Genomic DNA, 56,011 nt, shown 5'->3' on the forward strand with positions numbered 1-56,011 from the left:
CAGAGGGAGGGATGTCCCGGTGTTCATGCGGTAGTTGGTGTCGCAGGAGTGGCCGGCGAGGGCGCGGCGGTAGACGCGCCAGCCCAGCAGCAGGGTGAGCGCGAGGACGGGCGGCCCGAAGGCGTCGGCTGTACCGAGGGCGACCACCTGGCCGGACAGGTACAGCGACAGCTGGATCGCCAGCATCACCACACTTGAGGTGAGGATCACCAGGTTGCCCTTGACGAACGCCCGGCGCCGCACGGGACACCGGTGCCAGCCGGGCCCCTCCTTCGTGATCAGAGCCACCACCACACCCATCAGCGGCCGGCCGATCAGCAACCCCACGACGTTGGCCACGACGACCACGCTGTGCATCACCAGGTTCGGCAGGAAGAAGTTGGCGGCCTCTCCGGTCTTCGCGGCCAGCGCCCCCTGGACACACACGAGACCGAGGACCGCGAGCGCGCGCCACACCGATTCCCCGCGCACCACCCGGTAGATGCAGACCCCGGCTGCTGCCGCCAGAGCGAGCACCAGCGCGACTGTGAGCCGGTGTGTGAGGGCGTAGCTCACGGTGAATCCGAAGATGGGCGCGATATCGATCACTGCCGCGCGCAGCCGGCCGCGAAGGACGGCCTGGGCGGCTTCCTCGCCGCCGGTCACACGGTGTGCTGTTGGGTCCACGACTGCTCCAGGCTCCTCGACAGACGGTGGGCGTCTCGTCGCTTGCGACCCTGTTCACGATGCCGCCGCGCCCCCGAGGCCGTCGTCGTGCGCCCGCAGACACTTCGCCTGCCGCAGACGCGGTACGACACCGCAGCGCCTACCACGGACGCAGACGTGCCCCGCGCGTCGCTCCGGCACGGCCTGCCTTGTTCCGCTCGTCCGCGGCCCGAGGGCACAGACACCACCCTCGCCACCTGAGCAGCGACCCGCCGGACAGGTCCTAGGAGGCGCCGCCCGTGGCGCCCACCGCTGTCCGCGCCGCCGCCACGAACGCGGCGATCGCCGGGTGCGTGCCGCCGCCCGTACGGAAGGCGACCTTCGAGCGGCGGAAGAGGGGCAGCCGGGTCAGGACCACCCCCGCAGGGGCGTGTGCAGTGGCCATCTCCGGTACGAATCCGGCTCCTTGGCCAATGGCGGCCAGCGCCAGGACCGTACGGAAGTCGTTGACCTGATGGCGGATGCGCGGCTGGAAACCGGCCGCCTGACAGGCGCGTACGGCCATGGCATGACCGGTCGTGCCGTCCCGGGCCGTGATCCACGGGGACGTGGCCCATGGTCCGAGCAGCTCCGCCAGCGTCTCGCCGCGGGCTGCGGGACCGGTGGCGCGAGCGCTGTCGGTGGCGCTGTCGTCGGTGGCGCTGTCGGTGGAGCCGCCCGTGGCCAGGTACATCGGCTCCTCCAGCAGGGGCACCTGGTCGACCGTGGTGTCCGGTGACGCGGGCACGAAGTCGTAGTCGTGGACGAGGGCCACGTCGAGTTCGCCGGCGCGCAGGCCGTCGGAGACCCGCGCCGAGTCGATCTCCTGCACCATCGGTTCCAGCGCGGGATGCCGCCGGGCCAGCTCGGCCAGCGTGGCGGGCACGATCGCGGGGCCGCCGGACGGGAACGTCCCGATCCGCAGCGGCCCGCCGATGCCCTCGCGCGCCCCGGCCAGCTCCGAGACCGCCATTTCGAGGCGCTCGAGGACGGCGTCGGCGTGGGTGACGAGGGCGCGGCCCGCGGGCGTGAGCACCACCCGTCTGCCGCTGCGTTCCAGCAGGGGCACGCCCGCCTCGCGCTCCAGCACGCCCAGCTGCTGGGAAACGGCGGAGGCGGTGAAGGTCAGCGCCTCGGCCACGGCCGCGATGGTGCCGCGCCGGTCCAGTTCACGCAGCAGGTGGAGACGCCGGACATCAAGCATAAGGCGAGCTTACGCATAAGCGTAAGAATGCGAAATGGATCTACTGGGTCGATGTCGGGCAGGCTGGGAGCATGAAGCCCGATGCGATCCTCACCGGCCTGTTTGTCCCCTTGGTGACCCCGTTCACCGACGACCTGCGCCTCGCCCCGGATGCACTCGCCCGCCTCGCCGACGAGGCGCTGTCGGTCGGCGGTGCTCGCGGACTCGTCGCCCTCGGCACCACGGCGGAGGCTGCCGTGCTGACCGCCGAGGAGAAGCGGGCCGTGGTCCGCGTCTGCGCGGCCGCCTGCCGGGCACACGGAGCTCCGCTGATCGTCGGCGTCGGCACCAACGACACCGCCGCCGCCATCACGTCGCTGCGGGAGCTCGCTCAGAGCGGTGACGTCGCCGCGGCGCTGGTTCCCGCGCCGCCCTACACCCGGCCCGGTGAGGCGGGGACGCTGGCACACTTCACGGCGCTCGCTGAGCACGGCGGCCTGCCCCTGGTCGTCTACGACATCCCGTACCGCACCGGCCAGACCCTCAGCACCAGCACGCTGAACGCGCTCGGGCACCTGCCGGAGGTCGTCGGGGTCAAGTACGCGACCGGCGCGATCGACGCAGCCGCAATAGAACTGCTCGGCTCGCCGACGCCGGGCTTCGCGGTGCTCGGCGGCGACGACGCCGTCATCTCACCACTGCTCGCGGCCGGCGCCCACGGCGGCATCCTGGCGTCGGCCAATCTCCGCACCGCCGACTACGCCGAGCTGATCTCGCTCTGGCAGCGCGACGCCGCCGGACCGGCCCGCAGCCTGGGAGCCGAGCTGGCCCGGCTGTCCGCCGCACTCTTCGCCGAGCCGAACCCAACCGTGATCAAGGGGGTCCTGCACGCCCAGGGTCGCATCCCCAGCCCGGCCGTCCGGCTCCCGCTGCTGACCGCCTCCACCGATTCGGTCCGGCGAGCAACAAACCTGGCCACCGACCACACCCACCAACAAGCCCACCAAGCCCGCCAAGCCCACCAAGAGGCCGCGGCCTGACACGGGCCTGTGGGCCCTGGGGGCATCCGGTGGACTCCAATGGAAGCGGTCACCGCCGCGCCGAGGACGACGAGAACCGAGCCGCCACCAGAGCACCTAACCTCCATCAGCAGTCGGCAGATGGATGCGACTTGATCCTCCAGCGACTTGCCCAGGCCGAAGGCGCTGCGCAGCCCCACCGGTCGGACGAGCGTGCCCTGTCGCCGCAGCCGGCCCATGTGGCCATCCATAACCTCGACGACCGCCGGCATATCGACGCCGGCCCCCAGGTACCTGTTGCCTGCGAGGGGCAGCGCAACTCCCGCAAGGGCGGAGGCCACGGGAATTACTTGCCTTGCCAAGTCCGCCACGGAGCAGGCGCGTGCCGCTCGCGGGCTAACTGGTCACTCACGCGGTACCCGTCGGACCACGTGCCGGCCGGTTGCCGTCAGCCCCTGCCGTCAACATCAAAGCCAGAGGCCCTGTGGATTGCTCCACAGGGCCTCTGGTCTGCTGTGCGCTCGGCAGGATTCGAACCTGCAACCTTCTGATCCGTAGCTCTGAAGAGATCGGTCATTGGAGGTCATTCAGGCCGCAGGGAGGAGCATGGCGACCAGTGTTGGGTGCTGGCGATTGCTGGGGTTGCTGTACTTCGTTGCTGTACAGCACGATCGGGGCCAGGGGGAGAGCGTGCAACGAGAACGGCTCGAACAGTTGCTGAGCGGTGACGACGAGACGTCGGTGGCTGCTCTGACTGCTCTCCGTGCCAGCGCTTCTTATGTTGTCTGGGATGGCACGACGTCTGCCGAATCACTCGCCAGCGTCTATGGGCGCCGGCTCAGACACACCCTCAAGAAGGGCATCGAGACGTCCGGCCTCGAGCAGGCCGTGCAACGCCTCAACCGATACGGCGGACCGATCCGGCTGGGTCAGATCCGGGCTACTGATGGGTCGTGGATCTTCATGCTGTTCCTCGACCACGACGGCGGCACGCTGGTGGCGTGCACCGGTGTCCGGCTAACCCAACCGGGCCCGCCACCCTCAGACGCCTGCTAAGGCTCTGCACCGCCAACGCGCTTTCCAAGTCTGTTGGTGTGGGTCAGGGCCGCGTTCATCGGTGTTCGGCCCTGTTCACGCCCAGTCGGAGCGACAGCAGAGCCCGCAGGCCACGGGCTTGAACGCTGACGTACGAAGGTGAATGAGACGGAAACTGATACGGGCCCGGATCAGCAGGATTGGAACCGGAACAAACGAAGCTGGCATCCTGAACTATCGACGAACCAGCAGGGGGACATTGCATGTACGCGTACGGCATCACGGTCGACGAGGGGGCGGGGGGCGAGGATCTGCGCCAGCTCACCCAGTGGTTGCGCGACGACGAGTTCGTGGGGGAGGGCGGGGTCATCACCCTGGTCACCACGCCACCTTCGTCAGGCTCTATGGGGACGGCCTTCGACGCGATTCAGTTGTCGGTCGACAGCGGCTTCCAGGTCGCCAACCTGGTGCTGGCCATCTCCTTGTGGCGGCGCGGCAGGACGAAGCCGCCCAGGGTCTCCATCGAACACAACGGCGTACGTATCGAAGTCGACAGTGAAGACCCGGTGGTCGTGGCCCGCATTGTCGCCGCTCTCGAAGGTGCATAGGGCTCGACGTGGTTGGGGAGACAGGCCCTGTGGATGCTGGCGCTCCGCCCGATCCCGCGAATTCCCGCGCCGTGCTGATCGGAGCCTCCCTCTACGACCGCCTGGAGGCCCTTCCTTCCGTCGAGAACAACCTCCAGGGTCTCCGGGACTTCCTCACCTCACCTCAGGGCTGGGCACTACCACCCGAGCACTGCATCATCGTCTCCAATCCTCAAAGCCCGTCCGACATCCTCGTTGCTTTGCGTGAGGCAGCAGCCCAGAGCCGGGACACCCTGTTCGTCTATTACGCAGGCCATGGTGTGCTGGACGACGAGTTGAGCTTCTATGTTTCCTTGTCTGGCTCCGCGGCTGACGAGCCCTGGACGTGCCTGTCGTATGAATGGATACGCAAGACGCTGGCCCAGTCGACGGCGCGACGACGTGTAGCCGTTCTGGACAGCTGTTTCAGCGGGAAGGTCCATCGGGGGCCGATGTCGCAGGCGTCGGATGCAGTCCGGGTTCAGACGGCCGTCGCCGGCACCGTCGTCCTTACCTCGGCTAGGGACGACCGTGTCGCACTCGCCCCACCCGGAGAGCACTACACCGCCTTCACCGGCGAACTCCTGAAGGTCCTTACCTGCGGCATCCCGGGAGGGCCAGCTGCCATCACGGTCGACTATGCCTACGAGCGGGTTAAGCAGGAATTGGCGGCTAAAGGTCGGCCTCGTCCGGACCGCACGGGCAGTGACACTGCCGGACTGCTGATCCTAGCGCGCAATGTCGCCTTCGAAACGGCCCGCGGTCACCGCACCGAGGTCTTGGCATTCCCTGAAACCATCAAGCGACTGGCCAACCGTATCGCCGTCGGCACTGATACCGCCCCGGTCGAGTGGTGGCCCAACGACGACGGCGGACCAAGCGCGGGCCACGTGCTGAACGGCAGATACGAACTTCTTGAGGTGCTCGGCGCGGGCGGTATGGGACGGGTGTACCGAGCCCGGGACACGCTATTGGGTCGAACGGTCTCCATCAAGATGACCCGTCCCGAAGTGAACAGTGACTACCCCCGCTGGGTTCGCAACGAGGCGTCGGCTATCGCCAGGCTCAACCATCCATCCATCGCCGCCGTGTACGACCTCTGGGAAGACAGCGGCGTCGGCTGCATCGTGATGGAATATCTCACTGGTTGGACACTCGATGGGTTGAGTAAGCACGTGACGCCTACTGCGCTAGAAAGCGTTGCCATCACCTACGAGATACTCAACGCCTTGGAGTACTCACACGCGGCAGGGGTGATCCATTGTGATGTGAAGCCACAGAACGTGATGATCACCAAGGAGGGGAGGCTAAAGATACTCGACTTTGGCCTCGCGGCGAGCACGGAAAACCCCCGACAAGGTATCTACAGCATGCCGGAACAGCTCATTGGTACGCCTACATACATGCCCCCGGAGGGCCTGAAAGGAGATCCGCCAGATATCCGGCGTGACGTATACGGAGCTGGTGTAATCCTATTTCAGCTACTCACCGGACGGCTGCCGCTCCTTGCGCCGACGCTGCATGCGATTTTCTACGAAAAGGTGCATCAAGATGCACCTGCGGCATCATCCCTCGTGCCGGATCTACCCCCCGACCTCGATGCTGTCGTGGCACGCGCCCTCGCGCGGGACCCGAACGCCCGCTTTCAGAATATGGGCGAGATGAAGGCAGCCCTAGGTCGCGTGTCGTTGTGGTGAGTCCGCGACGCTAACCGTGAAGGAGTTGTGCGCCAGCCCGGCTACGTGGAGTCTCTTCAAGGATGCCAGCGGGCATTTCTCGATGTCGCCTCGCGCATATACCTTGCAGGCCGCGGGGAGAGATCACCGACTATATTCCGTGACCACCGCTGCCCGTTCCTTCTGGTGCGCCATAAGGAACGGGCAACGGCGGTGAGGGAGAGCTCGACAATAGCTACGACAATTCTCATGCATTTTCGCGGGTTAGTCGACTATCCATTCGATTTGCCTAAAATGGCACAACATGATCGCGACTGCCGCCCTTTTTGCGCGAGAGCGTCCGCCGAAGGCAATAAATAAGGCCCTGGTCTCTGGCCAGGGCCTTATTTATTGAGTGGGAGCTACCGGTGACCGCGGTTCTCCGCTACAACTGGTGCACTTCGAGTGCGCTAGCCGTGCGGCAACACCAAGGCGCGCACGCCGACTCTATTAACGGTTGATCGGGATCTCGTAGACGATCTCGCACAGAGAGGTGGGAACGACGATGTCCGCCGTCTCCACGGGCCATCCCTCATTGCTGTAGTACGTCCGCCGGATGTGCATCACCAGGGTGGCCTTCTGGATGCCGAGGAGCGATGCCTCCTCGGCACTCGCTGGCCGCGGCTCCGGCTGCTCCACAGCGTGGCTGACCACGATGCCGATCTCGGCCATGCGGTTCACCACGCCCACCCCGGCATGCGGCCCTCCCTCAGGGAGAACGACGAGCGTGCCGCCCGTGAGGTCGTACGGCTCCCAGCTTGTCGACAGCTGCACCGGTTTGCCGTCGGCCAGAAACTCGTAAACCGTGCGAACGCACAAGCCGCCCTCAGCGATACCGAGGCGCGACGCAATCTCAGCCGGTGCTGGCACCTTCGCCTCGGTCCGACTTTCCCAATCTCCCAGCTTGTCCACAGCCTTCATGTCCGCGCGAAACGGGGAGCCATCAGGCTGCTCGCGTGCCGAGGAACGGACCATGCGTACACGCTGACGAGGGGCGGCAACGTACGTGCCCGATCCGGCGCGACCTTCCAGCGCTCCCTGGGAGATCAGCAGCTCTTGAGCCCGTCGAATCACGTTCTCGCCGACGCCGCATTCCTCAGCGATCTGGGCGCGTGACGGGAGCCGGTCTCCCGGCGTCCACTCATGCTCCGCGATCCGTCGCCGGAGCTCGTCAGCGATGCGGAGATACGGCGGCTGCTCAGGCATATGGAAAATCTAGTCCACTAGCCCTAATCTAGTTAACTAGCTTTACTGCAAGTGACCGCCAGTGACGGAGGCTGCCCTGTGCCTGCTTCGGAAGTAAACGCCGAAGACATCGCAGCCCGGTTGTCCGCCGTCGGACTCACCCCGCGCGTGGCACGGCGCGCCCAACTCACGTCGATCGAAGTGGAGGTACCGGAATCGCTCTCCGCCGAGTCGTGGCGGGAGGTCTTGGAAGCAGTGGCTGAGGCCGATCGATTCGGGCTCCTCGCCAACAGCTTGAACGGCCGCACCTTATGGGCGGCCGTACGCACAGCGGCCCCCGCGACGGGCGATGTCCGGGGGCCTGGCCGTCAGCGATAGGAGCTGATCAGCATGTTCAACCGTATCCGCCATCTCTTCTCGCACGCTTCCCATGAGAGGTGCGTCCCGCTGAGCCGGCGCCACCGATCGCCGGTGCCCGTCGGGGCGGCTGTCACGCCCCGCGATCGCGTTGCGCACAACTGGTTCGCCACGACGGAGGCCCTTTGATGCCTCCTCGTCAGCAGGCTCGCGTGACCCACACGAAGGCCGTGCCCTACCAGTCGAGTTCCTGCCGGATCGGTAGGCACGGTGAGTGCGCGCATTCCTCTCCCACTACCGCGCCCATCGGCATTCCCGTGGTCTACGAGGCATGCATTTGCTCCTGCCACTCGGTGGCCGGCGGTGGCACCCGAACGGACGGCCCCAGGTGAGGGGCTGGGCACCGGGTGGTGGGCCGGCCGCCCCTGTCGAGATCACCTCTGACAGCGTGCAGCGCGGCGACGTCATCCAGATCGGCGGTCGCCCGTGTCGCGTCACCGACCTGCTCCAGCTTCCCGGCGGAGCAAAGCGCTTGCGCTTCGAGTCGGGCGAACTGCTCACCATGCACGCCCGGACTCGGCTCGTAGCCGTACGAACGCTGAGAAGGTGGTGATGCCGCCCGTGCTCTCCCGCCGCCACGTCATCGCCGATGACATTCGGAACAAGATCTCGACCGGCTGGCTCAAGAACGGCGAACGGCTCCCGTCCGAGGCGCAGCTCGCTTCCGGCTACGCGGTCAGCACGGCGACGCTGCGCAGCGCTCTGGCGGTTCTCCATGGTGAGGGGCTCGTCGAGAAGATCCACGGCAAGGGGAACTTCGTCCGCTACCCCCTCCGCCGAATCACGTACATCGGCGGTGGTCATACACCCAGGAGGGAGCCCTCGGCCGATTCAGCCTTGCGGGTCAGCGTCCGCACCACCCACCTCCAGGCGCACGGTCAACTCATCGCCCTGCTGGGGGTGTCGGCAAAGAGCCCGCTCACCGAATTGCTCTGCCTCAGCCACCAGGGAAAGTCACCGCACAGCCTCGCTCGCATCTACGTACCTCGCGACCTGTCGCCGACCGACGTTCCCACCGAATCGCACTGCTACGAGGGCATTGAGGCGAAGCTGGCAGAGCTCCGGCCTCCACTGGCCGAGGTCCGGGAGCGAGTCAGCGCTCGCCCTCCAACACCAGAGGAAGCGACGACTCTTCGGATCAGCTCGGCCATGGCAGTTCTCGCGATCACTCGCGTTGCAGCTGACCGCACGGGACGCGTGGTCGAGGCGGGGCTCCTGGTGCTCCCCGGCGACCGCACAGACGCGCTCTTCACCACCCACCACATGCCCCATGAGAGGACGAGCGGAGAATGAAGATCCACAACGAGCTGCGGCTCCTCCCGTGGTCAGGCCCCAATGGCCAGCCTTGCTACTTGAGCACCGCGGACAGCGGCAGCTATCTGTCTCGCCTGGCAGACAACACAGAAGCGGTGCAGTTGGAAATGGCAGGCGATCTTATGGAGCACACGCTCGAAGTGCTCGGCGACGGAGAGGCGGAGCCGAACGAGGTGCGGCTCCTGGCGATGGACATGGCTGAAGCCCTGCGTGACGTGCGTCGTGTAGCAATCAGCCGCGGTCACCGCCTGCTGGCAACGGATCCTCCGGCTCATGAAGGAGGCGACGAGGGGCCTCAGCTGCCAGCGGCGGCCTTCGGCTAGCAGCGACACATCAAACGGTAGGGGAGCCCCATACTCAATCTGAGGCTCCCCTACCGTTCGATCCGGTCCTCCATTAGCTAGCACGTTCTGCCAGCGAGCACCTGTTCTCGCGCGGTGCCAGGGCTGGCCGGACTGGAAGAGACGCCCTGCGCCACTTAGCCCCCGCCGCAACACGGCCTGGAAGGGCGCTTATTTGCATCCCGAGAGCGATCGAGCCGCTATGCGCTAACCTGGCAGCGCGGGACCTTCCTGCCCGTGCGCACCTGGGCGCCCACGTCTCTGGAAACCAGGACGGAGCCCCGTCAGAGCTGGCGAGCCCCCTCTTTGTCCGACAGGGGGCTTGGACGCACCAAGCTGTGAAGACGAGGCTGGTGGCCGAAGTTGCACTACCTGCTACACCCGGGATGACAATGCGTCATCCGACCCGAGAACACTTTTGCGCCTTGTGCGTCCGCGCATGTGTCTCGGTCCGAACCGAAGGGTTCGGATCGAGGCTGCCTGCGCACCCGATCCGGCCCATGACAGGGAAGGTAAGGATCGGTGGACGGCACCGCCATCATCGTCATTCTCGCCATCGCTGGCGTGGCCTCAGTGCTGCTCTTCGCGCTCAAGGGGCTGTTGGACCAGGTACCCGATGTGTTGAACTCCGCAACCAGAGCACGAGAGGCGTGGGACAGCTTTCGGCGACCTAGTGACCCGACCTTGGTGGACAAGGACCAGGGCCCGACAGCCGCGTAGACCATCGCAGCTCCCGGTTGGTCAACTGAATTGAGCGGTTGGTGGTGGCGTTGACGCCCGCGCTAAGCGTCGCGCCCTCAAGGCGGCGGCCAACCTCTGGCCCCGCCAAGAGAGGCTGGCCGGTGGCCTCCCGCGGAGCCGTACCGGCGGCGCAATGAGCTTGGGAATCACGGGGTGATCGCCCGCCGATCGGCGTCCTGACCTGCCGGCACGTCCACAGGGGCGCCTCATCCGATGCCCAGTTGCGCACCCGAATTCGCCGTGGTTTACCGGTCCTTCGGGCACACATCGGGCACGACAGCCCCTCGTTGCGAACTACGTGTTCCTGCGACTGGTGACGGCCGGGTGCAGTCCCGCTGTGGTTGCTGCACTTCGCTGCTACCGTAGGCCGGCTTGAACACCGCCTTACGCTGTCACACATGTTGGTGGGCAGGTGCCGCCAAGAACGCAGCTGCCCTAAGTCTTCCGATGCCATAACCCCTTACGCTTACGACTCGATGGCGTCGTTTATCATCTGGCATACCTCGGGCACTGCTGCCCTGGATACGCAGGTGATGACCAAGCTGGGCCCACTGATCTCGACTAGAACTTCCTTCCCCGAGAATAGCCCTCTGTTTGGCGCGACGCTTGAGACGGCGATCAGCGGTACGTGTTGAGTGTGCCCTCGCCCGTCACGCATCGTCAGTCGATCGCTGGTGAGGCTACACTCGCCCTCCCCGTAGTAGTTCGGACCTGGGTAGTAGATTGCGCCCTTGACTGGGAACTTGTAGAGAATCTCACCAGACATCTAGACCACGTCCTCTCCGCGTAGAGCAGGGGCTGCTTGGTCTTCCGGGCAACATAGGGCCACAGACGCGAGAAGTGAGGGTCGGTGCGCCAGATTCCATAGCGTGGGCGACTCGTCACGAGACAGATGAGTTCTGACTCCCCATGCATCCATTCAACGCCGCAGGCCACCGGGCGCAACTTGTGCGCCGCGGCGGCACTCGATGGCCAAACAAGCTGTAAAACGGTCGTGGTGGCAACGTCACCATGGGGTCAAATCCCATAGCCTCCGCAGGTGAATGACCCCTGACCAGGAACTCCGGCCGGGGGCCTTCCTCGTGATCAAGTCCCCTGACTTGCTGCCGTTCCCCGAGGGGCATGGCTGCTACCAGCCCTTGCCCCAGATTGGCTGGAGAACAGAGGCGATACCTGACATCATCGCGAGGATGCCGCCAGCCGTCGCCAGGGCGGTCGTCGCGTTCGGGAAGAGCTCCCTCGCAAGCTGTCGCCATCGTTCCCTGATGACGACCATCTTGAGCTTCTGCCACTTGTGCTGGTTGATATGGCAGCCCATCAACGCGCCCTTGCTGTTGTTCCTGCACGCTCCGTCCCGCCCCAAAGCGCCACACCACGCTGGTGCGCGGAAGAAGAAGTACACCGTGCTCAGTGCGGAGAGAGCCAACAGCGCTCCTGGCCCAAAGTCAGAGGTCAGCCAGGCCACGATGAGCACCGCGAAGGCAACCCATCCCCAGTACTTCCCGATTCCCTTCATGGCCGAGACGCTACCGAGGACCGTGGTGGCATATGCAGGGAGCACCATGGGCGCAACAGAGCGCTACTACGGCGCACATTGGCGGATCAGGAGCCGAAGAAGTGACCGCCGGGTCTCTGCGGTCACCTAACCGATCAACACTGTGACCTGCGTCGTTGAGCGCCCTTTCGCGGCCCCCTGACGGCCCGAGCTGTTAATCAAGCGCTTACTGGTGTCCGTTGTTGACGCGTGATCTCATGGAAAGAGGAAGCGATGCAGCCAGCCCCCAGGTCGCGCAAGTCGTTGAAAGTGGCACGAGGAGGGGTGAAGTGTCATGGAGTTGTTTACCCAGATCATCGTTGCGATCCCGACCATGGTCTTGTGGGCCGTCTGGTATGGGGCGATTGCTTTGTTTTGGGTGATTGTTTTCATTCTTTTCGGCTTCTACGCCCTCGTTCGCGGTTTCTACAACGCGGCAACGCAGAGGTCGTTCTCGGATGGCGTCCATGCGCCTCGCACAAAGTTCCCGCACAGGAGAACTGCTTGACGGGTGATTACGGAGGACGGCGAGAGCTAGTGGCTCGATCGCGTCTCGCAACGACCTGGCCTAACTCTCAGTCCCTGAAGGCGCTCGTTGCAGCCACGAAGACGGATCAGTGAGCGGAGCGCCCATGATGGGCTCGGCCACATCGCGGCAGCTGAGAGCTCCCCCTGCGCCACGTTCTCAGGGTGCGGTCCGCTCACGCGCCCGCATCCGTGACGGTGGCGGTACGGCGGCCCGCCCATGCCGGCCTGCCTGCCCGGAGCGCTCGGCCCCGCTACCCCCACTCCTCCCGTAGCCAGCCTTGTCGACGGAACCAAGACCTATGGCACGGTCGGCAGCGCGCCCGCCATGTAAACCGCTCACCGCTTCCGCCCCACCACCCGCTGCCATCCCGTCCGCCGTCGTCCCACACACCGTGGGGCGGGCTTGGCTCTGCCTGGGATGACGGCAGACGGGATGGCAGCCACCCACCCTCACCCCATTCGACCCGCACCCGCCGACGGTGCCCCCGCCATCCCAGAGTCAGAGGCCCCCGCCGGAGGCACCACTTTGCCCGCACCGCCCACCCCACCTTCACCACCCACTCATCGCCGCCCTCGGGGCTCCTCGACTGGACCTGCTCCTGAGCTACGGGCGCCTGCGTGGCTGCTCAGCTCGTCCTGGTGGTGGGTGGCTGCGGCCAGGCTGCGGGATGGGGTCGGCGGTGGCGTTGGCCGGTGGGGTGTCTGCTCGGTCCGGTGCTGCCTTTGGGCGGGACAAAGCGTCTAGCGGATCACCCCGTGGCAACTGTGGTGGCGCGGGGCCGGGGGCGGGGCGGAGCGGGCCGAAGGCAGGAGCGTCGCCCCAGTCCCCGAGCCCGCGCCGGCCCGCGTTACGGGCCGGTGGGGTGTGATTCGTGGCGGCGGCTGGCAAAGCCGTTGGCCTGCGCGCCAGATGCCGAAGGCAAGAGCACCCACAAGGCCAGAGCCACAAGCCGCAAGCCCTCCCGCGGGGGCTGGAGCGCGCGACGCCGACCCATGAGGCACACGGCGGCTGCTGGACTCGATCGGCACTCCACGGGCTCTACGGGCAGATACCGCGCGACCGGCTCCCGGAGTGCTCCCCCTCCCCCACCTCCCTGCCCCCTTCCCCGACCGAAGGGCGGGGCTTGATGAAGTAGAGAAAGTTCTACCGCACCGGCGTCAGCCGCTTGCCGTCATGGCTTCGCACGTGAGGGCCCGCCCCGTCCAAGGCATCCAGGAACCGAACCGCGTAGACCTCGGACATGGACTCCGCCACCTCGTCGGGCGTGAGCCAGGTGACTGCCGTCGACTCGCTGGAGGTGCGCTCCTCGCCGCCTACCGGCTTGCAGCGGAAGACCAGGGCCACGATGCCTCGTGTCGTGTTCTTGTAGACCCCGGTGAGCTCGTCGACCTCGACGTGGATGCCCGTCTCTTCCCAGACCTCGCGTCGTACGCCGGCCTCCGGGGTCTCGTCGAGTTCGAGCACCCCGCCCGGGAGTTCCCAAGCGCCGTTGTCGGCCCGCCGGATCGTTAGAAGCTTGCCGTCCTCGCGGACCACCACTCCGGCCACGGACACGGAATGCAGTGGCGTTGACTGGGCTTCCGGGGCGCTGTTACTCATGTACAGGAGCATAGGAGGATGGGAAGAACTATGGGAACCGCGGTAGGAGGGGGCAAGGCCGTACCTCGATACGTGCAGATCGCCGACGACATCGTGCAGCAGATCAGGGCTGGGGTCCTTAAGCCCGGCGAGATGGTGCCGAGTGAATCCGAGCTGGTCGAGCGCTACGGCGTTGCGGGCGGCACGATCCGTAAGGCGATGGTGGAGGTCCGTGCGAGCGGCCTGGTGGAGACCCGCCATGGCAAGGGCTCGATCGTGAAGGACCGGCCGCCGGTACGGCACCGTTCCTCCGACCGCTTCCGGCGCTCGCACCGGCAGGGCGGCAAGGCTGCGTATCTGGCGGAGTCCGCGCAGTCGGGTGCCACGGCCAAGGTCAGCGTTCTGTACATCGGGCCCATGGAGGTCCCGGAGGACGTGGCCGGTCGTCTCGGAGTCGAGCCCGGTACTCAGGTCCTTGCCCGCCGGCGGCTGTACTTCCGCAACGGCACTCCGGTCGAGACGGCCAGCTCGTACCTGCCGTGGGACGTCGTGAAGGACATCCCCGAGCTCTTTGCCGAGAACCCTGGTGGTGGCGGCATCTACGCCCGACTCGAAGACCACGGACATGAGTTCGCCGAGTTCGTCGAGACCTTGCAGGCACGGCCAGCGACCAAGGCCGAAGCGTCCGAGCTGGCGCTCAGTCCCGGTGCCCCCGTCGTGCATCTCGTCCGTGAGGCGCTGACGACCGAGGGCCGCGTGGTGGAGGTCTGCGACACGCTCATGGCTGCTGACCAGTTCGTTTTCAGCTACCGCATCCCCGCAACGGACTGACGCCCGCTCAACTCTCCTCGGCCCGCCCCGACTTCTTCGTCGAGGCGGGTTGACTCATATACAGGAGTCGGGCACTCTTCTTCATGTCACTCATGTACATGAGTGACGGAGTTCAGCATCTATAGAGGAGTGATCTAGTGCGTCAGATCCCCGTCGATACCTCCGCCGCGACCGTGATGGTCGCGAAGCAGCCGCAGATCAAGGTCAAGGACCGCCGTACCGGTGAGGTCGCCCTCGACGTCGAGACCGGGGCGAAGCTGATGACCGTAGACGTGATGTTCGCCGCCAACGACGCGGTGGAGATCCTGTCCGTCACCGTCCCCGAGAGCGGTGTCTCCGGTGAGCTGGGCATGGGCACTCCGGTTGCGCTGACCGGCCTGATCGCCCGGCCGTGGGAGAACGAATTCAACGGGCAGAAGCGGCACGGAATCGCCTTCCGCGCCGTGGCGGTCACCTCGCTCGCCGCCGGTGGCTCGCAGGCTGAAGCGGCCTGATCATGGCCCGCCTCTCGGTCGTACTGCTGCTGGTCGTCGCCACCGCTCTCGTGCTGCGGTGGCGGCGTCCCGCCTGGTACTGGATGACCTTCGGAGTCGTCCTCGCCGCGCTGCGCGTCTTAGTCCGGTACGCCTCGGTCATGGACGCCTGTGGCTTGACGGTCCCGCCACCGCGCTGGCGGCTCGCGCTCGCCCGCATGACCGACCGCCCGGCCCCCGAATCGCGTGCCCCGCGCATCCTCCGCCTCCGGCCGACCCGTACCGGGCTCGTCCTGCGGCTCAAGCTCCGTCCCGGCCAGGACGTTTTCGATGTCTCCGCCGCCACCGACCGGCTGCGGCACTCCTTCGGGATGTACGGCGTCACCGCCCGGGAGATCCGCTCCGGTGTCATCGAACTGCGGATGACGGGCTACGACGTGCTCAAGCGCGTGCAGATGCCCGCCAAGATCGACCGCGCTCCGATGCGCGTACCCGTCGCACTGCGCGAGGACGGATCAGTCCACTACCGCGACTACCGGACTGTCCCGCACGGGCTCACGCTCGGGGCCACCGAGTCGGGCAAGTCCGTCTACCAGCGCAACCTGGTGGCCGGTCTCGCCGCTCAGGACGTCGCGCTCGTCGGTATCGATTGCAAGCAGGGTGTCGAGCTGTTCCCGCTGGCTCGCCGCTTCTCAGCCCTCGCCGACAACCAGGACACCGCTCTCGATCTGCTCGAAGTCCTCGTCTCGCACATGGAGTCCGTCTATCAACTCGTCCGCGAGGAACAGCGCGTCAGCGTGGACATCCCCGATGCGGAGATCGCGGCCGACATCTGGGACCTGGCCGAGCACCTGCGTCCCACGCCCGTCGTGGTCCTGGTGGACGAGGTGGCCGAACTCGCGCTCTTCGCCTCCAAGGAGGAGGAGAAGCGCCGGGACCGGATCATCACCGCGCTCGTCCGCCTGGCCCAGCTCGGCCGCGCTGCTGGCATCTACCTGGAGATCTGCGGCCAGCGCTTCGGCTCCGAACTCGGCAAGGGCATCACCATGCTCCGGGCCCAGCTCACCGGCCGTACCGCGCATCGCGTCAACGACGAGGCCAGCGCCAACATGGCCTTCGGTGACATCTCCCCTGACGCCGTACTGGCCGCCATCCAGATACCCGCCGACGCCCCCGGCATCGCCATCGTTGGTGACTCGACCGGCGGCTGGTCCCGCATCCGGGCCCCGCACACCTCGCTGCGCGAAGCAGTGAACCTCTGCAACAAGTACGCCGACCGCACGCCGGACCTGCCCGCGCTCGCGCCCTTCCGGCCCGCCGTCGCCCCGCCGGCCTGCACCGCCGTATCGCTCACCAAGGCGTCCACCGCGACTGCCTGACCTTCCCGCTCCAAGGTCGGCGCCACCTCGACGCGCCAAGTCCCTACCCCCTCCATGCCAGATCCCGGAAGGAGAACCGTCATGGGACGCATTCGCCCGGACCCCGTTCTCGTACAAGCCGTCATCGCCGGAGCGCTCTCCTTCGCCCACCTCCACGACCTGGCCGCCGCTGCCGGACAGGACGGCTGGAAGGCATGGGCCTACCCCATCAGCCTCGACCTGCTACTGGTCGCGGCCTGGCGGCGACTTCGCAACGACGGCTCGTCCCGGCTCGCCTGGTGCTGGTTCGTGATCGCCCTGGTGGCCTCGCTGGGTGCCAACGTCGCGACCGCCGGATTCCTCGACCTCCAGCACCCGCCCGCCTGGCTCCGCTTCGGCATCGCCGGATGGCCGGCGCTCGCCTTCCTCGGCGGGACCCTGCTGGCCCATACGCGGAGTGGCGCCGAAGCCGCCGATCCCGCCCCGCCGGCCGACGTGGCTCCGGCACCCGCTCCCGTACCCGCTCCGGTCCCGACAGCTGAACCTCCAGCCGACCCAACCGAGTTGATCGCCGCCGACCTTCCCGCGGCTGAACTACCCGCCGAACCGCCCCGGCCCGCCCCCGTACCTGCGCCCGTCCCGACCGCGCTCGTAGCCCACGCCCGCAAGGTCGCCGACGATCACCGCGCCCGCACGGGAGACCGGATCGACACCGACACCCTGCGGACCCGCCTCGGCGTCCCGCCTCAGCTCGCCGACTCCATTGCCGCCCAACTCACCTGACCAGCAAGGGAGAGCCGCCGTGACCCGTGACCCGGCCGACCTGACCGCCGCGGACTACCTCGACAGCGCCCGCGAGATGACCGCCGCCGGCCGGCCCTACCTCGCTCACCTGCTCGCCGAGGAAGCCGTCCAGCGCACCGCCGACCTGGCCACCGCGGCCGGTATCCGCGCCGCCTACCCCGACCCGACGACCACCCGAACGGAGAGCTACTGACATGCCCGCCCGCGACCACTTCCACTCCGTCATGCGGATCGGCCCCGTACAGATCGGCACCTACCGCGACCGCCACGGCCGCACCAAGCACGCCGGCGTCTGCACCGCCGACCGCTGTGGCTGGTCTGCCGACTTCTCCAGCCGCTCGGCCGCCCAGCTCGCCGCCCGTACCCACCGCTGCACCGTCCGCTGACCGACTGAGGAGACCGCATGGACGTCCCGCTCTGGCTCGCTCTGATCGCCGTCGGCTACCTCGGCATCAAGCTCATCCGCCCGCCCTGGTGGCTCGTGGCTGTGTTCCTCCTCGGCGGCTACCTCCTCGCCGACAGCTTCCTGGCCTCCGCCATCGACACGGCCGTCAAGTAACGCCCTCAGAAGGGAGATCCGCCATGTTCCGACCCAAGGTCCCGACCAACCCGACGCCCACCGGACTCGTCACCCAGCCCTCCGTCGAACCGATCGCCACCGTGCGGCACACCCCACCGGCGGCCCCGGTCGCTCAGTCCTCGACCCGCCCCGCGGTTCAGCTCACGCCCGGCACCACGCTCGCCCTCGTCGGCGGCGGCACGGCCGTGGTCCTGATCGTCGGTGCTGTCCTGGTCTCGATGCTCCTGGCGGTCGCCGTCAGCGGGGTGTCCGTCGCCGTCTGCGCGGTCGTCCTCCGCTCGCTGCTCACCTCCGGGCGCACGCACCGCTGACCGGCTCCCGGGCGGCCTCAACCGCCGAGTCTCCGCCGCCCGGGAGCCGTGCTCCTGCCCGAACCACAGATCCGGAAGGAAGCCCCATCATGACCGACCGCACCCGCGTACGTGGGAGGTCGCCCGTGCCTGACACGCTCCTCGACCCGACCACCCTCGTCGACCTGCTGAGGGTGGCTTCGGCCCCCGACTACGACCGCTGGGCAGACCAGATCCACCGCACCGGCGGCTGCTCCGACCCGATCCACCTCACCGGCTGGACCCTCACCAAGGACCGCACGTCGGGCGAGACCCTGCATCACTACTCGACCGCGTCCGAACCCGGCGGACGCCTCCGCCTCGCCTGCGGCAACCGCCGCGCCTCCCGCTGCCCCGCCTGCGCCTGGACCTACGCCGGGGACACCTACCACCTCATCCGCGCCGGCCTGGCCGGAGACGACCGCCGCTACATCCCCGGCACCGTCCGGGACCACCCCCGAGTCTTCACCACCCTCACCGCGCCCTCCTTCGGCCCCGTGCACAACCGGCCCGACCGGGGCGTCTGCCGCTGCGGCGCACAGCACCCCACGGACGATCCGGCGCTCGGCACTTCCCTGGACCCCGAGGCGTACGACTACGCCGCCGCCGTCCTGTTCAACAACCACGCGGGCGACCTCTGGCAACGCTTCACCACCCGGCTCCGTCGCGAACTGGCCGCCCGCGCCGGCCTCACCCAACGCGACCTCAAGGAATCGGCCCGCCTCTCCTACGGCAAGGTCGCCGAGTTCCAAAAGCGCGGCGCCCTCCACTTCCACGCGGTGATCCGCATCGACGGACCGGACGGCCCCGGCACACCGCCGCCGTCCTGGGCAAGCGTCGCCCTGCTGACCGATGCGATCTGCGCCGCCGCCGCGCACTCCTACACCTCGGTCACGGCCCCGGCTGCCGGGGACCAGCCCACCCGGACCTTCCGCTGGGGCACACAGCTGGACGTACGGCCGGTCACGGCATTCGACGACGGCTCCGACATCACCGAACAGGCCGTGGCCTCCTACGTCTCGAAGTACGCGACCAAGGCCGCCGAGACCACCGGCACCCTCGACCGGCGCATCGGCGAACTCGCCGAACTGGACCGCCACCAGGTCCCCGAACACACCCGCCGCCTGATCACCGCGTGCAAAACCCTGGACCCGCTCTACCCGGACCGTCGCCTCTGGGCCTGGGCCCACATGCTCGGCTTCCGCGGCCACTTCTCCTCCAAGTCCCGCCGCTACTCGACCACCCTCGGCGAGCTGCGCGCGGCCCGCGCCGACTTCCGCGCCGCCCAGGAACACGAAGCCCTCGGCCTCGAACCCCCGGAGCCGGACACCGTCCTCGTCCTGACCGACTGGCAGTACGTCGGCCACGGCCACACCCCCGGCGAATCCGCCCTCGCCGCCACCATCGCCCGCGACATCCAGACCAACCGCGACACCGCACGCGAAGCACGCGCCGACCTCCAAGCCGAAGAAGGAGACAACTGGTCATGACCACCGCCATGATCGAGAGGAAGTGGCACACCACGGCCGAAGTCGCGCAGATGCTCGGCTACGGCCTGTCCAAGACCAAGATGCTCGTGCTCACAGGCGAGATCCACTCCATCAAGGACGGCCGCAACCGCCGCATCCTGCCGCGCTGGGTGGATGAGTACGTCGAACGCCGTGCCCGTGAAGCCGAGATGGAGTGGTCAGCATGAGCGGCAAGCGCGGCAACGGCGAAGGCTCCATCTACCCCTACAAGAACGGCTTCGCTGCCTACGCCTGGGTGACCACCCCGGACGGCAAGAAGAAGCGCAAGTACGTCTACGGCAAGACCCGCGAAGACGTCCACGACAAGTGGATCAAGCTTCATGCCGAAGCGAAGAACGGGCCGATCGCTACTCGACACCGGACGCTCTCCGCCTTCCTGGCGTACTGGCTTGAGTCCATCGTGAAGCCCAACCTCGCGCCCCTGTCATACGTCTCGTACGAGGGCTGCGTGCGGCTCTACATCGCTCCCTACCTCGGCACGAAGCGGCTGGACAAGCTCACCGTGCGGGACGTGCGCGAATGGCTGACCAAGCTGGCGACCACCTGTCAGTGCTGCGCCCAGGGGAAAGACGCCAAGAGGGCTCCCAGCCGCCGGCGCTGCTGTGCGGCCGGAGAGTGCTGTGAGGCGTATGCATCCCGCCGGGTGATCCAAGCCGCTCGCGATGCGCTGCGGGCCGCCCTGACACACGCGGTCACCGAAGAGGAGATCGGGAAGAACGTCGCCGCCCTGGTGAAGGTGCCCAAGCCGAGGCGCCGCCGGATCAAGCCGTGGTCCGCGGTCGAAGCGGGTCAGTTTCTCGCGGACGGGGTGATCCGTGAGGATCCCCTCTTGGCGGCCTGGGTGCTCGTGCTGTGCCTCGGGCTCCGCCGCGGGGAGGTACTGGGCCTCACCTGGAAGTCCATCGACTTCGAGGCAGGTGAGCTGTACGTGGATCACCAGATCCAGCGGGCGGGGCGTCAGATTCTCCACCGGGAAACCAAGACGGAGGACTCGGACGACTTCCTGCCGCTGCCCGCGCTTTGCCTCAAGGCTCTCCGTATGCGCCGTGCTCAGCAGACCGGTGATCGGAAGGCGGCTGGTGACCTCTGGCAAGATAGCCACGGGCTGGTCTTCACCACGAAGTACGGCACCCCGATCGAGCCGGGGAACCTCACCCGGATGTTCGCTCTCCGTGCCCGCCGGGCCGGCCTCCGGGTCATTCCGCTGCGGAACACCCGGCACACCTGCAGCTCGCTCCTGGTCGCCCTCGGCGTGCACCCCAAGGTGGCTCAGCGCATCCTGCGGCACTCGCAGATCGCGATGACGATGGAGGTCTACGCCGAGGCGAGTGAGGAAGAGGTGCGCTCGGCCCTGGGCAAGCTCTCCGAAGCGATGGGTGGCACCGGCTGACCCGGTTGCTGTACTTCGCTGCTGTACGGCACGACAAAGCCCCCGTCCGGATTACCCGGCGGGGGCTTTGACCTGCTGTGCGCTCGGCAGGATTCGAACCTGCAACCTTCTGATCCGTAGTCAGATGCTCTATCCGTTAAGCTACGAGCGCTTGGCTTTCCGGCGGTTTTTCTTGCCGGTCGGCGTTGCGGGAACAACATTACATGACCTGCGGCGTGAGGCGAAATCCATTGCCCGCAACCCCTCTGACCTGCGGAAACGGCCTTGTGCTGGGGGTTGGGAGGTTTCTCGGGCCGGGGGGAGTCCTCGGTGATCCGGGCGAAGTTCGGGTGGGTGTAGTGGTCTTCGGAGAGGTCCGGGGCGATGCCCTCGCGCATTTCTGTGGGGTAGGGCCTCGTAGGCCATTCCGGGGGACGTCGAGTTCGGCGCCGACTGTGACGGGGGCCACTTACGGGGCCGGGTCAGGTGGCTGAGCCGGGTCAGGTGGCTCAGAGGTCCGGGGTGATGTGCAGGGTGATGGCCTCCCGGGCGAGGGGGGCCGGCGGCTCGTCCGCGCCGCTGGTCACCGGGAGCCTCGGCCGCCCGGTAGGCACCCCCGCCGCCGGGACCCGTACGAACCCGGCCCCGCAGCCCGCCCCGCCTCGCCAGGGGCCACCACGCAGCTGTGCCGGGCCGAGTCAGGTCTGGCGCGGCCCGGCCGGTCGGCCTCGGCGGGCGTCCGGAGACGGTCCTCCCGAAACGCGTTCAGGCCCCGGTCTCGGGAGACCGGGGCCTGAACGAAGAGGAGCGGAGGCGGAGGGATTTGAACCCTCGATGGGGGGTAAGCCCCAAACCGCATTAGCAGTGCGGCGCCATAGACCGGACTAGGCGACGCCTCCACACACCCCACGCGCGCACGCTGTGGTGTGTCCAGATGATGGCACAGCTCCAAGGGCTGTCACCAATCGCCCCCTACGGTACTAGGCGCGTGGGCCACCCGGCAAAGACGTTTTTGCAGCGCAACGTCGGGGGCCGCAGCGCGTTAGAGGTGTCGGGGCCGCGACGACTTGCGTTGTCGTGCGCCCCCGGCGTGTACGTACCGCGTACCGCCCCGCACTCGCCTCTGGAGCCTGTGATGCCGTATCGCCGGACGTCGTCCTTCCTCACCGCGGCCGCCACCGCTGCCATGACCGCCACCACGGCCGTGGCCCGTCTCTCCGCCGCCACCACGGCCGTGTCGCGGCGTTCCGCCGCCACCACCGCTTCCGCCGCCGTGTCCGTCGTCTCCGCCGCCGCTGTGCTGGCCCTGGCGGTGCCCGCCGCGGTGGCCGCCCCCATTCCGCTGCCGCATGTCCGGGCCGGGGACGGCGTCATCGGTGCCGGGCACCACGCCCCCACCCCCGCCGCCAAGCCCCTCGCAATGGGCCGTCCGCTCCCGGTCGGCCGCCCCCTCCCGGTCGGCCACCACTCCGCAGCCGGTCGGCCCGCTCCGGAGGACCACCCCGCCCCGGCCGACCACCCCTCAACCACCGACCTCCACTCCCCCACCAACCACCTCCCGCCCACCGACCAAGCCCCCACCACCCCCCACCCCGGTGTCATCGATCACCTCACCGTGACTGTGCGTGGCAGCGGGTCGGTGCGGGAGGACGGGACGTTTGAGCTGTACTGCCATCCGGCGCGGGGTACGCACCGGCATGCCAAGAAGGCTTGCGCGAAGCTGGACGGGATGACGCGGTGGGGGCGGGATCCGTTCGCGCCGGTGCCGCAGGGGGCCAACTGCACGATGATTTACGGCGGGCCGGCCACCGCGCATATCACCGGGACCTGGGCGGGGCGGCCCGTCAACGCGGATTTCCGGCGCACCAATGGGTGTGAGATCAGCCGCTGGAGCAGCTTCGAACCCCTGCTCCCGTCGACCAGTTCATGACCCGGTTCATGCCCTAGTAGCGGGCCAGGTCAGGACGATGGGGCACATGTCGGGCGTGCGGCGAGTCGCACACGGCCGTGGCATTACCTCCTCGTCATCCGCCTCCGCGTCCCGGGCAAGTGCCCGTAGACTCCATCCCAGCGATCCGCCGCGGTGGGTCGGCAAGGTGCGGTAACAGGGAGGAAGCGTCGTCGTGAGCAGCAGGCCATCCCGAGGCGCTGCTCGCCTCGCAGCCATACTCGACGCCCTCCCCGACGCGCTGTTGCTCGTCAACTGCAACGGCACGGTCGTCAACGCCAACACCATCGCGCTGGAGACCTTCGAGGCGCCGGGCACGGCCCTGGTGGGGCGCGGGCTGCTCGATCTGCTGCCGTCCTTCGACTCCAAGCGGATCCCGGGGTCCATGCGGCGCCGGGACGAGGAGGAGGAACGTACCCGGACGAAGCCGACGCGGATGGTCGCGCGGCGGACGGACGGGACGGAGCTGCTGGTCGAGGTGACCAGCGCCAATCTGGAGGACGGGCGGACCCCGTACGAGTCGGCCTTCGAGGCGGCGTACGCCGATCACCGGAACGGCTATACGGGCAATGAGCTGCTGATGCTCGTCGTCCGGGATCTGACCGGGACGCTGGACACCGAGACCGAGCTGGCCCGGCAGCAGCGGCAGACCGAGATGATTCTGCGGGCCGCGGCCGAGGGTGTGGTCGGGGTCGACGCCGACGGCAAGGTCGTGCTCGTCAATCCGTCCGCGGCGCAGATCCTCGGCTACCGGGCGAGTGAGCTGGGCGGCAAGGAGCTGCATCCGCTGATCCACCACTCGCGGGCCGACGGTTCGGCGCTCCCGTGGGAGGACACCCCGCTGGCCGACACGCTCAAGTCGGGGCGCAAGCACCGGGTGCGCGGGCAGGCGCTGTGGGCGAAGGACGGCCGGGCGGTGTCCGTCGATCTGACGACGGCGCCGGTGCGGGACGGCGATCAGCTCGTCGGCGCGGTGATGACCTTCACCGACCGCCGGGCGTTCGACGCGCTGGCGGCCCGGCACACCCAGCTGCTGGCGGTGCTCGAGCAGGCGCTGCGCGGGCCGCTGGAGGAGCTGAAGGGCGAGCTGGGGACGCTCGCGTCCGACCCGGCGGGCCAGCTCTGGCCCGAGGCGAACCAGATCCTGCACCACCTCGCGGCGGGCCATGCCCGGATGACGACGCTGGTGGACAACGTACTGAGCTATCAGCGGCTGGACTCCGGCAAGGAGAAGCTCAACCGCACGAAGGTTTCGCTGGACGGCGTGGTCGCGGCCGGTGTGGAGGGCGCGATCGAGCTGATCGGTCCGGGCCGGGCGCAGTTCGCGGTGCATGCGCCGCCGATAGAGGCGACGGTCGACGCGGAGCGGATCGCGCAGGCGCTGTCGCATCTGATCGCGGATGTCGCGGGGGTCGATTCGACGGGGCGGATGCCGGCCGGTGAGGCTGCCGTGGGCGGGCGTTCGGGGCCGGTCCCGGGCGATTCGACGATCGTGGTGGCGGCGGCCAAGCGCGGTGATGTCGTACGGATCGAGGTGCGCGGCCCGTATGGCGGCGGCGACCCGGTGCATGAGCCGATCGTCCGCGGCATCATGCGGCAGCACGGTGGGCTGATGCAGACGCACGAGGTGCCCGGTGGCGGGCCCGGTGCGGGCGGCAGCGCGTATGTGCTGGAGCTGCCGGTGGCGGGCGACGACATGGCCCCGGACGGGGCGACGGCCGGGGCAGAGGCGCCGACCGGCAACGAGACGACGGTGATGCCGGTACCGGCGGCCCGTGCGCGCGGCACCCAGGGCGACGCGGCGGACGCGGGCGCGGCCAGCGGCGGCCAGGGGCCGGACGACGAAGGACACGAGGGCGGCGAGGGGCCGTCCGGTGGTGACGGTGGGCCGGGCGGTTCCGGTGGGTCCGGTGCGCCGCTCGGTGGCGGTGGTGCCGCGGCCGGCGCCGTGGTGCCGGAGCAGACGGGCGGGGCGCAGCCGACCGGTCGTCGGCGGGCGCGGCGCTCGGGTGCGGAGCAGGGCGCGCTTCCGGGCGGCCCGGAGGCCGGGGCACCGGAGGCCGGGGTGCCGCACGGTGCCGTCGGCGAGGGCGCGCAGGGTGCCCAGGGCGGGGCCGTTACGGACGGCCGAGGGCTGCCGCCCGGTATGGCGGGGGCCGAGGCCGTACCGCCGACGGGACGGCGCCGGGCCCGGCAGGGCGCGACGGAGGGCGGCGGACTGCCCGCGCTCCCTTCCGGGGCGAGCACGGCTCCGGAGCAGCCGCACGGGCCCGCGGCGCGACCGCAGGGCCAAACGCCTCAGGGGCCAACACCCCAGGGCCAAACGTCGCAGAGCCAAACACCCCAGGGTCCGACACCGCAGGGCCAGGGACCGGCGGCCGGTCCGCAGGGGCCCGCGGCGCCGTCGGCCAACGCGGCGCCGTCTGCCAACGGGGCGGCGCCGGTGCCGGCCCCCGCGTCGGCACCCGGCCGGCCGAGCCCGCAGATTCCAGGTCAGAGCCCGGCTCCGGGGCAGACTCCGGCGCCGGGCCGGCCGCATGTTCCGGGGCAGGCCACGGGCCCCGGCCAGACCCCGCCCCCGGGCCCCCAGGGGCTCGCCCCCGTGCAGGCGGGTGGCCGACGGGCGCGCCGGGCGCTGGCCGAGGCGCCCGAGCGGACCGCCCCGGGTGAGCGCAACGGGGCGGCCGCGGCCTCCCAGCAGCCGGCCGGTGCGCGTACCGCCTTCGCGCTGCCGCCCGCCGCCGCGGACCGGACCCCGGAGTCGTCGGTGCCGGCGCTGCCCGCGACCGCCGACCAGGTGCCCGCGCAGTCGGCCGGTCCGCAGGAGGGCGCCGGTACGGGCCGCCGCCGGGCGCGTCGGCCGGTGGCCGGTGGCCCGGACGCGGCCGTTTCCGGCGGGCAGCCGACACCCGAAGCAGGCGTCAGCTCCGGTGCGCCGCAAGAGGAGTGGGACGGCGAACCGACCGGCAGACGGCGGGCCAGGCGGGCCGCGGCCGAGGAGCGCGCGGCGGCCGCGATGGCCGACGCCGAGTCGTCCGGCACCTTCGTCGCGGGCCCGGAGGGGCTGGTGGCGCAGCCCACCGAACCGGCCGAGGCGACGGGTACGGCCGGTGGCACGGCGCCGGGTATCGCCCCCACGCCGGAGGCCGCTGCCGCCCAGGCGCCCGTTGCGCCACAGCCGCCCCATGCGCCTGCCGCGCCGCAGCCGTCCCCCGCACCCGTCACGCCGCAGCCGGACCCTGCACCCGTCACGCCGCAGCCGGACCCTGCACCCGTCGCGCCGCAGGACCCGCAGAGCCCGCCGGCCCCCACCGGCCGCCGTCGGGGCCGTCCCAGCCCCGCCGAGGAGGCCGCGGGCCCGCCGCCCGTGCCGCAGCAGGGCGGGCCCGCCGCCGCGCACCGGCAGCCGCTGCCGCCGGCCGCCGAGGACGACGGGCATGCCGCGGGGCACTCCCAGGGGCGGGCGATCAGCGTGCGGACGCTCGGGCAGGGTGTGCCGTTCGCCCAGCAGATCGCCGATCAGCAGCGTCCGCCGTTGCCACCCGGCAGCACCCCGCCGGGCGGTACGTCCGCCGGTTCGGGCCGCCGCCGTAAGCTCGCCGCGCCGCCGGAGGACCGGCGCGCGGCGGGTGCCGAGTCCCTGCCGGCCGAGGCGCCCGCGCCCCCCGGCGCCCCGCAGCCCAAGCCGCCGGCCCCGGCCCAGCCGCAGCCCCAGCCGCAGCCGCAGCCGCATCTGATGGATGCCGGCGAGGGGCGGGCCTTTGCGATCTCCGCGCCCGATGAGGGCAGCGAGGGTCCCGAGCCGCTGGACGGTCCGAACGGCGCCATAGAGGTGATGGACCGTCAGCCGATGCCGATGGACGACGAGTTGCCGCCGGAGCCGCTGGACAATCCGCGTCGGCTGCTGGTCTGGCCGGCGCCGGATGTCGCCACTCAGCAGGCGCTGAGCGACCGCGGCTACCGCCCGGTGATCGTCAACTCCCGCGAGGAAGTGGACGCCCAGATCGCCGCGTACCCGGCGGCGCTCTTCGTCGACCCCCTGACGGGGCCGATCACCCGTACCGCGCTTCAGTCGCTGCGTCAGGCGGCGGGCGCGGCCGAGGTCCCTGTCCTGGTGACCGCCGGCCTGGGGCAGGCCACCCGGGAGGCCGCTTACGGTGCCGACCCGGCCGTGCTGCTCAAGGCGCTGGCCCCCCGGGACAGTGAGCAGCACCCGCCGCGGGTGCTGCTGATCGAGCAGAACGACGACATCGCGGGCGCCCTGACCATGTCGCTGGAGCGGCGCGGGATGCAGGTCGCACGGGCCGGTGCGGATGCCGACGCGGTCACCCTGGCGACACAGATGCGGCCGAATCTGGTCGTGATGGATCTGATGCAGGTGCGGCGCCGCCGGGCCGGCATCGTCGACTGGCTGCGCGCCAACGGGCTGCTCGACCACACGCCGCTGGTCGTCTACACCTCCGCCGACATGGACCCTGCGCAGCTGCCCCGGCTGGCGGCCGGCGAGACGGTGCTCTTCCTGGCGGAGCGCTCCACCAGCGCCGAGGTGCAGGCCCGGATCGTCGACCTGCTCGCCAAGATCGGCACGAACTGACCTGTGGGGGCCCGGACCGCCGGGCCCCCAGGGGATGGCCTAGGCCAGCAGCGTCACGTCCAGCTCGCCCTCCGCGTACTGCTTGCGCAGCACCTTCTTGTCGAACTTGCCCACGCTGGTCTTGGGCACCGCCGGGATCACCGCCCACCGCTCCGGCAGCTGCCAGCGCGCGATCCGCTCGCCGAGGAACGCCTTCAGCTCCTCGTAGCCGATGGTCGCGCCGTCGTTGAGCACCACCGTCGCCAGCGGCCGCTCGCCCCACTTGTCGTCCGGGACGGCGACCACCGCGGCCTCCACGACGTGCGGGTGCGCCATCAGATGGTTCTCCAGCTCGACCGAGGAGATCCATTCGCCGCCGGACTTGATGACGTCCTTGGCGCGGTCGGTCAGCGTGAGATAGCCGTTCGGGGTGATGGTGCCGACATCGCCGGTGCGCAGCCAGCCGTCGTGGCTGAACTTGTCCTCGGGGCGCAGCGGGTCGCCCTGTGCGCCGCCGTAGTAGGCGCCCGCGATCCACGGCCCGCGGACCTCCAGTTCGCCCGCGGACCGGCCGTCGCAGGGCAGCTGCTCGCCGTCCGGGCCGATCAGCCGGGCCTCGACGGAGGCGGGGAACCGGCCTTGGGTGGCGCGGTAGGCCCACTCCTCGTCGCCGCTGACCCCGGCCGGCGGGTGGGAGACGCTGCCGAGCGGGGAGGTCTCGGTCATGCCCCAGGCGTGTACGACGCGGATGCCGTGCCGCTCCTCGAAGCCGCGCATCAGGGCGGGCGGGCAGGCGGAGCCGCCGATGACGACCGTGTGGAGGCAGGCGACATCCCGCTGCTTGGCGTCCAGTTCGGCGAGCAGGCCCTGCCAGATGGTGGGGACGGCGGCGCCGATGGTGGGCCGGACGGTCTCGATCATCTCGGCGAGCGGCGCGGGCTGGAGGAAGCGGTCCGGCATCAGCAGCGAGGCACCGGCCATGAACGCGGCGTGCGGCAGGCCCCAGGCGTTGACGTGGAACATCGGCACGACCGGCAGGGTGATGTCGCGGGAGCTGAGCGCGAACGCCTCGGCGGTGTTGACCTGCATCGAGTGCAGATAGAGCGAACGGTGGCTGTAGAGGACACCCTTGGGATCGCCGGTGGTCCCGGAGGTGTAGCAGAGCGCCGCGGCCTCCCGCTCGTCGATCTCCGGCCAGGCGTAGCTCTCCGGGCGGCCGGCGATCAGCTCTTCGTAGTGGTGCACCCGGGCCTGCGCGCCGTCGAGGACGGACCGGTCGCCGGGGCCCGCGACGACGATGTGGCGGAGGTTCGGCAGCTGCGGGAGGAGCGGGGCGAGCAGCGGGAGCAGGGTGCCGTTGACGAGCACGACCCGGTCCTCGGCGTGGTTGATGATCCACACCAGCTGCTCGGCGGGCAGCCGCAGATTGAGGGTGTGCAGCACCGCCCCCATGGCGGGGATGGCGAGATATGCCTCCATGTGTTCCGCGTTGTTCCACATGAGCGTGCCGACCCGTTCCTCGCCGGCCACGGACAGCTCGTCGCGCAGCGCATGGGCGAGCTGGGCGGCCCGGCGGCCGACCTCGGCGAAGGTGCGCCGGTGCGGGTCCCCCTCGGTCCAGGTGATGACCTGCGATTCACCGTGAACCGTCGACCCGTGGGTCAGGATTCGCGAGACGGTGAGCGGTACGTCCTGCATCGTGCTCAGCACCGGGTGCCTCCGCTGTGTACGGGCGGGTAGTGGTGCTGAGATTGTCGACGCATACCGCTTGGTATGTCACGCCCTTGGGGGTGTGTTCTTGCCCGCTCATGGAGGCATATGGGGCGGGGTACGGGGCGGGCTGCGGCGGCCCGGCCGCAGTTTTCCGGCGCCGCCCCCGCGCCCGGCGGCCCCTCCCCGTTCCCCCAGGTCAAAGGCCGGGCAGCCGCCGTTCACCCGGAGGGATGGCCCTTACGGCACGTTGCTTGTGCGGTGTCCGGACGGAGCAGCACGCTGACGAGCGTCCGGTTTCCCCGGTTTCCTCTTCTGACAGGAGCGTCTTATGCGCCCCCACCTCGGCCGTTGCCTCGTCCTTGCCGCCCTGGGCGGTGTCGGTGTGCTCGCCTGCGGCACCGCTCAGGCGGCACCCGCGGCCGCCCCGGCCCCCCGGGCCGCCGTCGACGGCCCCTCCCTCGGCCGCCCGCTGTTCGGCGGGCAGTTGGACACCGTCGCCGGGCTGGGCGGGGGCGTGATCTCCGGTGGCGGGCGGCCGGTGGCCACCCAGGCCGGCGCCGGGCGGTGAGGCGCTGACCGCCGGCCACCGGCGGGCCGGCCGGCCGCTCACGGGCGCCGATCGGCCACCGGGGTCACCGCCTGGAGGACCAGCACCGACAGATCGTCCTCGACGGGTCCGGTGCCGAAGTCGTGCGCGGCGCGCCGGACATGCTCGGCAAGGGCCTTGGCGCCCAGCCCCGTGCCGTCCCGCAGCACCTCGATCAGACCGTCGTTGTCATCCAACTGCCAGTTGCCGCAGCGGCGTTCGGTGACCCCGTCGGTCACGCACAGCAGCGTCTCCCCCGGGGCGAGGCCGAAGGAGCTGGCCTGGAATTCGGTGCCCTCGTCGATGCCGAGCAGCATCTGGGGGTCGGAGGCCGCCTCGACCCGGCCGTCGACGAACATGTGCAGCGGCGGCGGATGGCCGGCGGTGGCGACCGTACAGCGGGCCCCGGGAGTGCCCGGATCGACCTCCAGCTCGCCGTACAGCAGGCTCAGGAAACGGGAGCTGGCCTGCTCGCCACCGAGCTCCACCGCCTCCGCGCTCTCCTCGGCCATGGCCAGATTCAGCCTGCCGAGCACCGACTCGACGCCGTGCCCCTCGCGGGCCAGCAGCCGCACCAGATGGCGGGCCAGGCCGGTGACGGACATCGCCTCCGGGTCCTTGCCCTGGACGTCGCCGAGCAGGAAGCACCAGCGCCGGTCGCCCATCGGGAAGACGTCGTAGAAGTCGCCGCCGACGGTCTGGCCCTCGCCGTGCGGCTCGTAGACGATCGCCGTGTCGATGCCGGGGATGCTGGCGAGCGTCGCGGGCAGCTGCCGCCGCTGGAGCGCCAGGCTGATCGTGGTCTGCCGGGTGTACTGGCGGGCGGTGAGCACGGCCTGGGCGACGCGGCGGGCGACATCCTCGACCATCCGCACCACGGTGTCGGTCATCTGGAGGTGTCCGGCCCGGCCGAGCAGCAGCATGCCCTGGTCACTGTCCCGGGCGACCAGCGGGAAGGCCAGCGCGGACCCGCCCGAGGAGCTGGCACCGGCGCATTCCGGCCAGGGCCAGGGGGTCCCGGCGGTGCGGATGAGGTCGGCCGGCGGGTCCACCTCCAGGTCGGCGCGGAGCGGAGCGATCCGCCGCTCATCGACATGCCAGACCCGGGAGAGCTCCATCGTGCCGCTTTCGTTGGTCAGCCAGATCGCGCACCAGTCGGCGAGCCGGGGCACCAGCAGCTGGGCGGCGAGCGCAGTGACCATGTCCTGGTCGAGCTGCCCGGCCAGCAGTTCGCTGGTCTCGGCGAGGAAGGACGGGCCGCCGCGGTCGGCCCACTCGGCGGCGTAGCCGTGCGTACGGGGGCGCTGGGCGACGGGCTGGGCCGGCCGCGCCGGAGTAGGCGCGGCGGCGCGCGCCTCGGGCCGGGGCACGGAGCCGGTCACGCCCGGCCGGCCCTCGGTGGCCTCCAGCCGGAACCACACGGTCTTGACCGACTTGCGGTAGGTCACGCCCCACGATTCCGCCAGCGCGCTCACCAGCTGAAGGCCGTACCCCGGCTCGCCGGTGCGGGCGTCCACCCCTCCGCGTACGCGCCGGGCCGGGTGGCGGTCGGAGACCTCCATGACCAGGCCCAGCTTGGCCCGGCGGCGCTCCCCGTCGCCCTCGGCGGGCTCCTGCTCGTGCTCCAGCCGGCAGGTCACATCGATCTCGGTACCGGCGTACATCACCGCGTTGGTGACCAGCTCGCTGGTGAGCAGGACGGCGTCGTGGATGAGCTCCGCGCTGATCGCTGCCGAGCCGGGGCCCGCGGTGGCGGGTGGTGCCGCGGCCCGTTCGGTGAGCAGCGCGCGCACGAACTTGCGTGCGCCGGCGGCCGCGAGCTGATTCGCGGGCAGACCTTTCCGGGACACGGATTCCGTCGTGTGCGGGGAGGACAGCGGTACCACTGCGGCCCCTGGATATGCCGGGAAAAAGTGATTACGAGCGCTTTATACTATGTCATAACTGCCCAAATGGATCACTCTGCCCGATGGGATTTCCCCGCTTCGATCACTGGGGGATGGTGTGCCATGGCGCTCGACCCCGCCCGGCCCGAGCCTCCCGAGCCCGCTCAGCCCTCTGAACCGTCCGAACCGTCCGCCGAGCGGTCCGGGCCCGCCACGTACGTCCGGCCCGTTCCGCCCGCGCCCCCGCCCGACGGCCAGTGGGTACGCACGAGTGAGCTGCGACCGCTGCTCGCGGCGATGAACGCGGTACGCGACGGGGACTTCACCACGCGTGTGGAGAGCGTGCCGACCGACGACTCCACCGAAGGGGTGCTGGCCGACATGGCCGGCGCCTTCAACCAGATCATCGCCCGTAACGCCCATCTCGCCTCCGAGCTGAAACGCGTCCGCGGCGAGATCATCCGGCAGGGCCGGCTGGACGAGCGGATCTCCGCGAGCCCCGGCCAGGGGACCTGGACGACGAATATCGAGGCGGCCAACACCGTGCTCGAAGCGCTGGTGGTCCCGCTGGCCAAGGCCACCCGGGTGCTGGACGCGGTGGCCGACGGCGATCTGACCCAGCGGGTCGATCTGCACGACGGCAACCGCGAGCTGCGCGGCGATCTGCGCCGCCTGGGCAACGGCGTGAACCGCATGGTCGACCAGCTGTCGCTGTTCACCGGCGAGGTCACCCGGGTCGCCCGCGAGGTCGGCACCGAAGGCCGGCTCGGCGGCCGGGCCAAGGTCCAGGGGCTGTCCGGCGACTGGCTGCATGTGACCGAGGCGGTCAACACCATGGCGTCCCGGCTGACGGCGCAGGTGCGCGACATCGCCGTGGTCACCACCGCGGTGGCCACCGGCGACCTGACCCAGCAGGTGACGGTCGAGGCGACCGGCGAGCTGCTGGAGCTCAAGCTCACCGTCAACAAGATGGTGGACCAGCTGCGGGCGTTCGCCGACGAGGTCACCCGCGTCGCCCGCGAGGTCGGCACCGAAGGCCAGCTGGGCGGCCGGGCGCAGGTCAGGGGCGTCTCCGGGGTCTGGAAAGACCTCACCGACAACGTGAACTTCATGGCGTCCAACCTGACCTGGCAGGTCCGCAACATCGCCCAGGTGACCACGGCCGTGGCCAACGGCGACCTGAGCCAGAAGATCACCGTGGACGCCCGGGGCGAGATCCTGGAGCTGAAGTCGACGATCAACACCATGGTCGACCAGCTCTCCGCCTTCGCCGACGAGGTCACCCGCGTCGCCCGCGAGGTCGGCACGGACGGCCAGCTCGGCGGCCGGGCACAGGTCAGGGGCGTATCCGGCGTCTGGAAAGACCTCACCGAGAGCGTCAACTTCATGGCGGACAACCTGACGTCCCAGGTCCGCAACATCGCACTGGTCGCCACCGCCGTCGCGGAGGGCGACCTCGGCAAGACGATCACCGTCGAGGCCAAGGGCGAGATCCTGGAGCTGAAGTCGACGATCAACACCATGGTCGACCAGCTCTCCGCCTTCGCCGACGAGGTCACCCGCGTCGCCCGCGAGGTCGGCACCGAAGGCAACCTGGGCGGCCAGGCGCAGGTCAGGGGCGTATCCGGGGTCTGGAAAGACCTGACCGAGAGCGTCAACTCCATGGCGCTCAACCTGACGTCCCAGGTCCGCAACATCGCCCAGGTGACCACGGCCGTGGCCAACGGCGATCTGTCCAAGAAGATCGACGTGGACGCCCGGGGCGAGGTCCTGGAGCTGAAGGACACCGTCAACACGATGGTCCAGCAGCTGCGGGCCTTCGCGGACGAGGTCACCCGCGTCGCCCGCGAGGTCGGCACCGAGGGCCGGCTCGGCGGCCGGGCGCAGGTCCACGGCGTCTCCGGCGTCTGGAAGAACCTCACCGACAACGTCAACTTCATGGCGGACAACCTGACCTCCCAGGTCCGCAACATCGCCCAGGTCGCCACCGCGGTCGCCAAGGGCGATCTGTCCAAGAAGATCGACGTGGACGCCCGCGGCGAGATCCTGGAGCTGAAGACGACGATCAACACGATGGTCGACACCCTGTCCTCGTTCTCGTCCGAGGTGACCCGGGTGGCCCGCGAGGTCGGCAGTGAGGGCCAGCTCGGCGGGCAGGCCCGGGTCGAGGGCGTCTACGGCACCTGGAAGCGGCTGACCACCAGCGTCAATGAGCTGGCGCTGAATCTGACCACCCAGGTCCGGGCGATCGCCGAGGTGGCCAGCGCGGTCACCCAGGGCGATATGTCCGGCTCGATCACCGTCGACGCCCAGGGCGAGGTCGCCGCACTGAAGAACAACATCAACCTGATGGTCGCCAACCTCCGCGAGACCACCCGCGCCAAGGACTGGCTGGAGTCCAACCTGGCCCGTATCGCCAGCCTGATGCAGGGGCACCGCGACCTGGTCGAGGTCGCGGACCTGATCCTGCGCGAGCTGACCCCGCTGGTGAACGCGCAGTTCGGCGCGTTCTTCCTGGCCGAGGCGGGCGCCGAGCCGGGCGAGGGCCTGGAGCTGATCGCCGGTTACGGCACCGGCCAGCCCGAGGGCCGCCGTTCCCTGCCGCGGCTGCGGCTGGGCACCCCCGGCTGGGGCCTGATCACTCAGTCCGCCATGGAGAAGAAGCGCATCGTCGTCGAGGCCGTCCCGCCGGACTACATCACCATCAGCTCCGGACTCGGCGCCTCGGCCCCGGCCAGCATCGTCATCCTGCCCGTCCTCTTCGAGGACCAGGTGCTCGGCGTCATCGAGCTGGCCTCGTTCAGCCGGTTCAGCGAGGTCCACCTCGCCTTCATCGACCAGTTCGTGAACACCATCGGCGTCTCGATCAACACCATCATCGCCAACTCCCGTACGGAATCCCTGCTTTCGGAATCCCAGCGGCTGACCGCCGAACTCCGGCAGCGCTCCGACGAACTCCAGCTGACGAACGCCGAGTTGGAGGAGAAGGCGGCTCTGCTCGCGACCTCTTCCCAGTACAAGTCGGAATTCCTGGCGAATATGTCGCACGAGCTGCGCACCCCGCTGAATTCCCTGCTGGTGCTCTCCCGGCTGCTCGCCGACAACCCCGACGGCCGGCTTTCCCCGCAGGAGGTGGAGTTCGCCGTCACCATCCACCGCGCGGGCTCCGACCTGCTCCAGCTCATCAACGACATCCTCGATCTGTCGAAGATCGAGGCCGGCCGGATGGATGTGCACCCCAAGACCCTGCCGCTGATCAAACTGCTCGACTACGTCCGCGCCACCTTCCGGCCGCTCACCGTCGACCGCGGTCTCAGCTTCGACGTCACGGTCGGCGAGAACGTCCCCAGGGAACTGTTCTCCGACGAACAGCGCCTCCAGCAGATCCTGCGCAATCTGCTGTCCAACGCGGTGAAGTTCACCTCCTCCGGCGGCGTGGAACTCATCGTCCAGCGCGTTCCGGGCACGGACTTCGAGGAGGAATCCCTGCGGACCGCCGACAACGTCATCGCCCTTTCCGTCAAGGACACCGGGATCGGTATCTCGCCGGAGAAACTCGACGGCATCTTCGAGGCGTTCCAGCAGTCCGACGGCACCACCAACCGCAAATACGGCGGCACCGGCCTCGGCCTGTCCATCAGCCGCGATATGGCCGCACTGCTCGGCGGCCGGATCATCGCCGAGAGCGAGCCGGGCGTCGGCTCCACCTTCACCCTGTACGTGCCCGCGCGCTATACGGGCCCGTTCCCCGCCCCGAGCCCCACCGCCGCCACCCGCCCCGCGGACAGCACCGCCCAGTCCGGCCCCGTCCTGGCCGAACAGCTCACGGCCAAGCCCGAACCGCAGCGGACCGCGCCGACCGGTGACCTCTTCCCCACCCCGGTGGAGCAGGAGTTGACCTCCCCCGCAGACGGGCGCTCTCCCGACGGCGGCGCCGTCACCTGGCCCGAGACCACCCGCCTCAAGGACTGGCTCAGCGGACGCGCCGGCGAGGTGCTGGCCAAGCGCCGGATCCTCATCGTCGACGACGACATCCGCAATGTCTTCGCACTCACGCACGTATTGGGCCGGATCGGTATCAGCGTGAAGTACGCGGAAAACGGCCGTGAGGGCCTGGAAGTCCTCGACCGGACACCGGATGTCTCGCTGGTGCTGATGGACATCATGATGCCGGAAATGGACGGCTACGAGATGATCAAGGCGATCCGGCACGCGCCTCGATTCGCCGACCTGCCGGTGATCGCCCTCACCGCGAAGGCCATGCCCGGGGACCGGGAAAAGGCGATCGAGAGCGGGGCCAATGACTACATCCCCAAACCGGTCGATGTGGACCGGCTGCTGTCGGTGATCTGCCGCCTTCTCGACCCGGAGCACGGTGAACCGTCGCCGCACGCCGAGCCCGTTGACGCCGAGCCTGTTCACCCCGATATCCCCCATGCCGCCGAAAGCAGCGATGACGTCGGCCAAGACGACCAGGGAACGACGGGAACGACGGGGCAGGGGCAGGAATCATGACGACCGCACCCGACACCTCACCCAGCATCCTCATCGTCGACGACATGGAGGAGAACCTCGTCGCGCTGGAGGCCGTGCTGAGCTCCCTCACCCAGAAAGTGGTCCGTGCGCGATCCGGCGAAGAGGCCCTCAAGGCCATGCTCCGCGAGGAATTCGCGGTGGTGCTCATCGACGTGATGATGCCGGGCATGAACGGCTTCGAGACCGCCGCCAACATCAAGGGCCTCGACCAGACCAAGGACGTCCCGATCATTCTCCTCACCGGCGCCTCGGTCGACCCGAACTACGCCTATCGCGGCTACACGGTCGGTGCCGCCGACTTCCTCATCAAGCCCTTCGATCCCTGGTTGCTGCGCACCAAGGTGAACGTCTTCCTGGAGTTGCACCGCAAGAACCGCCAGCTGGCCGCCCAGGCCGAGCAGTTGAAACGCCTGCTGACCTCGGACGAACAGCCCCGCGGCGAGGGCGCACCGGCCGCCGCGGGGGCGCCGGGTGCCGCGCCCGCACACCCGCCCGCGACGACGGTGTCGGCCCCGGCCGCCCCGCCGCCGGCGGAAACCGAAGGCACCCGGGAGGCCGAAGCCAAGCCCGCCGAAAGCCAGGAATTCCGGGCGCAGTCCGAGCCCATGCCCCCGCCCGTTTCCCCCGGTGCCGGCGACGCCTCCCGGCTGGCGGACATCGCCGGCCAGCTCGCCGAGGTGGAACTCCTCCTGCGCGATGCCCAGGGCACCGACAAGGAACGCCTGGCCGACCGCATCGCGGAATTGGAACAGGCGGTGGGCAGGCTCCTGGTGAGCCGGGGTACCTGAAACCCCGTTCCGCACAGCAGTGCCGGCGGCGCCCGGTGGACACCGCCGACACAATATGCAACACCAAGAACGCTACGCTTCCGGACCTTCTTGGGCGCTCTTGCCCCGGATCCCCGGAACCTTGTTGACAGTAAAGGCGTACATTCCCCCGAGGACGAATATCGCCAGATACTGAGCCCAGGTGATGTCATCGAGCACGCTGTTCACCGCGACGACCACACCGGCCCAGAGAAGAGTGAATACGATCTTGGCCATCAGGATGTCCTAAGCCGTCAGGCGAGCGACGCGAGGCAGCCGGTGGCTCCGGCGACCACGGTCTTCTTCGCGATGTCCGAGGCCACGTCCTTGCTGACGTAGCGGCCGACGACCAGCGCGCCGGCTCCGCCGATCGCCCCCTTGATCAGGCAGTCCTTCACCATCTTGTGCATCTTGGTGTGGTTCATGAGGTAGGCGCAGTCGTCCTCGCTCTTGGACATGGTGCACATCGAACGGGCTTCTTCGATGGGGTTCACCATGCTCGACTGAACCGCGGGCCGCGGGTCCGACTCGGCGTGGGCCACTCCGGCGCCACTGGCGAGGACGATGCCTCCCACCATGACGGCCGACATCGCACCCGAGACAAGGCTCTTCATTGAATTTCCCCGATTCAACGTTCTTATGCGGCGCGGTATGGGTCAGATACCGCGCTCTCTTTGCCACTCACAAACGTAGTTGCCGATATGCGCTCGGGGAAACCCTGTTGAGCCGATCTTGAGGTTGACGATTTTGTGAAACTTGCACGCGGCAATCGATGTTCATTTTTCGGCCGACTGATACGCAATGTCCAAATATCTACGGACGCGGGAGAAATTGCGGCCGCAGCGGCCCGGGGCTCCGGCCGCTCACGACCGGCCGCCGAACTGCCAGTTGTGCACGTCGATATCGGCGTACCGGTCCGGCGTCAGGACGGCGCGCGCCGCGTCCGCGTCCGGCGCCCGGACCAGCGCCGCCGTGCCCAGCCAGGCGGCCCCGTCGTCGGACAGCAGCGGCCCGTACGCGATCAACTCGTCCCGCCCGGGCGGCACATCGAGGTCAGCGGCCGGTCCGGCGCCGAGGCCGAGCACCAGATACCGGTTGCCGCCGGTCTCACCACCAGGGAAGTCCCACATGGTGCGCCCCAGTGTGTTGTGCCACCGCCGCAGCATCACCTCGCGGTACACACCCGCTTGGTAGCCGGGCTCGCCAAAGGCGAACGCGCGGGCGGCGGCCGGATCCGGCAGGTCGACTATGTGCACACTGCCGGTGGGCATCTCGCCGTCGCCGGCCATGGTCGGGCCACGGGCGATCATCTCCGCCCCGTACCCGTCCATATAGGACCAGTGCTCTTCCAGCAGCTCCTCACGCAGCGCCAGGGAGTCGGACCGGTCGCGGTGGTAACAGAAGAATTCCATGCCCGCAGTCTTCAATACCCCGCACGCCTTCGCACGGGCGTTTCAGCGTGGCTACGGGTAACGCGGCAGGTCCTGCGTCGTGATGGTCCAGTCCCCGATGGTCACGTCCTCGCCGTAGACGAACTCCTTACGGGTCGCATAACGGGGGCCGCTCGGCGTCGGATGGATGTCGGTGAGCACCGCGCCCGAGCCGCTACGCGGGTCAAAGATCACGTACACAGGAACGCCCAGCAGCGGATAGTCGCGCATCTTGCTCACCCAGTCGTTGTCCGGGTTGGAGCGGGAAACCACTTCGATGGCGGCGATGAGTGTGCGTGGGTCGAAGGACCCCTCGACTTCCATGTCCGCCTCGGCGATCACCATCACGTCAGGATGGCGCATGATGCCCTCGGCCTGGCATTCCACGTCGGGGGTCCCCGTGTGGGCCACCAGTTCCTCAGGCATCACCTTCTCCAGGCGCTTTCGGACACGCAGCGTGGTGAGCTCATGAGGCCCGGCAGGCGCCATCATGTCGTGAACGATTCCTTCCTTCGTGATCTCGAATTTGCCCGGAAGGGTGTCGTCCATGGACTGAACGAACTCCCGCATGGCCTGGTACAGAAGGGCGTCCCGTCGCGCGTCGTCGGGGGCCATGGTCATGGCGCTCGCTCCTTGTCTCTGTCGATCTCTGTCGGCATTTCTGCCGACGTGCCGGCCGGAGTCCTCGGCTTCATGCTAAGCCGCACCCCGCTCCGCCGCCGGGTTGCGGCAGTCGCGGCACCGGCCCGGGGTGGGAGCACGGAAGGCGCGCTCGCAGCCGTCGCAGGTCTGGAGCGGGGCCGGGCGGGCTCGGGTGGGAGCGGCCGGTGAGGTGGCCGCGAGGGGCGGCGGGAGCAGTTCTGTGAGGCGGTGGGCGAGCAGGGCCGCTGGGTGGCGCAGGGTGTCCGGGAGGCCGGTGGTGAGGGCTCTGCGTACGGCCTCCGGGGTGGCCCCCCGTTCCAGCCAGGCGGCGAGGGGCGGGGTGAGGCGGTGGATGTCCCGTACGGAGAGCAGGAGGCGGGGGTCGTCGCGGCGGAGGTTCGCCAGGAGGGCGGCGGCCGGGGGGTGGTGTGCGGGAGTCGCGGGCTCCGGCAGCCGTGGGGTGGACGGGGCTTGTGCCACGCGGGCGGGCGGCGACTGCCGTACCGGGGACGGGGACGGGGACGGGGACGAGGCAGGGAACGGGGCCGGAGCCGAGGTCGGAGCCGAGGACGGAGCCGGGGCCGGCGAAGGGGCGGGTGGCTCGACGGCGGTGCGGCGTTTGGACTCTGCGGCGGCCTCGCGGGCGCGGCGGGCGCGGGTGGCCTCCGGGTTGTTGTACGAGATCGTGCGGGTGACCATCCGCCCGTCGTCGGTGCGCTGCCGGACCCGTTCGAGGTAGCCGTACGCCTCCAACTCCCGTAAGGCGGCGGCGATCCGGTCCCGCCCCTCGGGGAAGCGCCCGGCCAGCGTACGGATGTCGACCGGCGCGCCCTCGGGCAGCGACTGGATGTACGCGGCGAGCCCGATCGCCAGGCCCGACAGCGAACGGTGCTGGGTGAGGTGATTGCCGACGATCGTGTAGCCGGGGTCCTGGAATTCGGTGACCTGGTGGACACCGGCCGGGTGCGGCGACGGCGATCGGCGAATCGCGTACTGAGCGCGCGCAGGCGCATTAGGCTTCTCTTCAGCCACGGGAAGGCTCTTCTTCCTCGGTGGTCAGGCCCTCGATCGGGATGCCAGTCCCGGCCGGGGGCCGTCGCATGTGTGCGGGTTTTTGGGGGTGTTGCTGCCGAGGGTGCATGGGCGGAGGCAGCGGAAGCGAGTCTTCCGGTCATGGATCACCCAAGCGAGTGACGGCGGGTGCGGCGGGCCGGGTCGGGCTGGGTGGGTTCGGTTTCTGTACCTGGGGTTATGGGTTCTTTTACGGGCCAAACCCCCGGCGCTCGGCACACCGAAGTCCGGGTTTCCGGCCGCCGGTTGACGGAAGCCCGGCCACCTCATCGGCCCCACACCGGCAGATCGAATTCCGCCCAGACCGTTTTGCAGGGGACCGGCCCCGGCGTGGTCCCCCAGCGGTCGGCGAGCGCGTCGACCACCAGCAGGCCGTGCCCCGAGTCCCGTACGCCCGGCACGTACCGCGCCGGAAGCCGGTCGCCGCGCGCATCCGTCACCTCGATACGGAGCGTGTCCGCGTCAGACAGCACGGCGAGCCGGAAGTCCCGGCCCGGTACCCGCCCGTGCGTGGCGGCGTTCGTGGCCAGCTCGGCGATCACATGGGCCGGGTCCTCGAACGACAGCCCCCAGGAGCGCATCTCCTCCGTCGCAAGCAGCCGCGCCAGCCGGGCGCCCCGGCGGGTGGCGGACAGCTGGACCCTGAACTGGAGCTTGTACACAGCGAATTCCTGATTCATGTCACTCAGCGTGGTCGTAGCTGCTTAGGCTGAATAGTGATGACGCCAGTACGCATGGTGATGTCCACGGGTTGTCCAGGGGCGTCCCGGCTGTCCAGGAGGTGGAACTGGATGAATGTTGACGGTGCGGAAGACGGGGGTTGGGAACTCGACCCGGACGACGACGCGCAGGCGGCCGTGGAGGCCGTCGGGCGCCAGCTCAAGATGTGGCGGGAGGCGGCGGGGCTGCGCCCGGCAGAGTTCGGGGCAGCCGTCGGGTACGGGGAGAACCTGATCTACAAGATCGAGCGTGGGGTGCGGATCCCGCGCCCGGAGTTCCTCGACAAGGCCGATGAGGTCTTAGGCGCAGGCGGCAAGGTCGCCGCGATGAAGAAGGACGTGGAGCGGGCCCGGTACCCGAAGAAGGTGCGGGACCTGACTCGGTGGGAGGCCGAAGCGGTCGAGCTGGGCGCGTACGGCAGCCACAACTTGCATGGACTGTTGCAGACCGAGGAGTACGCGCGGGCCCTGTTCGAAATGCGACGGCCCGCCTGGTCGCAAGACAAAGTGGACCGCGAGGTGGCCGCACGAGTCACCCGGCGGTCGATCTTCGATCGCGCACCCGCTCCTGCCCTCACATTCGTCCAGGAAGAGGTGACGCTTCGCCGCCCCCTCGGAGGCACAATGGTCCTGCGTCGACAGCTCGAACGCCTGTTGGATGTGGGCCAGTTGCGGAACGTCGAGATTCAGGTGATGCCGACGAACCGCGAAGACCATGCAGGAATGGGCGGCAGGATCCACTTGCTGAAGTTCGGAGACGGCTCGGTAGTAGGCCACTCCGAGGGGCAGTTCGGCAGTCGTCCGGTCTCGCACCCGAAGGAGATCCAGATCCTCGAGCTGCGCTACGGCACCATCCGGGCCCAGGCTCTCACGCCCCGGGAGTCACTGGCCTTCATCGAGAAATTGCTGGGAGAGACATGCCCCTGAAGCCCTCCGCCGGGACCGGCCCCGAGCTGTCATGGAGCAAGAGCAGCTACAGCGGTGACAGCGATAGCAACGAGTGCGTCGAGGTTGCCTGGTTCAAGAGCAGCTACAGCAACAGCAACGAACGTGACGACTGCCTCGAAGTCGCCCCCACCCCCTCCACCATCCACATCCGCGACTCCAAGAACCCCGACGGGCCGCAGCTGCACCTGCGGCCGTCCGCCTGGGCCGACTTCGTCGCGTACGCCGCCGACCGCCCGTAGGGGTGTCGTTCGGATCATGGCGGGCTCGCCATGATCCGAACAACACCCCTACGGGCCGGGCCAGGATGGATCCTGCCGCGAAGAACAGGTAACACATCAGGTGGTTCTACCGTGGTGCGCGTGAGTGCCGCAGCGCTACCTTCGCAGCCTGCTGACCACCGGATTTGCCGATGTCGGTAGATCAGAATACTGGCCGCACTTGTCGCCGCTCTAGGCATCGTTATCGCCCCGCTCCCTGCTGTATCCGCTTACGCGGACAGCGGAAGCAGTGGCCTCTCTGCTTCCATCAGCCCAAGGAACAATAGTGGCCTGAACCTTTCACATCCCGTGCCATATCTGTGTCAAGAGGCTACGGATCCGGTGTCCGGTAAATACCTGGACTGTGACCAAGTGGGGTCGGCGGGCCTCACACTTGAGGCTCCGGAAAATTTGAACGCTGCGGCGGAGGGACAGTTCACCATTGTCCCCACCTCCGACGGAACGTTCAATTTGCAGTTCACTGATCAAGAGAATGCGGTTTGCCTTGCCCCGGAGTCCGACAGGGCAACCACCGCGCCGTGTCCGACATCCGGGACGTGGACCTTGCAGCCGGCGAGCGAGGCGTCGACCACGGCCTGCTCGGCGACGGCTCCGTGGAAGTCCGCGTCGCGCGCGCCGTACAGCTTGGGCAGCGGGTCGCCGTCGGTGAACCAGTTGCGCCAGTCCCGTTCCGCCTCGGCGAGGTGCCGGATCAGGCCGAGCAACGACATCGTCGACGGCGGAACGGACCGGCGGGACAGCTGCTCCGGGTCCAGGCCCTCGCACTTCATCCGCAGGGTCATGCGGTAGCCCGACAGGAAGTTCTGGAGCGTGGCCGGCTCGCCTTCCGGCCCTGGGCCCTCGCTGTCGCGGGGATCGTCCTTGGGGTCGACCCACATGTCGGGGTAGACGGTTGCCTGGGTCCAGCGCTCGGGTTGGTCAGTCATGCGTCGCATGGTCCTGGGTGACGGCCCCGCCCGCCACTGAAATTCGCGGAACGGGGCTGTCAGGCCAGCGCTTCCGGGGCCTTGGTCCTCGGCCCACCCGCGTCACCCGTGTTGGCCGTGCCGGCCGGTTCGAGGAGCAGGATGGCGGTCTCCTCGTCGGCCACCGGGCAGTGCTCGACGCCCTGCGGGACCACGAACAGCTCGCCGGGCCCGAGCGTCACCTCGCCGCCCCTGAGCCGGAGGGTGAGCCGGCCGCTGAGGACCAGGAACAGTTCGTCGGTGTCGTCGTGCTTGTGCCAGACGAACTCGCCCTTCAGCTTGGCGAGTTTGACCTCGTAGTCGTTGAGCTGGGCGATCTTCTTCTGCGACCACAGGTCGCTGAACTGCGCGAGCTTGTCGGCGAGGTTCACGGGCACGGGCTGCTGGTTCATGCCTTGAGACTGCCGTGACCGGAAACCGGCGGTCTTGTACGTTCCTGGCATGACAGACGGCCCGCCCCGCACGACGGTCAGCGCCTGGCGCCCGTCCGTGCCGGGAATCGCCGAGGTCTTCCACGCGCACTTCACCGAGCACGCGTATCCGTCCCACACCCATGACACCTGGGCCCTGATGATCCTCAACGACGGGGCGGTCGACTTCGCCTGCGACCGTCACCGTCATGGCGCGACCGGCTCCGGCACGGTCGTCCTCCTGCCGCCCGGGGTCTCCCATGACGGCAGGACGGTCACCGCGAATGGCTTCCGCAAGCGGGTGCTCTACCTGGACACGAGCGTGCTCCCGGCAGAACTGACCGGCCGGGCGGTGGACGGCCCGGTCTTCGGCGACGATCTGCTGCGCCACCGCATCCACCAGCTGCACACGGCCCTCGGGCACCCGGGCGACGGATTCGAGGCGGAGTCCCGGCTGGCCTTCATCCGGGAGCGGCTGCACGGGCATCTGGACGCGCTGCGGCCGCCGCGTACACCGGGCCGGGAGGCGAACCGGCTGGCCGCCGCGCTGCGCGACCTGCTGGACTCCCGGCAGACGAGCGGCATGTCGCTGGAAGAGGCCGCCGGGCTCCTGCACGCCCACCCCACCCACCTGATCCGCTGCTTCAAACAGACCTACGGCCTGCCCCCGCACGCCTACCTGACCGGCAAGCGCATCGAACGGGCCCGTGGCCTCCTGCTCGACGGCCGACGCCCGGCGGAGGTCGCGGCCGCCGTGGGCTTCCACGATCAAGCCCATCTGCACCGGCACTTCACCCGGCATGTGGGGACGACGCCGGGGCGCTATGCGGTCACGCGACCGTCCCGTTGACGACGCTCACCTCATGGCGTGTGCTCCGGCCGTCCGGGGTGATGCGCAGCCGCTGCCGGTGCACGCCGGGGCGGCCGGCGGCCACGTACTCCGCGTACGCCTGGGCCACCTCGTCCCACAGCTTCCTCGCGCCGTACTGGGCGACCGCGAAGGCCGAGGTCTGCTGTCCGTCGTAGTCCACCCGGGCACAGCTGCCCGTCCGGCCGTCGGCCAGCCAGAGCCGCGTATGGGCGTCCGCCACCTCGGTGTCCCACACATGCCAGGCTCCCGGCACGCGGAGGCCGATGTACATCTGCGCATCGAGGTCGTTCCCGGCAACTGACCAGGGGGACAGTCCCGTCATGGACCGCTCGGGCTCCTGAGCCTCGGGCTGCTGGCCCTCGCGCTGCCGGCCCTCGCGCTCGCGCGGAATGACGGCGCGTAGCTCTGCGTCGACTTGTTGGGCGCGCAGGAGCATGAACGAGCCGTACGGGGCGAGCACACCCTCGGCGGTCCCGTCTGCCTGCTTCGTGGCGATGAGCGTCCCGAAGTTGCACCAGGGGGTGTCCCACGGGATGACGAGGAGGCCGCCGGTCACGGTCTGCTCCAGCCAGGGGAGCGGCACGGTGCGGACGGCGCAGGTGGCGATGATCCGGTCGTAGGGGGCGTTCGGGGGCCAGCCGCCCGCGCCGTCCGCGCACACCACGTGCGGCCGCTGCCCGCTGGCCTTCAGCCCCCGCTGTGCGCGGCGCGTCAGCTCGGGGTCGACGTCGAGCGAGGTCACGTTGTCGGCGCCGCAGAGGTAGGAGAGCAGGGCCGCGTTGAAGCCGGTGCCGGTACCGATCTCCAGCACCGCATGCTCCGGGCGTGTGTTGAGCACCATGAGCATCCGTACGACGACGCTGGGCATCGACGCGGAGGAGGACGGGGCACGGTGGCCGTCGGGGCTCTTGGCGAACTGGGTGACGAGAGGGGCGTCGCGGTAGGCCGCGCGCCACCAGCGGTCGGGGTCGCCCTCCCGGTCGCACGGCTCGTGGCCGCCGTTCCCGTCACGCAGCCACAGGGTGGGTGGCAGAAAGAGGTGGCGGGGTACGGCGCGCAGGGCGGCTTGCAGGTGAGCGGGGACGGGGTGGCCGAGCTGTCCGGCGATCTCGTCCAGCAGACCGGCGAGGGCTTCGTCGGGGTCCGGATGCGAGGTCAACGAGCTTGCTCGGGCTTCGGGGGCGGAGTCGGCTCCGGCTCCGGTGGGATCGGTCGGCCCGGCTGCTGCCCGTCATCTCCGATCGGACTGCGATGCTTGCCCACTTTGCCTCCTTCGCCTGGCTGTCAGAGCTACGGAGAGCGTATGACCGGCCGAAGAAGTGACGTAAGGGCGCAAAGGGTGCATGCGCGGGCGCGCCCGTTCGGGCGCCCTGCATCCGGATCAGGACGAGAGCATCGCCAGTTCCGGGTCTTCCCGGAGTTTGGCCAGGGCGCGGGAGACGGCGCTCTTGACCGTGCCGACGGAGACCTCCATGACCTCGGCGGTCTGGGCCTCGCTGAGGTCCTCGTAATACCTGAGGACGACCATGGCCCGCTGACGGGCGGGCAGTCGCATCACCGCGCGCCACATCGCGTCGCGCAGGCCCTGGAGTTCGGCCGGGTCGGGGACCGGGAGCGGCTCCGGCTCCGGGAGCTCGTCGACGGCGAATTCCTCGACCTTGCGCTTGCGCCACTGGGAGGTGCGGGTGTTGATCAGCGCGCGGCGGACGTAGCCGTCCAGGGCGCGGTGGTCCTCGATCCGGTCCCAGGCCACATAGGTCTTGGTCAGCGCCGTCTGGAGGAGGTCCTCGGCGTCGTTCGGGTTGGGAGACATCGACCGCGCGGCGCGCAGCAGGACCGGCCCCCGGGCCCGTACATAGGACGAGAACGTCGGGAACACAGCGGCGGTCGAAGCGCTGGTGCACACTGGCGTGGTCATGGGCACCACGCTAGGAGCGCGGGTGGGGTGAAGGGATCGCCCCCAGGTGCCGAAGCGCTATCCGTCTGAAGTTGTACGGGTAGGGCCTACCCCACCTCCTCTAGGGGGACGGTGAGGTCGTACCCGTCAGACCTGTGACCACGGATTCGGCTCGCGACCGCCCCGTCAGCCGTCCGCGCCGAGGACCAGCCCCGAGGTCGGCACGCCCGTCCCCGCGGTGACCAGCACATGCGCGGGGGTGCCCGCCTGGTTGACGGAGGTGCCGCGGAGCTGGCGGACGGCCTCGGCGATCCCGTTCATCCCGTGCAGGTATGCCTCGCCGAGCTGACCGCCGTGGGTGTTCAGGGGGAGGAGGCCCGCGGCGACGAAGTCCGAGCCCTCGCCGGGCGCGCAGAAGCCGAACTCCTCCAGCTGCATCAGCACGAACGGGGTGAAGTGGTCGTAGAGGATCGCGACGTCGATATCGGCGGGGGTGAGGGCGGCGGTGCGCCAGAGCTGGCGGGCGACCACGGTCATCTCGGGGAGGCCGGTCAGATCGTCGCGGTAGAAGCTGGTCATCTGCTCCTGGGCGCGGCCTGCGCCCTGTGCCGCGGCCCTGATCAGCGCCGGCGGGTGCGGCAGCGTGCGGGCCCGCTCGGGCGAGGTCACCACGATCGCCTGGGCGCCGTCCGTCTCCTGGCAGCAGTCCAGCAGCCGTAGGGGTTCGACGATCCAGCGGGCGGCGGCGTGGTCGGCGAGGGTGATGGGCTTCCCGTAGAAGTAGGCGGCCGGATTGCGGGCGGCGTGGCGGCGGTCGGTGACCGCGACCGGGCCGAAGGCGTCCGGGGTCAGCCCGTAGGTGTGGAGGTAGCGCTGGGCGGCCATGGCGACCCAGGAGGCGGGGGTGAGCAGCCCGAAGGGGAGGTTCCAGCCGAGCGCCGCGCCCTCGGCGGACGGCTCCCGCTGCTGTACGCCGGAGCCGAAGCGGCGGCCGGAGCGCTCGTTGAACGCCCGGTAGCAGACGACGACTTCGGCGATTCCGGTGGCGACCGCGAGGGCCGCCTGCTGGACGGTGGCGCAGGCCGCACCGCCCCCGTAGTGGACCCGGGAGAAGAACGAGAGCTCACCGATACCGGCCGCCTGGGCGACGGTGATCTCGGGGTTGGTGTCCATGGTGAAGGTGACCAGCCCGTCGACGTCCCCGGGGGTCAGCCCGGCGTCGTCGAGGGCGGCACGTACCGCCTCGACGGCCAGTTGCAGCTCGCTGCGGCCGGAGTCCTTGGAGAACTCGGTCGCACCGATACCGGCGATGGCGGCCCGGCCACCTAGGGAGTCGGGGCGGAGGAGGGTCATGGGGTGGCCTCCGGGGTGCTTTCGGGGGTCCGGTCGGGGGTCCGTTGAGGGGGACCTGCCGGGGTGCCTTCGGGGGGCCCTGCCGGGGTCCCTTCCGGGTTCCGTTCGGGGGGCCCTGCCGGGATGCCTTCCGGGTTCCCTTCGGGGGTCCCTTCCGGGGTCTCTGCCGGGAGGCCCACGGTGACCGTGCCGGTGACGTGGTGGCCGATGCCGTTCGTGCCGACGACCCGCACCACCACCGTCGCGTCGTCCGTCACCTCCGTGATCGTGCCGCGCAACACCATGGTGTCTCCCGGGTAGTTGGGGGCGCCCAGGCGGATGGCGACCTTGCGCAGGGTGCAGCGGGGGCCGAAGTGGTCGGTGATGTAACGGCCGACGAGCCCGTTGGTGGTGAGGATGTTCATGAAGATCTCCGGGGAGCCCTTCGCACGGGCCGCCTCGGGGTCGTGGTGCACGTCCTGGTAGTCACGGGAGGCGAGGGCGCCGGCGACGATCAGGGTGCGGGTGAGGGGGATGGTGAGAGCGGGGAGCTCGTCACCGGCTCTCAGGTCGCTGGCTGGTGTGCCGCCGTCGGATTTCGTATCGGTGGCCTTCATGGCGCCGGGTTTCATGGGGCCTCCGTCCGGGGTGGCTGGGTCGGGCGGGCGGCCGGTGCCGGGCGCTCCTCGGTGAGCAACTCGCCCAGTTCCTCCAGGACTTCGGCGCCCGGCCCGAGGTATCCGGCGAGCTGTCTGCCCCAGAGGAAGTGCCGGTGGACGGGGTGGTCGAGGTCGGCGCCGATGCCGCCGTGCAGATGCTGGCCGGTGTGCACCACGCGGGTGCCCGCCTCGGATGCCCACCAGGCGGCGGTCAGCGCATGCGGCCCGGCATCCAGGCCCGCGTCCCGGCGCCAGGCCGCCTCGTAGGCCGTGAGCCGGATGGCCTCGATGTCCATGTGGGCGTCGGCGGCGCGCAGCAGCACACCCTGGTTCGTGGAGAGCGGGCGGCCGAACTGCTCGCGAGTGGTGGTGTGGGCCACCGCACGGGCCAGGGAGCCGGCCGCGACCCCGGCCTGGAGCCCGGCGAAGGCCGTCCGGGCGAGGGCCAGGATGTCGGCGTAGGGCTCGGCGTAAGCGTCGGCGTCGCGGGCGGCGGGCTGGGAGGGGCCGGGGAGGGTGCTGGGGGCCGGGGCCAGGCGTTCGGCTTCGGCGGGCGGGCCCAGTCGTTCGGCGGGGGCGCCATCCAGGGTGAGGCGGCCCGCCGACCACGGTGCGGTGGTCTCGACCGGGTCCCGCCGCACCCCGGCGGCATCGGTGCGTACGAGCCACAGCGTCCGCGTGGCACCGTCCGGCACCAGCACATGGGTGGCCGCGCACAACCACGGCACCACGGGCACGACGCCGGTCAACCGCCCCGTCACGCTCGCCGTCCCGTCCGACGTCGGGTCCGCCGTGCCATCCACCGTCCCGTTCGCCGTCGCATCCGACGTCGGGTCCGCCGTGCCATCCGCCATCGGCTCCGCCCCGACCGCCGTGCCCTCGGCCCGTACGCCGCCGCGTCGCGCCGGGAAGGCCCCGGTGGCGACCGCCTCGCCGGTCCGCAGCGGCGGCAGCAGCCGCGCCCGCTGCTCCCCGCTGCCGTGGGCGCCGATCGCCAGCAGGCCGTACACACAGGTCGCGGCGAACGGCACCTGCGCCGTCGTACGGCCCTGCTCCTCCAGCATCAGGACGAGCCCGAGCAGGCCGGCCTCCTCCGCGGCGCCTGGTAGGCCGGCCGCGCACAGCGCCTTCCACAGGGCGGCGTCCGTACCGCTGCCGCCTGCGGCAAGGCGCTCCGGTGTGGACAGGTCGCCGAAGATCTCCGCGGCCAGCTCACTGGCCGCCGTCTGTTCCGGGGTGGGCGTGAAGTCCATCTCACCCCTCACCCCCCTCGACCACCCGGAAGACCGGCAGCTCCAACTCCTCATCCGCACGGAGGAATTCGAGCCGTACGGCCATCCCGATCCGGACCTTGTCGTAGGGGACGCCGACGATGTTGCTGACCATCCGCACCCCCTCCGCGAGCTCGATCAGCCCGACCGCGTAGGGACTCGCCGTACCGGAGCCCGCTGCCTCGGGGGCCGCCGCCTCCGGGCCCGTCCCGTCGGCCGATGCGTCGGGCACCGTGAACGCGGGGAAGGGCGGATGGTGCATCACGACGTAGGAGAAGACCGTCCCCGCGCCGCTCGCCTCGACGGTGTCCCACTCCGGTGACCCGCAGCTGTTGCACCCCGGCAACCAGGGGAAGCGCAGCGTCCGGCAGCCCGTGCAGCGCTGGATCAGCAGCCGGTGCCCCCGGACGCCCTCCCAGAAGCCGGCGTTGTCACGGTTGATGACCGGGCGGGGGCGACGGGTGCCGGGGTGCTGGGGCGGCTGGGGCGGTTGGGGTGCCGTCAGTCCCTCCGCCGTCTTGGCGGACCGGTCGCCCGTCTTGGAGGGCTGGCCGGCCGTCTCGGGAGACCGCTCTTCCGTCTTGGAGGGCCGGCCAGCCATCTCGGGAGACCGCTCGTCCGTCTCAGGAAGCCGCTCGTCCGTCTTGGAAAGCCGTGCGGCCGGGGCGTACTTGAGGACCCGGAAGCGATGCGTCCCGGCCGGTTCGCCATTCGCCCGGATATCCATCCGCGTCGTGATGAAGTGCCCGACCCCCAGCTTCGTGGTCTTGCGCTCCGACACCGATTCGATCACCGAGTCGAAGGTGATCCGGTCACCGGGCCGCAGCGGCCGCAGATACTCCTGCTCGCAGTCGGTGGCCACGATGGAGGTGTACCCGGCGCTGTCCAGCAGCCCGGACAGTTCGTCGTACGCCCCCGAGCGGTCCGCATGGCCGGAGAGGCCGCCCATCGTCCAGGCCTGAAGCATGGTCGGCGGGGCGACGGCGTCCGGCCCCCGGTAGGCGGGGTTGGCATCGCCCACGGCCTCGCACCAGTGCCGGATCATCGGCTCGTTGACCATGTCCTTGCCCACGCCGGGGGCCGAGGTCGGCCGGCCCTCATAGGCCCTGAGCTGCTCGTATGCGAGCTGCACCGGACTCATCGCCGCCCCCTCCGCATCCCCAGCCGCATCGTCGCGACGATCTCCCGCTGGACCTCGCTCACGCCGCCCCCGAAGGTGTTGATCTGCGCCGCACGGTTCATCCGCTCCAGCTCCCCGTCCCCGAAGACGCCCGGCGAACCTCCCCGTACCAGGGCGGCGTCACCGGCCACCTCCTGGCACATCCGGTAGACCTCGACGGTGCTCTCCGTCCCCGCGAACTTGACGCCGCTGGCGTCCCCGGGGCTCAGCGTCCCGGCGCCGACCTCGTCGACCAGCCGCCAGTTCAGCAGCCGGGTGGCGGCCAGCCGGGCGTGCGCCTCGGCGAGCCGGGACCGTACCCAGGGGCGGTCGGCGGGCCGCTCGCCGCTCTCCGGGTCCGGTGTACGGGCGTACGCCAGCGCCGCGTCCAAGGCGTCCTCGGCCTGCATACCGAGGGCGGCCAACGCGACGCGTTCATGGTTGAGCTGATTGGTGATCAGCTGCCAGCCGGCGTTCTCGTCCCCTACGAGGTTCCCGGCGGGGACGCGGATGCCGTCGTAGTACGTGACGGTGGTCGTGAGCCCGCCGACGGTCTCGATCGGCGTCCACGAGAAGCCGGGGGCGTCGGTCGGGACCAGGATGATCGAGATCCCCCGATGCTTGGGCGCGTCGGGGTCGGTGCGACAGGCGAGCCAGATCCAGTCGGCCCGGTGGGCGTTGCTGGTGAAGCTCTTGGTGCCGTTGATGAGCCAGTGGGCGGCCTCGGTGGTGCCGCCGGGGCCGCTGGTGCTGCCGGGGCCGCCAGGGCCGGTGCCCTCTCCGCCCACGGCACCCTTAGGGGAGCCGCCCGCGCCCCGCTGCTTCACCGCCCGGGTGCGGAGGGCGGCGAGGTCGGTACCGGCCTCGGGCTCCGTATAACCGATCGCGAACACGAGCTCGCCACTGAGGATGCGCGGCAGGAAGTAGTCCTTCTGCTGCTGGGTGCCGTACTTCATCAGGGTCGGGCCGACGGTGTTGAGCGTGACCATCGAGACCGGGGCGCCCGCGCGGTACGCCTCGTCGAAGAACACGAACTGCTCGTCGGGGCCGCGGCCCTGCCCGCCGTACGCGGTCGGCCAGCCCAGGCCCAGCATGCCGTCGGCGCCGATCCGGCGCAGGACCGCACGCTGCGCCGCGGCGTCGTCGACCGGCCCGTCCGGCAGCAGCTCCCGGAAGTACGAACGGAGTGCGGCGCGCAGCCGCTCCTGGCGCGCGGTGGGGGCGAGGTGCACGTCGGCGGCCTCCCCTTCTGGTGGCCGTACGCCCGGTGCGCTGGGTCCGGACATACGAACGAGCGAGCGGGTTTCTGACTGTCCGTCAGAAACCCGCTCGCTGTCAAGGTCGGCGCAGTGAACCCCGGAGAAGCCCCATTCCCTCCGTGCCGACCCTGACGTCTCCCCTACTGGATGGCCGCCCCACCCCCTGGACGACCGCCCCACCCCCTGCGCGGCGGGCCCCCTGCGCGGCCGGCCGGATCACTCGAAGTTGTTGAAGGTGATGATGGAGTTGGTCTGGTCGATGTCCGTGGGACCGGCGGAGCCGTTCACGCTCGCGGTGTTGTTCTGGTTGGAGGCGCCGGCACCGTTGGCGACCTGCTGGCCGGTGGTCGAGTTGCCGAGGTTGTCACCGCCGACACCGGTCCCCGTCTGGCTCGTCGCCGCCGAGCTCGACCCACTGGTCGCGAAGCCGCCGTTGTCGGCCTGCGCGACGCCGGTGAAAAGGGTGGCCGCAAAGGGCAGCGCGGCGACAACGGCGAAGACGCGGGCGGTACGGGTGCTTGCCATGTCTCTTCTCCTCCTACGGAACACGACTGCTGAACTCCGTTCTTCCATCGGGCAGTTGGCCGACCACCGCGATGCTTGCCTCGACGTCGCGAACTCAGCTTTGCCCACGAACCCCCGGCGAACCCGTCACGAGGCGGCGATTCCCCCGCAAGCATGAGGAACCCCGGATAAACCCCCTGTCGCACACGCACCCCCGGTCACACCCGTGCGACGACGCCAGGTCCCGCGAACCGGCCCGTCCGTGGCGCGGCCGACGAGCCCACCCCGGCGCATCCACGCACCCGGCGCGCGGGTCAATGCACACACCCCCCTTCCCTTTGTCGAACATTCGTACGAAAATAGAGCCATGGCCATGCACCGCCGCCATGCCGGAAGACCGACCGACCACCCGCCCGACCCCTGGACCAACAGCCGAGCCCATCCACGGGGAGGCATGACGCCTGACCCATGGCGCGGCACGAGCCCCGACCCGTCGGGCGGCGAGCAACGCGATCCGCGGGGCGAGCAGCAGCCCGACCCGCGGGCCGACTCGTGGCCCGACCCGTGGGCCGACCCGCACCCCGCCCGGCCCACGGAGGCGCCCACCACCGCACCCATGGACCGGCCCGCCACGACGCCCACGAATCGGCCCGCCCCCACGCCCATGGACCCGACCGCCCCCATGGACGCACCCGCCGCCGCACTCACGGACCCGCCCGGTGCCGCACCCGCCGACCCGCCCGCCGCCGCGCTCACCCAGGCGCTCCTCGCCGCCGAGGCCGGCTACCCCGTCATGCCGCTGACCCGCAGCAAGCTCCCCGCCATCCGGTCCCCGCACCGCGGCCACCCCGAGAAACCGCCCTGCCGCGGCGCCTGCGGCCGGCTCGGGCACGGCGTACACGACGCGAGCACCGACCCGCTCACCGTCCGCCGTATGTTCGCCGCCGCCCCTTGGGCCACCGGCTACGGCATCGCCTGCGGACGGCCCCCGCACCACCTCATCGGCATCGACCTCGACACCAAGAACGGCGCCGACGGCCTGACCGCCCTCCGGTTCCTCGCCGAACAGCACGGCTTCCCGCTCCCGCCGACCGTCACGGTCCTGACCCCCAGCGGCGGCCGCCACCTCTGGTTCACCGGCCCACCGTCCCTGCCCGTACCGAATTCGGTCGGCCGGCTCGCCCCGGGCATCGACGTCCGCGGCGCGGGCGGCTACCTCGTCGGCCCCGGCTCACTCACCACCCACGGCCGATATGTCCGCGCAGCCGACACCCCACACCACCCCGCCCCCGTGCCGGACGCCCTCCTCACCCTGCTCACGGCCCCGCCGTCGCCCGCCCACCGCGAGCCGCCGTACGGCGTCCCGCCCCAGCCCGCCGCGGCGCTCATACGCTTCGTCCGGGCATCCCCGCCCGGCCAGCGAAACGCTCGGCTCTTCTGGGCAGCCTGCCGCGCCCAGGAGTCCGGCCTCGGCCAGGAACTCGCCGCCAGGCTGACAGCGGCCGCCTGCCACACCGGCCTGTCCGCAGAAGAGGCCCGCGCGACGATCGCCTCGGCGGCCCGCCGCAGCTAAGGGCTGTCCCGTAGGCCAACCGCCCAGCCAGAACGGCGGCTTGAGGAGGAACCCTGAGGAGAGAGCACGAAGGGCGCGAAGGGACGGACGCAGAGGCAGGCCGGAGAAGCCGACCGGCCAACAAGGCAGGGGCGGGCAAGAAGGGCCGGCGAGACCGACCGAAGCAGCAGCCCGGACACCCGGCCCGAAGCGGCGCCTGCCTACCCCTTCCGCGCCTCGATCAGAAACCGGGTCGTCTGCGCCACGAACGGCCCCTCCTCGCGGATCAGCTCATCCAACTCCCGCAGCCGGTCCCGGTATTGGTCGACCGTGAAGCCGGGCACCATCCACACCACCTTCCGCAGGAAGTAGATGACCGCCCCGATGTCGAAGAACTCGGTCCGCAGCGACTCCGCGCGCAGATCGACCACCTCAAGGCTCGCCGCCTCCGCCGCCCGGCGCGCATCCTCGGGATGGCGGCCCCGCCGTACCTGCTCCGGCTGCGGTCCCAGGAAGTACTCCACCAGCTCGAACACGCTCGCCGGACCGACCTGTTGGGAGAAGTACGTGCCGCCGGGCCGCAGCACCCGGGCGATCTCCTCCCACCACACCGTCACCGGATGGCGGCTCGTCACCAGGTCGAATGCCTCGTCGGCGAACGGCAGCGGCGGCTCATCCGCATCGGCCACCACCGCCGCACCGAGCGGACGCAGCAGCGCGGTGGCCTTGGCGGCATTGGGCGGCCAGGACTCCGTGGCCACCATCACCGGCGGCAGCTTGGCCGCACCGGCGAGCACCTCGCCGCCGCCCGTCTGGAGGTCCAACGCGGCCGACGCACCCGCCAATCGCTCACTCATCGCCCGCTGGTATCCCCACGAGGGCCGCTCCTCCGTGGCCCGCCCTGCCAGCCACGAAAAATCCCACCCCTCGACCGATACGGCCTCGGCCTCGGCCACCAGGTCCTCAAATGATCGCGCCATACCCCCACAGTCACCGCCAAAGACCCACCCCGCCAGCGATTTTCAGCGCACCGCACCGCGCCGCCCCCGACCACAGGGTCAGCGCTCCTCGCCAGGCCCCACCAGGAAGGCCAGCTCCGGCCGGTCCCACATCACCGCGGGCGGATTGGCCCGCACCGTACCGACCGGCCGGGCGCCCATGCTCCGGTAGAAACCCTCGGCGGGCGGATGCGACACCACGCGCACGCGGTCGAGCCCGGCCCGCCGCGCCTCCTCCCGCATGTGCGCGCACAGCCGGCGCCCGATGCCGTACCCCTGGGCCTGGTCCGCCACAAACATCAGATCCAGCTCGGCCGGCTCCACCATGAGCGCATAGAAGCCCCACACCCGCTCCGCCTCCCGCTCACCCGGGCCCGCACCACCGGCGGCCTCCTCCACGGCAACGAACACCCGATGCGCCGCGATGTAGTCCGGCCCCACCCGATACCCCTCGACCATCGAGGAATACCGCCCCTCGTACGCACGAGAACTCCGCACCAGCCGAGTGAGCCGCCCGGCATCCCGCTCCTCGGCCCGCCGGATCACCACAGCCCCCCGCCGGGACCCGCCCACACCCCCCGCCCTCCGCGCACCCACCGTGACCCCTGCCCACTCTCCGCATCATGCCGGGAAATCAATTCCGAATTCCACCCCACTTTACCGCGCCCCCGCACAACACTCCCACGACAACCAACCCCCACCCACAATCCCGCCCCACAATCCACCCCTCAATCCCGCCCCACAATCCCCAACCTCACAGCAAATCCCCACCCCACAGCCGCCGTTTCCCCTTCCCAGCAGCCACACGGCAGGGATTCCACGCT

At 69.8% G+C, this 56,011-nt stretch carries 54 protein-coding genes, 2 tRNA genes and 1 pseudogene; 30 read left to right on the forward strand and 27 right to left on the reverse strand.

What is annotated here, in order from left to right:
* Both AC3EUV_RS10375 and AC3EUV_RS10380 read right to left on the reverse strand, forming a co-directional pair.
* Positions 1-666, reverse strand: a 666-nt coding sequence (locus tag AC3EUV_RS10375) for a DUF3159 domain-containing protein (RefSeq protein ID WP_435602696.1), incomplete at its 3' end; no start/stop codon positions are given.
* A 262-nt stretch (positions 667-928) separates the two neighbouring features.
* Positions 929-1,888 (reverse strand): LysR family transcriptional regulator, encoded by a 960-nt coding sequence (locus AC3EUV_RS10380; RefSeq protein ID WP_432144114.1) that lies wholly within the window; start codon positions 1,886-1,888, stop codon positions 929-931.
* 71 nt (positions 1,889-1,959) lie between these two features.
* Here AC3EUV_RS10380 and AC3EUV_RS10385 point away from each other — a divergent pair, with 71 nt between their 5' ends.
* The 4 genes from AC3EUV_RS10385 (at position 1,960) to AC3EUV_RS10400 (ending at position 6,244) form a co-directional block, all read left to right on the forward strand.
* A complete protein-coding gene (locus tag AC3EUV_RS10385) occupies positions 1,960-2,907 on the forward strand; it encodes a 4-hydroxy-tetrahydrodipicolinate synthase family protein (RefSeq protein WP_432144115.1) in 948 nt (315 codons plus the stop codon).
* Positions 2,908-3,492: 585 nt separating this feature from the next.
* A complete protein-coding gene (locus tag AC3EUV_RS10390; RefSeq protein ID WP_435602697.1) occupies positions 3,493-3,942 on the forward strand; it encodes a hypothetical protein in 450 nt (149 codons plus the stop codon).
* A 242-nt stretch (positions 3,943-4,184) separates the two neighbouring features.
* The gene (locus tag AC3EUV_RS10395) at positions 4,185-4,529 is read left to right on the forward strand and encodes an effector-associated constant component EACC1 (protein WP_435602698.1); all 345 of its coding nucleotides are present in this window, start codon (positions 4,185-4,187) and stop codon (positions 4,527-4,529) included.
* 29 nt (positions 4,530-4,558) lie between these two features.
* Positions 4,559-6,244, forward strand: a complete 1,686-nt coding sequence (locus AC3EUV_RS10400; RefSeq protein ID WP_435602699.1) for a caspase, EACC1-associated type — start codon at positions 4,559-4,561, stop codon at positions 6,242-6,244.
* A gap of 468 nt (positions 6,245-6,712) precedes the next feature.
* On the opposite strand, the gene AC3EUV_RS10405 is transcribed toward AC3EUV_RS10400, so the two are convergent.
* Positions 6,713-7,468: a GntR family transcriptional regulator gene (locus AC3EUV_RS10405; RefSeq protein WP_435602700.1), complete on the reverse strand. Its 756-nt coding sequence runs from the start codon at positions 7,466-7,468 to the stop codon at positions 6,713-6,715.
* A 78-nt stretch (positions 7,469-7,546) separates the two neighbouring features.
* On the opposite strand from AC3EUV_RS10405, the gene AC3EUV_RS10410 reads away from it, so the two are divergent.
* The 5 genes from AC3EUV_RS10410 to AC3EUV_RS10430 all read left to right on the forward strand — a co-directional run bounded on the left by AC3EUV_RS10410 (position 7,547) and on the right by AC3EUV_RS10430 (position 10,239).
* On the forward strand, positions 7,547-7,825 hold the full coding sequence (locus AC3EUV_RS10410) for a hypothetical protein (RefSeq protein ID WP_435602701.1): 279 nt from the start codon (positions 7,547-7,549) through the stop codon (positions 7,823-7,825).
* Positions 7,826-8,192: 367 nt separating this feature from the next.
* Positions 8,193-8,417, forward strand: coding sequence for a hypothetical protein (locus AC3EUV_RS10415; protein ID WP_435602702.1), 225 nt, complete (start codon positions 8,193-8,195; stop codon positions 8,415-8,417).
* Positions 8,417-9,157: a GntR family transcriptional regulator gene (locus tag AC3EUV_RS10420; protein ID WP_435602821.1), complete on the forward strand. Its 741-nt coding sequence runs from the start codon at positions 8,417-8,419 to the stop codon at positions 9,155-9,157. The genes AC3EUV_RS10415 and AC3EUV_RS10420 overlap by 1 nt, the downstream gene beginning before the upstream one ends.
* Positions 9,154-9,501: a hypothetical protein gene (locus AC3EUV_RS10425; protein ID WP_435602703.1), complete on the forward strand. Its 348-nt coding sequence runs from the start codon at positions 9,154-9,156 to the stop codon at positions 9,499-9,501. Before AC3EUV_RS10420 ends, AC3EUV_RS10425 begins: the two co-directional genes overlap by 4 nt.
* A gap of 540 nt (positions 9,502-10,041) precedes the next feature.
* Positions 10,042-10,239: a hypothetical protein gene (locus tag AC3EUV_RS10430; protein WP_435602704.1), complete on the forward strand. Its 198-nt coding sequence runs from the start codon at positions 10,042-10,044 to the stop codon at positions 10,237-10,239.
* A 1,150-nt stretch (positions 10,240-11,389) separates the two neighbouring features.
* On the opposite strand, the gene AC3EUV_RS10435 is transcribed toward AC3EUV_RS10430, so the two are convergent.
* Entirely contained in the window at positions 11,390-11,776 is a 387-nt protein-coding gene (locus tag AC3EUV_RS10435; RefSeq protein ID WP_435602705.1) for a hypothetical protein, read from the reverse strand.
* A gap of 313 nt (positions 11,777-12,089) precedes the next feature.
* On the opposite strand from AC3EUV_RS10435, the gene AC3EUV_RS10440 reads away from it, so the two are divergent.
* The gene (locus AC3EUV_RS10440) at positions 12,090-12,302 is read left to right on the forward strand and encodes a hypothetical protein (protein ID WP_435602706.1); all 213 of its coding nucleotides are present in this window, start codon (positions 12,090-12,092) and stop codon (positions 12,300-12,302) included.
* Positions 12,303-13,466: 1,164 nt separating this feature from the next.
* Here the strand turns inward: AC3EUV_RS10440 and AC3EUV_RS10445 are convergent.
* Positions 13,467-13,934, reverse strand: coding sequence for an NUDIX hydrolase (locus AC3EUV_RS10445; protein WP_435602707.1), 468 nt, complete (start codon positions 13,932-13,934; stop codon positions 13,467-13,469).
* 18 nt (positions 13,935-13,952) lie between these two features.
* Between AC3EUV_RS10445 and AC3EUV_RS10450 the strand changes: the two genes are divergently transcribed.
* The 11 genes from AC3EUV_RS10450 to AC3EUV_RS10500 all read left to right on the forward strand — a co-directional run bounded on the left by AC3EUV_RS10450 (position 13,953) and on the right by AC3EUV_RS10500 (position 21,195).
* Positions 13,953-14,732 carry a GntR family transcriptional regulator gene (locus tag AC3EUV_RS10450; RefSeq protein ID WP_109891888.1) on the forward strand — a complete coding sequence of 260 codons (780 nt, stop codon included), beginning with the start codon at positions 13,953-13,955 and terminating at the stop codon, positions 14,730-14,732.
* Between the two features lie 137 nt (positions 14,733-14,869).
* On the forward strand, positions 14,870-15,226 hold the full coding sequence (locus AC3EUV_RS10455) for an SCO3933 family regulatory protein (RefSeq protein ID WP_030988949.1): 357 nt from the start codon (positions 14,870-14,872) through the stop codon (positions 15,224-15,226).
* Between the two features lie 2 nt (positions 15,227-15,228).
* Positions 15,229-16,584: an FtsK/SpoIIIE domain-containing protein gene (locus tag AC3EUV_RS10460; RefSeq protein ID WP_435602708.1), complete on the forward strand. Its 1,356-nt coding sequence runs from the start codon at positions 15,229-15,231 to the stop codon at positions 16,582-16,584.
* Between the two features lie 81 nt (positions 16,585-16,665).
* Positions 16,666-17,346: a DUF2637 domain-containing protein gene (locus AC3EUV_RS10465; protein WP_435602709.1), complete on the forward strand. Its 681-nt coding sequence runs from the start codon at positions 16,666-16,668 to the stop codon at positions 17,344-17,346.
* 19 nt (positions 17,347-17,365) lie between these two features.
* A complete protein-coding gene (locus tag AC3EUV_RS10470; RefSeq protein ID WP_435602710.1) occupies positions 17,366-17,560 on the forward strand; it encodes a hypothetical protein in 195 nt (64 codons plus the stop codon).
* 1 nt (position 17,561) lies between these two features.
* Positions 17,562-17,753 carry a mobile element transfer protein gene (locus AC3EUV_RS10475; protein WP_435602711.1) on the forward strand — a complete coding sequence of 64 codons (192 nt, stop codon included), beginning with the start codon at positions 17,562-17,564 and terminating at the stop codon, positions 17,751-17,753.
* 17 nt (positions 17,754-17,770) lie between these two features.
* Complete coding sequence (locus tag AC3EUV_RS10480; protein ID WP_109891880.1) at positions 17,771-17,926, forward strand: hypothetical protein; 156 nt, start codon at positions 17,771-17,773, stop codon at positions 17,924-17,926.
* A 23-nt stretch (positions 17,927-17,949) separates the two neighbouring features.
* Positions 17,950-18,258 carry a SpdD-like protein gene (locus AC3EUV_RS10485; protein ID WP_435602712.1) on the forward strand — a complete coding sequence of 103 codons (309 nt, stop codon included), beginning with the start codon at positions 17,950-17,952 and terminating at the stop codon, positions 18,256-18,258.
* A gap of 89 nt (positions 18,259-18,347) precedes the next feature.
* Positions 18,348-19,766 carry a replication initiator protein RepSA gene (gene repSA, locus AC3EUV_RS10490; protein WP_435602713.1) on the forward strand — a complete coding sequence of 473 codons (1,419 nt, stop codon included), beginning with the start codon at positions 18,348-18,350 and terminating at the stop codon, positions 19,764-19,766.
* Positions 19,763-19,972, forward strand: coding sequence for a helix-turn-helix domain-containing protein (locus AC3EUV_RS10495; protein WP_435602714.1), 210 nt, complete (start codon positions 19,763-19,765; stop codon positions 19,970-19,972). Before repSA ends, AC3EUV_RS10495 begins: the two co-directional genes overlap by 4 nt.
* On the forward strand, positions 19,960-21,195 hold the full coding sequence (locus AC3EUV_RS10500; protein WP_435602715.1) for a site-specific integrase: 1,236 nt from the start codon (positions 19,960-19,962) through the stop codon (positions 21,193-21,195). The genes AC3EUV_RS10495 and AC3EUV_RS10500 overlap by 13 nt, the downstream gene beginning before the upstream one ends.
* 78 nt (positions 21,196-21,273) lie before the next feature.
* Here AC3EUV_RS10500 and AC3EUV_RS10505 read toward each other — a convergent pair.
* Both AC3EUV_RS10505 and AC3EUV_RS10510 read right to left on the reverse strand, forming a co-directional pair.
* A tRNA-Arg gene (locus tag AC3EUV_RS10505) sits at positions 21,274-21,346 on the reverse strand.
* 636 nt (positions 21,347-21,982) lie between these two features.
* Positions 21,983-22,073: transfer RNA gene (locus tag AC3EUV_RS10510), tRNA-Ser, on the reverse strand.
* A gap of 236 nt (positions 22,074-22,309) precedes the next feature.
* Between AC3EUV_RS10510 and AC3EUV_RS10515 the strand changes: the two genes are divergently transcribed.
* Together AC3EUV_RS10515 and AC3EUV_RS10520 are read left to right on the forward strand one after the other, a co-directional pair.
* The gene (locus tag AC3EUV_RS10515; protein WP_432144116.1) at positions 22,310-23,104 is read left to right on the forward strand and encodes an SSI family serine proteinase inhibitor; all 795 of its coding nucleotides are present in this window, start codon (positions 22,310-22,312) and stop codon (positions 23,102-23,104) included.
* A gap of 193 nt (positions 23,105-23,297) precedes the next feature.
* A complete protein-coding gene (locus AC3EUV_RS10520; protein ID WP_435602716.1) occupies positions 23,298-27,716 on the forward strand; it encodes a response regulator in 4,419 nt (1,472 codons plus the stop codon).
* A 39-nt stretch (positions 27,717-27,755) separates the two neighbouring features.
* Here AC3EUV_RS10520 and AC3EUV_RS10525 read toward each other — a convergent pair whose 3' ends face one another.
* Complete coding sequence (locus tag AC3EUV_RS10525; RefSeq protein WP_435602717.1) at positions 27,756-29,405, reverse strand: long-chain fatty acid--CoA ligase; 1,650 nt, start codon at positions 29,403-29,405, stop codon at positions 27,756-27,758.
* Positions 29,406-29,736: 331 nt separating this feature from the next.
* Between AC3EUV_RS10525 and AC3EUV_RS10530 the strand changes: the two genes are divergently transcribed.
* Positions 29,737-29,976, forward strand: a complete 240-nt coding sequence (locus AC3EUV_RS10530; RefSeq protein WP_432144119.1) for a hypothetical protein — start codon at positions 29,737-29,739, stop codon at positions 29,974-29,976.
* A 38-nt stretch (positions 29,977-30,014) separates the two neighbouring features.
* Here the strand turns inward: AC3EUV_RS10530 and AC3EUV_RS10535 are convergent, their stop codons facing one another.
* Positions 30,015-31,844, reverse strand: a complete 1,830-nt coding sequence (locus tag AC3EUV_RS10535; protein ID WP_435602718.1) for a SpoIIE family protein phosphatase — start codon at positions 31,842-31,844, stop codon at positions 30,015-30,017.
* Positions 31,845-32,003: 159 nt separating this feature from the next.
* On the opposite strand from AC3EUV_RS10535, the gene AC3EUV_RS10540 reads away from it, so the two are divergent.
* On the forward strand, positions 32,004-36,395 hold the full coding sequence (locus tag AC3EUV_RS10540) for a HAMP domain-containing protein (protein ID WP_435602719.1): 4,392 nt from the start codon (positions 32,004-32,006) through the stop codon (positions 36,393-36,395).
* Positions 36,392-37,204, forward strand: a complete 813-nt coding sequence (locus AC3EUV_RS10545) for a response regulator (protein WP_432144122.1) — start codon at positions 36,392-36,394, stop codon at positions 37,202-37,204. Before AC3EUV_RS10540 ends, AC3EUV_RS10545 begins: the two co-directional genes overlap by 4 nt.
* 72 nt (positions 37,205-37,276) lie before the next feature.
* Here the strand turns inward: AC3EUV_RS10545 and AC3EUV_RS10550 are convergent, their stop codons facing one another.
* The 6 genes from AC3EUV_RS10550 to AC3EUV_RS10575 all read right to left on the reverse strand — a co-directional run bounded on the left by AC3EUV_RS10550 (position 37,277) and on the right by AC3EUV_RS10575 (position 41,045).
* Positions 37,277-37,459 (reverse strand): hypothetical protein, encoded by a 183-nt coding sequence (locus AC3EUV_RS10550; RefSeq protein WP_386687667.1) that lies wholly within the window; start codon positions 37,457-37,459, stop codon positions 37,277-37,279.
* Between the two features lie 17 nt (positions 37,460-37,476).
* The gene (locus tag AC3EUV_RS10555) at positions 37,477-37,836 is read right to left on the reverse strand and encodes a hypothetical protein (protein WP_432144123.1); all 360 of its coding nucleotides are present in this window, start codon (positions 37,834-37,836) and stop codon (positions 37,477-37,479) included.
* Between the two features lie 249 nt (positions 37,837-38,085).
* On the reverse strand, positions 38,086-38,634 hold the full coding sequence (locus tag AC3EUV_RS10560; RefSeq protein WP_435602720.1) for a YciI family protein: 549 nt from the start codon (positions 38,632-38,634) through the stop codon (positions 38,086-38,088).
* Positions 38,635-38,685: 51 nt separating this feature from the next.
* Positions 38,686-39,273 (reverse strand): Uma2 family endonuclease, encoded by a 588-nt coding sequence (locus AC3EUV_RS10565; RefSeq protein ID WP_432144125.1) that lies wholly within the window; start codon positions 39,271-39,273, stop codon positions 38,686-38,688.
* A 75-nt stretch (positions 39,274-39,348) separates the two neighbouring features.
* The gene (locus AC3EUV_RS10570; RefSeq protein ID WP_435602721.1) at positions 39,349-40,326 is read right to left on the reverse strand and encodes a helix-turn-helix domain-containing protein; all 978 of its coding nucleotides are present in this window, start codon (positions 40,324-40,326) and stop codon (positions 39,349-39,351) included.
* A 305-nt stretch (positions 40,327-40,631) separates the two neighbouring features.
* Complete coding sequence (locus tag AC3EUV_RS10575; protein WP_435602722.1) at positions 40,632-41,045, reverse strand: ATP-binding protein; 414 nt, start codon at positions 41,043-41,045, stop codon at positions 40,632-40,634.
* 111 nt (positions 41,046-41,156) lie between these two features.
* Between AC3EUV_RS10575 and AC3EUV_RS10580 the strand changes: the two genes are divergently transcribed.
* Both AC3EUV_RS10580 and AC3EUV_RS10585 read left to right on the forward strand, forming a co-directional pair.
* Positions 41,157-42,011 (forward strand): helix-turn-helix domain-containing protein, encoded by an 855-nt coding sequence (locus AC3EUV_RS10580; protein WP_432144128.1) that lies wholly within the window; start codon positions 41,157-41,159, stop codon positions 42,009-42,011.
* On the forward strand, positions 42,002-42,271 hold the full coding sequence (locus tag AC3EUV_RS10585; RefSeq protein WP_432144129.1) for a DUF397 domain-containing protein: 270 nt from the start codon (positions 42,002-42,004) through the stop codon (positions 42,269-42,271). The genes AC3EUV_RS10580 and AC3EUV_RS10585 overlap by 10 nt, the downstream gene beginning before the upstream one ends.
* Positions 42,272-42,774: 503 nt before the next feature.
* On the opposite strand, the gene AC3EUV_RS10590 is transcribed toward AC3EUV_RS10585, so the two are convergent.
* Complete coding sequence (locus tag AC3EUV_RS10590) at positions 42,775-43,236, reverse strand: mycothiol transferase (RefSeq protein WP_435602723.1); 462 nt, start codon at positions 43,234-43,236, stop codon at positions 42,775-42,777.
* Between the two features lie 59 nt (positions 43,237-43,295).
* Positions 43,296-43,667, reverse strand: coding sequence for a cupin domain-containing protein (locus tag AC3EUV_RS10595; protein ID WP_435602724.1), 372 nt, complete (start codon positions 43,665-43,667; stop codon positions 43,296-43,298).
* Between the two features lie 49 nt (positions 43,668-43,716).
* Between AC3EUV_RS10595 and AC3EUV_RS10600 the strand changes: the two genes are divergently transcribed.
* Positions 43,717-44,535: a helix-turn-helix domain-containing protein gene (locus AC3EUV_RS10600; RefSeq protein ID WP_435602725.1), complete on the forward strand. Its 819-nt coding sequence runs from the start codon at positions 43,717-43,719 to the stop codon at positions 44,533-44,535.
* On the opposite strand, the gene AC3EUV_RS10605 is transcribed toward AC3EUV_RS10600, so the two are convergent.
* The 8 genes and pseudogenes from AC3EUV_RS10605 to AC3EUV_RS10640 all read right to left on the reverse strand — a co-directional run bounded on the left by AC3EUV_RS10605 (position 44,516) and on the right by AC3EUV_RS10640 (position 52,658).
* The gene (locus AC3EUV_RS10605; protein WP_435602726.1) at positions 44,516-45,715 is read right to left on the reverse strand and encodes a methyltransferase domain-containing protein; all 1,200 of its coding nucleotides are present in this window, start codon (positions 45,713-45,715) and stop codon (positions 44,516-44,518) included. The genes AC3EUV_RS10600 and AC3EUV_RS10605 overlap by 20 nt on opposite strands.
* A 222-nt stretch (positions 45,716-45,937) precedes the next feature.
* Positions 45,938-46,474 (reverse strand): SigE family RNA polymerase sigma factor, encoded by a 537-nt coding sequence (locus AC3EUV_RS10610; RefSeq protein WP_432144135.1) that lies wholly within the window; start codon positions 46,472-46,474, stop codon positions 45,938-45,940.
* 165 nt (positions 46,475-46,639) lie between these two features.
* A complete protein-coding gene (locus AC3EUV_RS10615) occupies positions 46,640-47,806 on the reverse strand; it encodes a lipid-transfer protein (RefSeq protein ID WP_432144136.1) in 1,167 nt (388 codons plus the stop codon).
* 161 nt (positions 47,807-47,967) lie between these two features.
* Positions 47,968-48,354, reverse strand: a pseudogene (locus tag AC3EUV_RS10620) (MaoC family dehydratase); the annotation flags it as partial.
* Positions 48,355-48,413: 59 nt separating this feature from the next.
* The gene (locus tag AC3EUV_RS10625; protein ID WP_435602727.1) at positions 48,414-49,697 is read right to left on the reverse strand and encodes an acyl-CoA dehydrogenase family protein; all 1,284 of its coding nucleotides are present in this window, start codon (positions 49,695-49,697) and stop codon (positions 48,414-48,416) included.
* Between the two features lies 1 nt (position 49,698).
* Positions 49,699-50,856 carry a bifunctional MaoC family dehydratase N-terminal/OB-fold nucleic acid binding domain-containing protein gene (locus AC3EUV_RS10630; protein WP_435602728.1) on the reverse strand — a complete coding sequence of 386 codons (1,158 nt, stop codon included), beginning with the start codon at positions 50,854-50,856 and terminating at the stop codon, positions 49,699-49,701.
* Positions 50,853-52,106, reverse strand: coding sequence for an acyl-CoA dehydrogenase family protein (locus AC3EUV_RS10635; RefSeq protein ID WP_435602822.1), 1,254 nt, complete (start codon positions 52,104-52,106; stop codon positions 50,853-50,855). The genes AC3EUV_RS10630 and AC3EUV_RS10635 overlap by 4 nt, the downstream gene beginning before the upstream one ends.
* 243 nt (positions 52,107-52,349) lie before the next feature.
* Entirely contained in the window at positions 52,350-52,658 is a 309-nt protein-coding gene (locus AC3EUV_RS10640) for a hypothetical protein (RefSeq protein ID WP_435602729.1), read from the reverse strand.
* 661 nt (positions 52,659-53,319) lie between these two features.
* Here AC3EUV_RS10640 and AC3EUV_RS10645 point away from each other — a divergent pair.
* Positions 53,320-54,210, forward strand: a complete 891-nt coding sequence (locus AC3EUV_RS10645; protein WP_432144212.1) for a bifunctional DNA primase/polymerase — start codon at positions 53,320-53,322, stop codon at positions 54,208-54,210.
* 200 nt (positions 54,211-54,410) lie between these two features.
* Here the strand turns inward: AC3EUV_RS10645 and AC3EUV_RS10650 are convergent, their stop codons facing one another.
* Both AC3EUV_RS10650 and AC3EUV_RS10655 read right to left on the reverse strand, forming a co-directional pair.
* On the reverse strand, positions 54,411-55,169 hold the full coding sequence (locus AC3EUV_RS10650; protein WP_435602730.1) for a class I SAM-dependent methyltransferase: 759 nt from the start codon (positions 55,167-55,169) through the stop codon (positions 54,411-54,413).
* A gap of 78 nt (positions 55,170-55,247) precedes the next feature.
* Positions 55,248-55,736 (reverse strand): GNAT family N-acetyltransferase, encoded by a 489-nt coding sequence (locus AC3EUV_RS10655; RefSeq protein ID WP_432144141.1) that lies wholly within the window; start codon positions 55,734-55,736, stop codon positions 55,248-55,250.
* Between the last annotated feature and the right edge of the window lie 275 nt (positions 55,737-56,011).

This window comes from Streptomyces sp. bgisy130, assembly GCF_057708345.1.

Bases quoted from the DNA above. Each gene is read 5' to 3' on its own strand.
- AC3EUV_RS10380 (WP_432144114.1), bottom strand. From the start codon at position 1,888: ATGCTTGATGTCCGGCGTCTCCACCTGCTGCGTGAACTGGACCGGCGC.
- AC3EUV_RS10385 (WP_432144115.1), top strand. From the start codon at position 1,960: ATGAAGCCCGATGCGATCCTCACCGGCCTGTTTGTCCCCTTGGTGACC.
- AC3EUV_RS10390 (WP_435602697.1), top strand. From the start codon at position 3,493: ATGGCGACCAGTGTTGGGTGCTGGCGATTGCTGGGGTTGCTGTACTTC.
- AC3EUV_RS10395 (WP_435602698.1), top strand. From the start codon at position 4,185: ATGTACGCGTACGGCATCACGGTCGACGAGGGGGCGGGGGGCGAGGAT.
- AC3EUV_RS10405 (WP_435602700.1), bottom strand. From the start codon at position 7,468: ATGCCTGAGCAGCCGCCGTATCTCCGCATCGCTGACGAGCTCCGGCGA.
- AC3EUV_RS10420 (WP_435602821.1), top strand. From the start codon at position 8,417: ATGCCGCCCGTGCTCTCCCGCCGCCACGTCATCGCCGATGACATTCGG.
- AC3EUV_RS10425 (WP_435602703.1), top strand. From the start codon at position 9,154: ATGAAGATCCACAACGAGCTGCGGCTCCTCCCGTGGTCAGGCCCCAAT.
- AC3EUV_RS10435 (WP_435602705.1), bottom strand. From the start codon at position 11,776: ATGAAGGGAATCGGGAAGTACTGGGGATGGGTTGCCTTCGCGGTGCTC.
- AC3EUV_RS10440 (WP_435602706.1), top strand. From the start codon at position 12,090: ATGGAGTTGTTTACCCAGATCATCGTTGCGATCCCGACCATGGTCTTG.
- AC3EUV_RS10445 (WP_435602707.1), bottom strand. From the start codon at position 13,934: ATGCTCCTGTACATGAGTAACAGCGCCCCGGAAGCCCAGTCAACGCCA.
- AC3EUV_RS10450 (WP_109891888.1), top strand. From the start codon at position 13,953: ATGGGAACCGCGGTAGGAGGGGGCAAGGCCGTACCTCGATACGTGCAG.
- AC3EUV_RS10460 (WP_435602708.1), top strand. From the start codon at position 15,229: ATGGCCCGCCTCTCGGTCGTACTGCTGCTGGTCGTCGCCACCGCTCTC.
- AC3EUV_RS10465 (WP_435602709.1), top strand. From the start codon at position 16,666: ATGGGACGCATTCGCCCGGACCCCGTTCTCGTACAAGCCGTCATCGCC.
- AC3EUV_RS10475 (WP_435602711.1), top strand. From the start codon at position 17,562: ATGCCCGCCCGCGACCACTTCCACTCCGTCATGCGGATCGGCCCCGTA.
- AC3EUV_RS10480 (WP_109891880.1), top strand. From the start codon at position 17,771: ATGGACGTCCCGCTCTGGCTCGCTCTGATCGCCGTCGGCTACCTCGGC.
- AC3EUV_RS10485 (WP_435602712.1), top strand. From the start codon at position 17,950: ATGTTCCGACCCAAGGTCCCGACCAACCCGACGCCCACCGGACTCGTC.
- repSA (WP_435602713.1), top strand. From the start codon at position 18,348: ATGACCGACCGCACCCGCGTACGTGGGAGGTCGCCCGTGCCTGACACG.
- AC3EUV_RS10495 (WP_435602714.1), top strand. From the start codon at position 19,763: ATGACCACCGCCATGATCGAGAGGAAGTGGCACACCACGGCCGAAGTC.
- AC3EUV_RS10515 (WP_432144116.1), top strand. From the start codon at position 22,310: ATGCCGTATCGCCGGACGTCGTCCTTCCTCACCGCGGCCGCCACCGCT.
- AC3EUV_RS10530 (WP_432144119.1), top strand. From the start codon at position 29,737: ATGCGCCCCCACCTCGGCCGTTGCCTCGTCCTTGCCGCCCTGGGCGGT.
- AC3EUV_RS10540 (WP_435602719.1), top strand. From the start codon at position 32,004: ATGGCGCTCGACCCCGCCCGGCCCGAGCCTCCCGAGCCCGCTCAGCCC.
- AC3EUV_RS10545 (WP_432144122.1), top strand. From the start codon at position 36,392: ATGACGACCGCACCCGACACCTCACCCAGCATCCTCATCGTCGACGAC.
- AC3EUV_RS10550 (WP_386687667.1), bottom strand. From the start codon at position 37,459: ATGGCCAAGATCGTATTCACTCTTCTCTGGGCCGGTGTGGTCGTCGCG.
- AC3EUV_RS10555 (WP_432144123.1), bottom strand. From the start codon at position 37,836: ATGAAGAGCCTTGTCTCGGGTGCGATGTCGGCCGTCATGGTGGGAGGC.
- AC3EUV_RS10560 (WP_435602720.1), bottom strand. From the start codon at position 38,634: ATGGAATTCTTCTGTTACCACCGCGACCGGTCCGACTCCCTGGCGCTG.
- AC3EUV_RS10565 (WP_432144125.1), bottom strand. From the start codon at position 39,273: ATGACCATGGCCCCCGACGACGCGCGACGGGACGCCCTTCTGTACCAG.
- AC3EUV_RS10575 (WP_435602722.1), bottom strand. From the start codon at position 41,045: ATGAATCAGGAATTCGCTGTGTACAAGCTCCAGTTCAGGGTCCAGCTG.
- AC3EUV_RS10580 (WP_432144128.1), top strand. From the start codon at position 41,157: ATGAATGTTGACGGTGCGGAAGACGGGGGTTGGGAACTCGACCCGGAC.
- AC3EUV_RS10585 (WP_432144129.1), top strand. From the start codon at position 42,002: ATGCCCCTGAAGCCCTCCGCCGGGACCGGCCCCGAGCTGTCATGGAGC.
- AC3EUV_RS10590 (WP_435602723.1), bottom strand. From the start codon at position 43,236: ATGACTGACCAACCCGAGCGCTGGACCCAGGCAACCGTCTACCCCGAC.
- AC3EUV_RS10595 (WP_435602724.1), bottom strand. From the start codon at position 43,667: ATGAACCAGCAGCCCGTGCCCGTGAACCTCGCCGACAAGCTCGCGCAG.
- AC3EUV_RS10600 (WP_435602725.1), top strand. From the start codon at position 43,717: ATGACAGACGGCCCGCCCCGCACGACGGTCAGCGCCTGGCGCCCGTCC.
- AC3EUV_RS10610 (WP_432144135.1), bottom strand. From the start codon at position 46,474: ATGACCACGCCAGTGTGCACCAGCGCTTCGACCGCCGCTGTGTTCCCG.
- AC3EUV_RS10615 (WP_432144136.1), bottom strand. From the start codon at position 47,806: ATGACCCTCCTCCGCCCCGACTCCCTAGGTGGCCGGGCCGCCATCGCC.
- AC3EUV_RS10625 (WP_435602727.1), bottom strand. From the start codon at position 49,697: ATGGACTTCACGCCCACCCCGGAACAGACGGCGGCCAGTGAGCTGGCC.
- AC3EUV_RS10630 (WP_435602728.1), bottom strand. From the start codon at position 50,856: ATGAGTCCGGTGCAGCTCGCATACGAGCAGCTCAGGGCCTATGAGGGC.
- AC3EUV_RS10640 (WP_435602729.1), bottom strand. From the start codon at position 52,658: ATGGCAAGCACCCGTACCGCCCGCGTCTTCGCCGTTGTCGCCGCGCTG.
- AC3EUV_RS10645 (WP_432144212.1), top strand. From the start codon at position 53,320: ATGGACGCACCCGCCGCCGCACTCACGGACCCGCCCGGTGCCGCACCC.
- AC3EUV_RS10650 (WP_435602730.1), bottom strand. From the start codon at position 55,169: ATGGCGCGATCATTTGAGGACCTGGTGGCCGAGGCCGAGGCCGTATCG.